Here is a 57,671-nt window from a genome sequence, read left to right as displayed (position 1 = left end):
TGCCACAAACACACCGCTACTCAAGCAAAAAGCTACGGCAAAAGCCTGTAATAAAAACTTCCTCATATATTCTTCATTATTGATTGATACTAAAAACTTACTCTTATTATTTACCGAAAAATACTCTGAACTTTCCATAGAATGCGCGCCCCGCTTTTTGCAGGCTAAAATTGTCAAACAGTTGGGCATCGGTGAAATTCCGACATTCAAATGATACATTATAACGTCCATTCTTCATGGTGTAGGACAAAGACAGATTATGAGAAAACTGTTCCGGCACCATATTCTTTGAATCTTTATCTCCGAGATTCTCCCAGTAAAGAGGAAAATCGTGCTGCCAGTAGCTATCATAGCCGATGCTCAATACATTTCCTTTGACAAACAGGTCATTCCAATAAAAATTTGCATTGATATTAGCATAACGATAGGGCAGATTCGGCATACGCACTTTATAGTGCATGCTTTCTTGCAAAGAGGAACCCGCCAGAAACTTTTCGTAATCACGAGTATCGATGCTATTAAATGTTCCTCCTATATCAAACCAATGCGAGAAGCTATAAAGCAATGACAAATTATACCCTTTGGTCCTTACGTGACCGTGGTTCTCATAATATCCGTAGCTTGTTCCTCCCAATACGTCCAGTCCTCTTTTTATGTAATCTTTCGTATCCCGATATATCAAACCGGCCTCGGCATACAATCCATGCTTGCCAAACTGATGATTATAGCTGAAACTCAAATTGACATTATCACTTTTCTCCGGTTTCAGATTCATTTTACCAGCTTCAAGGTCTTCATCTCCAAAGAGTTCGTCCGTGGTCGGCAGGCGGAAAGCCTTTTCGTACGAAAGTTTCACCTGAAGATCTTTCCATATAAAATAGGTATCTGCCGCTCCATATCCAAGAGCGCTTGCCGTATTGGACAGATTGATATAATTGCCTATTCCATCTGTATTCTGCGATACCGGTCCCTTGTTGTATTGCCGGTAATATTTGGCAAATGCCGACACATTCCATCTGTCCGACGGCATCAGACGGTAAGAAAGCCCGCTGACGTTTTTACGGGTGATTTTAGGAATAGAAAAGTCCGTGAATTTGGAAGAAGCACCAATGGTAGAGCGGCTCGTACGTTCAAAATCACTGATTACATGACTGAAAGTAAACGTATGTGCCTGTCCGATATGATAATTCATCTTCAGCGTCCCATTCCAGTTTCTATTTTTAGATTCACTGTTCTGGTAAGACTGTTCTCCCCGGCTGCCTTTTTCATAAAAATCTCCACGCCAGTTGTAAGCCCGCGAAGCGGTATCGACATTATTGGTGATATTATGATTATAATTGGCAGTCAACAGCAGATCCAGGTTTTTCACCAGTAAGTTCTTTTTGTAATATTCTAAAGAAGGGACCAACGAATGTCCTTTGCGGAATTTTTCACCGAACACGACATCTTGATAAACGCCTGTTTGTATCTCTTTATAGAAATGGGAATAATTGAAACTCAACGCCAAACGGTCTGCCCATTTCTTTCCTACCAAGCCGATTTTTCCAATCACGGCTTCATTATGATACTGGTCATTAAAACGTTTCAGATGATAAATCTTATTTTTGTCAAGTGGCGGAAAACGTACGCTTCCATCTTCTTTAATCTCAAATTCGCGTACATAAGTGTCCACATAATAATCATTATCCGAGAAATTTTGAAAAGCATTGACCTCATACATGAAACCATTTTTGAACGTTTGTCCGAAGCGCACGTATGATTTATGAGTATTAAACGATCCGTAAGAATAGGAAGCATCCATAAACCACTTTCCGGGTTGTTTGTTGGTGACAATATTAACCACTCCCCCAATAGCATCGGTTCCGAATCCTACGGGAACTACTCCTTTATAGACTTCTATACGGTCAGCAAAATTAATAGGAACATTGTTCAAATCGAATGCAGCACCGGCTCCTTCCTGTGGTATGCCGTCAATGAAGATTTTCACATGTTTTCCGCTAAAGCCATCGATATACAATTGCATATCCGACCCCACTCCACCTGATTCGCGGAGTTTTACACCGGGCACTTTAGTCAGTGCACCTGCCAAAGTCTGCGTACTGTTATGCAATTTCTTCGCATCAATGGCTACCGCATTAAAAGCAGACTGATTCACACGGCCGACTCCAGATGTCGTGACCAGCACCTCTCCCAGTTCTTTTACCGCCGGCGCGATAGTGACGTTTACTTTTATTCTTTCTCCCTTGGCTAATTTAACTTTCTTTTCTACCGTTTGATAACCGATAGCCGAAACGACGAGTGTATATTATTCACCTGCTGTCGTTTTCAAATGATATATACCTTTTTCATCTGTATAGCATCCTTGGTTGGTTCCTTTCAGATAAACTGTCGCAAAATCCACCACTTCTTTCTCTGTGGACATCACTCTGCCCGAAATTAAACTACTACGGTGACGCCCCTGTTGTGAATATACGGATACGGAAAACAAGAATGCCAGAAAAACCAAAAAACATTTATTGCTCATCTCCTTTTTACCTTTTTACTTTATAACCTTTTCATTGTTCTAAAAGCGATGCAAAGGTAAGCAGAAAGAGGGATGCCAAACAATCCCTATCTATTGGTAAAAATAAGACAACAAAAATGAGGTATATAGATATGTACAATACCTATATATAAGTAAATACTAGATAATTTAAATAAAAAAAGAAAAGAAAACCTACTTCAGCCAACTCGCCAACGCACGTTCCGTTATCTCCCACAACTGCTCTTTCTGCACATGATTCGTGTATTTATCAGACAAGTTTTTCCGGTGGTTATTGACATACAGTTGTCCTGTCACACCAGCTTCCTTTTCGTCCAACAGTAAACCGATTGCCGTAGAAGCCCCTTTCTTGGGTTTACGGATAAAAGGACGGAAAAAAATATCCGTCAACGGATCGAACCACTTGTGCATAGTGATGATATCAGTAGAAACAATTCCCGGATCCGCAGCATTGACGCTAATCCCTTTCTCTCGAAGTTGCTCGGAAAGTTCGAAAGTAAACAATAATAAAGCCAGCTTCGTGTTACTGTAAACAGGAATCCTCCAAAACGTTCCCGTTTTCCCTCTATGAAAGAAATCCGGGAAGTCGAGCTTGCCGATTGCGTATGTACAGGAAACCATATTTACGATACGCGCTCCACGCACCATCAGCGGAATTAATTTCCGGGTAAGCAGATAAGGTCCCATGTAGTTCACACTTACCGTTCGTTCGAATCCTTCGGAAGTAGTATGAAAACCTGTCTCCATCGTTCCGGCATTATTCATTAACAAAGAGATGGGAAGATTCCTTTCTAAGATCTGACTGGCAAAAGCAACTACGGATTGCATGGAAGATAAGTCAATAGCCATAACCTCCAAATCCGGGTTTCCGGTTTCCTTGCTCAAACATTCACGAACAACCTCCGCTTTCTTCGGATGATAACAAGCCATAATGATTCGATAACCGGCTTTGGCTACGGCACGTGTTATTTCTGTTCCCATTCCTCCGTCCGCACCGGTGATGATTGCCCATTTCATTTCACTCATTTTTTCTCCAGTTTATCAATTTCCTTTTGTAAAGAGGAAGGTAATTGTTCTTTCAAATGTTGATGACAAGCCATTTCTATCGTATACATACGTCCTATGCAATAATTACTGTGTCCACAGTTGCAGCGTGCTTGTTCTTCCTGTTTCATCCGGTTCACGAACCCCGGTTCGTTGAGCAAAGCTCTCGCCATCTGCACGGCATCAAAACCGGAATCGAGCACTTCATCTATTTTCTGACGGGAAACAAGACCACCGACATAAATCAACGGCGCATCCGGAAGAGCCGCACGGAATTTCAGTGCATCTTCAAGGAAATAAGCCTCTTTGAAGGGTACAGAGGGGATCATCCATTTGCCAAACATACGGACTCCGTATTTCAGCCACCAACAATTCATATAGTAAGACATCGAACGAATCGGCATGGCCCCTCTCATTACATACATCGGCGCTTTGCTGACAAAACCACCACTCAACACCAATCCATGAGCGCCAAGTTCCAACAGACGTTTGGCCACTTGTATGGATTCGTCTATCTCCATTCCTCCTTTGAAGCCGTCGCGCATATTCATTTTTACGAAAACTGCCATATCATTGCCCGCCGCTTTCATCACTTCTTCCATCACCATATCCATAAAACGCATCCGGTTTTCGAGCGAACCGCCATATTCATCTTTCCGATGATTGGTGTAGGGAGACAGGAATTGACTAATCAAATAGCCGTGCCCCGCATGTACTTCAACGGCGTCAAACCCGGCTTTCCTCGCCAGATTGACTGCATTTCCATACGCTTTCGCCATTTCCGGAAGCTCCTCTTTTTCCATTCCACGCACAAACGTAGGAGAATAGAGGTTGAAGCCTGAAGATGCGGATATAGGAGTGACACCACATATATTTTTATGGGACATATTTCCACAATGCCCGATTTGTATACCTACTGCGGCACCTTCATCGTGCACGGCTTTTGTCAGTTCATGTAAACGGGGAATAATGGACGGACGCAACCACAATTGACGGTCGAAAGAAAGTCCGCTTTGTGTCACGGCAGCATAAGCCACTGTTGTCATACCCACTCCCCCCGCAGCTACCGACCGATGGTAATCCAGCAACATCTGCGTGGGAGTATTCTCCGGACACATGCTCTCAAAAGCTGCCGAACGGATCGTTCGATTCCGCAGCGTCAAAGGGCCAAAGGTGACCGGGCTAAAAAGTTTAGATTCCATAGTAGTTGATATTTTATTTAAGTCATACGTAAATCATGATGAAAAACGCCCCTAATAAAGGAAAGGGAACACTCGTTTCCGTTCTCCCACTGCGTCTCCGAATTCTTCGCGGTAACGGCACCAAATAGCGTTGGCACGGGGAACAAGGTTAGCAATCGTCCACCAAAGGAAGACCAGGCCGGAAAGTGAACAAGTGAGTATCGCCCAACCTGCCCATTCTACTATCTCACCGAAATAGTTGGCGGAAGTGACATAACGGTACATTCCTTTTTGAGGCAGATAATGCCGGGTGTCTCCCGGTTTGCGCAAATGTCGGATGATATAATCCGACTGCCAGTTCAACAGCATACCTGCGAAAAAGAGCAGTGTACCGATAATAAACCACGGTGAAGTGAACCAACCGGCTTGATACATCGTTTCGGGAGCAAGATAGAAAATCCATTTTCCTTGCATATAGCCATTCAGCAAATTAAAAAGAACTCCCATCGACATGATTGCCAGCGGCATCTTACTTTTTCCTTTCAATAGCAAAGGGAAGATGAAAGCACGCTGAAAATAGTGAATTTGAAAGAAGAGGAAGAAAGTGAAAATCACCGGCTCGAACCGACGTTCGGAATAGATCCACATCACACACATCACCACAAAAACCGGAGCTTCCATCAATATCCAGGCTAGTTTATTGGAGATAGCTACGCCCCACGATGCTGTGCGGAAAATACCATATCCGGCTTTCACAAAGTAAAGGGCGATAAAAACAAACAAAGCAATCAGGCTCATCACCCCCAGAAACAGATTAAAAGTATCTATACTCATACCGATCTATTTTGTAACACGCAAAAATAACAAAAATGAGATAAACGACGATACAAAAAATAGAAAGAATCTGAAGTACATTCTTTTACGAACATAAAAAAGGAGAAAATGTAAAATTTCCCGGATGCGCTTCTGAAATGATCGGGCACACATCCGGGATTACTTATCTATTCAATAAAAGGATTTGTTCTTATCAGCGTTTCTTAATTGGGATATAAGCCAAATCATCAAGTACATTTTTATAAGCCGGGCGGATAATCCGTTTACCGTCGAAAGTCAATTCTTCATTGCGGTGTGCACACCAGCCTACGATACGTGCCATGGCAAACAGTGGAGTGAAGATTTCCTGCGGCAAACCGATCATTTCATACACGAAGCCCGAATAGAAGTCGATATTGCTGGACACTGTCTTTCCGTTGTTTTTAACCCGTCCGAAAGTAGCGATGGCACGTTCTTCTAGCAGTTCGAGGAAAGCAAATTCGCTTTCTCTGCCTTTTTCACGGGCAAGGTCGCGAGCCAGTTCTTTCAATAGAAGAGCACGAGGGTCGGAGATGGTATAAACGGCATGTCCGATACCATAGATCAGTCCGGTCTTGTTATACACTTCTTTGTTCAACATTCGGGTGTAGTAAGTGTCTATCTCATCTACACTTGTCCAGTCTTTGATATTTTCCTTCAGGTGCTGGAACATGTCGGCAACCTGAATATTGGCACCTCCGTGAAGCGGGCCTTTCAGCGAACCGATACCAGCGGCGATGGCCGAATAAGTATCTGTTCCGGTAGAAGAAGTTACGCGAACGGTGAAAGTGGAGTTATTACCACCACCGTGCTCTGCCTGAAGAATCAATAACAAATCGAGGGTGCGTGCATCCAGTTCGGTATAGTCTTTTTTCAGCATATACAGGAAATTCTCGGCAATAGAGAGCTTTTCCTGCGGATGGCGGATATGCAGAGAACGTCCGAAAGTAGCATGACGAAGCATATTATAAGCATAAGCAATGATAGTGGGGAACTTTGAAATCAGTTCAATACTCTGACGCATCAAGTTATCCCGAGAGGTATCATCCGCATTTGCGTCAAAACGATACATTTCGAGTACGCTGCGTGAAAGAATATTCATGATGTTGTTTCCTTCCAACTCGATGATGTTCATTTTCGTTTTCTGTTCCAACGGCATATTGTCGTTAATCAACTCACGGAAAGAAAGCAATTCTTCTTTATCCGGCAGACGCCCGGAAAGCAATAGGTAAGCCACTTCTTCGAAGCCAAAGCGTTTCTCTTTGATTATAGCGTGAGAAATATCTTCTACATCATAACCGCGATAGAACAGTTTTCCCGGTATGGGTTTCAACCCACCACCCGGAACACGTTCATATCCTACTACATTACCGATTCTGGTTAAACCTACCAATACACCTGTGCCGTCTTCATTACGCAATCCGCGCTTCACATCAAACTTGGAGAACAATTCTGTATCAATCCGGGTAGCTTCCTTCATTTCCTCGGAAAGCTTGTAAATCAAGTACTCTTTTTTCATCTTTCTTCGTTTTTTATTCGTTACTTTTGTTTTTCAATTCTTTCCACGATCTCACGAGTGAAAGCGGAAGTAGAGAGGGAGGTTCCATTCGGCATAAAACGGGCTAAATCGTGTGTAGCACGAGCGTCCAGGAAGCTTTGTTCCAAGGCTTTCTCTATCAGAGCAGCCGCTTCTTTCCAGTCAAAATATTCGAGCATCATTACTGCCGAAAGGATTATAGAACAAGGGTTCACTACATCTTTTCCCGCAATATTGGGAGCTGTTCCGTGAGTCGCTTCAAAGATGGCATGACCTGTCTGGTAGTTGATATTTGCTCCCGGAGCAATGCCGATACCGCCTACCATGGCCGCCAGTTGGTCGGAAACGTAGTCTCCGTTGAGGTTTAAGGTGGCTATCACGGAATATTCTTCGGGAATCAGGAGTGTATTTTGTAAGAAAGCATCCGCAATGCAATCTTTTATCACCAGTCTGCCATCTGCCAAAGCATCGCCAAATTCACGTTGCGCCAGTTCGTAGCCCCATTTTTTGAAACCACCTTCGGTAAACTTCATGATATTCCCTTTATGCACCAGCGTTACGGAAGGCAAATGATGGTCGAGCGCATACTGGCAGGCAGCACGCACAAGACGCTCCGTGCCCTCACGTGATACAGGTTTCACACCGAAAGAAGAGGTTTCCGGGAAACGGACTTTTGTCACGCCCATTTCGTCTTTCAGGAATTGATAGAACTTTTCAGCTTCCGGAGTTCCGGCTTCCCATTCGATACCTGCATAAATATCTTCCGTATTTTCACGGAACACACACATGTTCACTTTCTCCGGTGATTTGACAGGCGACTGTACTCCCTGATACCAACGAACCGGACGAAGACAGACGTATAAATCAAGTGTCTGACGCAGTGCTACGTTCAACGAACGGATTCCACCTCCGACAGGAGTTGTCAACGGACCTTTGATTCCTACCAGGTATTCCTGAAAAGTTTCCATTGTTTCATCCGGCAACCAGGAACCAGTCGCGTTGAAGGAACGTTCTCCCGCCAACACTTCTTTCCATTCGATCCGACGTTTGCCACTATATGCTTTCCGGATAGCTGCATCCACTACGGCTTGCATGGCAGGAGTCACTTCGGCTCCTACTCCATCGCCGGTAATATAAGGTACGGTAGGCACATCGGGTACCAACAACGTACCATCTGTTTGCATGGTTATTTTGCTCATTTTTTATCTTGCATTTAAGGCAGAACCGGCACGAAACCAGGCTATCTGCTGTTCATTATAGGTATGTTGCACTTCAAAACTTTCTTTCGTTCCGTCTTCGTGATGAAGAATAATCGTCAGATTGCGCCCCGGTGCGAAATGGACTAAGCCTGATACGGACAGAAGATCGTGTTCCCGAATTTTATCATAGTCTGCTTTATCTACAAAAGTAAGAGCAAGCATTCCTTGTTTTTTCAGGTTTGTTTCGTGGATACGGGCAAAACTCTTAGCCAAAATGACACGTACATTGAGGAAGCGTGGTTCCATGGCTGCATGTTCACGGCTGGAACCTTCTCCATAATTCTCTTCGGCAACAACAATAGACGGAATACCTTCGGACTTATACATCTTTGCCGTACCGGAAACTGTTCCATAAGTATTTGTCGAACGATTCCAAACACGGTTCGTTTCACCATTGAAAACATTGACAGCTCCCATCAGCATATTGTCGGAAATATTCTCCAAATGTCCACGGAAGCGGAGCCACGGACCTGCCATAGAGATATGGTCGGTAGTACATTTTCCCTGTGCTTTAATCAATAAAGGCATGTTCAGCAAGTCCTGTCCGTCCCATGCCGGGAAAGGAGTCAGAAGCTGGAGACGTTGGGAATCCGGTTTTACCCTGATTTCCGTTTTTGCTCCGTGGGGGGCAATATATCCCTCATTTCCCTGTTCAAAACCTTTCAAAGGAAGTTCATCTCCTACAGGCTCGGAGAGTTTCACTTTTTCTCCGTTATGATTCACCAATCTGTCTTTCAACGGGTTGAAACAGAGATCACCGGCTATCGTTAACGCCATCGTTAGTTCCGGAGAAGCTACAAACGCATAGGTGTTGGGATTACCGTCAGCACGTTTGGCAAAATTACGGTTAAAAGAGGTGACGATTGAGTTTTTCCGTGTCGGATCGTCCGTCTCACGTTTCCACTGACCGATACAAGGTCCACAAGCATTTGCCATAATCGTGGCTCCCAGCCGTTCAAAAGCCTCAATCATACCGTCTCTTTCGGCAGTAGCCCGGATTTGCTCCGAACCCGGATTGACGATCAGCGGAGAAGCAACGCTCAAATTCTTTTCTGTCACCTGCTTTGCCAAAGAAGCTGCACGGCTCAAATCCTGATAAGAAGAATTGGTACATGAACCTATCAAGCCCACCTCCATTTTACGGGGATAGCCGTTCAATAACACTTTTTCTGCAAATTCAGAGATAGGAGTAGCGGCATCCGGTGTAAATGGCCCGTTTATATAAGGTTCGAGTTCTGACAAGTCTATTTCAATTACACGGTCGTAATAGTTGGATGGTTCGTTGGTCACAATGTCGTCTGCACGAAGGTCTGCACCAACAGATTCAGCCCAATCGACTACACAATCTCTTCCGGTAGCTCTCAAATAAGTAGCCATGCGTCCGTCAAAGGGGAACAAAGAGGTAGTAGCTCCAACTTCGGCACCCATATTGCAAATGGTAGCTTTCCCGGTAGCAGAAAGGGATTCAGTTCCGGGACCAAAATATTCGATAATAGCATTCGTTCCTCCTTTTACGGTAAGGATGCCGGCCAATTTCAGGATTACATCTTTCGGAGAGGTCCAACCGCTTAGTTTTCCGGTCAGACGGACACCGATAATCTTCGGCATTTTCAGCTCCCATTCCATTCCTGTCATCACATCCACGGCATCCGCACCACCAACACCGATAGCCACCATGCCCAGTCCGCCTGCATTAGGCGTATGAGAGTCTGTTCCCACCATCATACCGCCGGGGAAAGCATAGTTTTCGAGCACCACCTGATGGATAATTCCTGCTCCCGGTTTCCAGAAGCCGATGCCATAACGGGAAGATACATCACGGAGGAAGTCGTATACTTCTTCATTAGTCAGTCTTGCCGTAGCAATATCCGCCTTTGCACCTTTATACGCCTGTATCAAATGATCGCAATGTACTGTCGAAGGCACAGCCACCTGATCCTTACCTGCATTCATAAATTGAAGCAAAGCCATCTGCGCAGTTGCATCCTGCATAGCCACACGGTCGGGACGGAAATTCACATAATCCTCCCCCCGTTTGTAATCTTTCAAATCGGCTACATCATACAGATGAGCATACAAAATTTTCTCGGCCAACGTCAAAGGGCGTTTCAGTATAGCCCGTACGTGTTCTACCTTTCCTTTATAAGCAGCGTAGAAAGCTTCTAACATAGTCACATCATATACCATATTGCTTTTTGTTTTTTTAGTCTATCTATTAAAATAACGAACGACGTTCGAGTAATGTTTAACAAAATGAAATATTTTTTCTACCCGGAACGAAGATTTGTTACCTTTGCGCCTATTATGAGTAATAATCCGAAAAGTCCCATTATAGACCTTCAGCAACAGCAACTCCTCCTGCGGATGGAGTATGAATATGAGAAGGAAGAATTTAAGCGGCAGACCGAAACAATGGGCGTTGCCCGTAAAGTGAAGCGCGGTCTCTGCTGGTATCCTGTCTCTCTTGGTCGAAGTTACTACAATTCGCTGAATCAGCTTGTAATAGATATTACACGGACCGAAAATAAAGAAATAGAGCATTCCTTTGAGTTCGGCCGTCCTGTTTGCTTTTTCCACCAGTCATTCGAAGGAAAAGTGAAGTACATGAATTTCATCGCTACTGTCAGCTTTGCCGACGAAGAACGAATGGTCGTTGTACTCCCCGGAGCGGGAGCTTTAGCGGAACTGCAAACTGACGGTATACTGGGAGTACAACTTTATTTTGACGAAACATCGTACCGGGCCATGTTCGAGGCACTGGAAGACACGATACGCGCCAAAGACAACCGCCTGGCGGAACTGCGCGACATTTTGTTGGGTACCCAAAAGCCGGGATTCCGCGAATTATATCCTGTCCGCTTCCCATGGCTGAACAGTACACAGGAAACAGCAGTCAACAAGGTGCTATGTACGCGTGATGTATCTATTGTTCACGGTCCTCCGGGAACCGGAAAGACAACGACTCTTGTCGAAGCGATTTACGAAACATTGCACCGGGAACCACAAGTGCTTGTTTGTGCGCAAAGCAACACGGCTGTCGACTGGATTTGTGAGAAACTGGTAGACCGGGGAGTACCCGTGCTCCGCATTGGAAATCCAACCCGAGTCAACGACAAAATGCTTTCATCCACCTACGAACGCCGGTTCGAAAGTCATCCTGCCTATCCGGAGCTTTGGGGAATCCGTAAATCTATCCGCGAAATGGGTAGCCGGATGCGCCGGGGTAGTTATTCTGAACGGGAAGGAATGCGTAATCGCATGAGTCGTCTCCGCGACCGCGCCACGGAGTTGGAAATACAAATCAATGCCGATCTTTTCGACAGTGCCCGCGTGATTGCTTCTACCCTAGTCAGCAGCAACCACCGCCTGCTCAACGGACGTCGTTTTTCGACTTTATTCATTGACGAAGCTGCACAAGCCCTCGAAGCTGCCTGCTGGATCGCTATCCGCAAAGCAGACCGGGTCATCCTTGCAGGAGATCATTGTCAACTTCCGCCGACTATCAAATGTATAGAAGCCTCCCGTGGAGGATTGGATCATACATTAATGGAAAAAGTCGTTCAGCAAAAACCTTCTGCGGTTTCTTTACTAAAAGTACAGTACAGAATGCATGAAGCCATCATGCAGTTTCCCTCCGACTGGTTTTATCATGGAGAACTGGAAGCTGCTCCGGAAGTACGCTATCGGGGGATTCTTGATTTCGACACTCCCATGAACTGGATCGATACTTCAGAGATGGACTTTCACGAAGACTTTGTAGGCGAAAGTTTCGGACGCATCAATAAGCAGGAAGCTAACCTATTACTGCAAGAACTGGAAACTTACATCGAACGTATCGGCAAAAAGCGAATACTGGATGAAAGAATTGATTTCGGTCTGATTTCGCCATACAAGGCACAAGTGCAATATTTGAGAGGAAAAATAAAAGGAAGCAGCTTTTTACGCCCTTTCCGCAGCCTCATCACCGTAAATACGGTAGACGGCTTTCAGGGACAGGAGCGAGACGTTATTTTCATCAGTCTTGTACGTGCCAACGAGGATGGACAGATTGGATTCCTGAATGATTTGCGAAGAATGAATGTAGCGATTACAAGGGCACGAATGAAGCTTGTTATATTAGGAGATGCCTCCACCCTTACCAAACATCCTTTCTATAAAAGATTGATGTTATTCATTAAAAAGGAGGATTAAATACTTAATCCTCCTTTTAACAAAGCACACTTTCTCCCGAAACCACACTTTTTTTAACACAAACAAAACAAACAATATTTTACATCAGTACTATTCTTAATTTTTCATCCTCAAAGATAGTCGATTATTCTAATGCACTCCAACTATTTCCACCATTTTATTTGCGGATCGCGCGTTTTTGCCCATTCTGCAAATTTAGGATATGTTTTATCAATGCGCTGATTCTCCTTTTTAAGATCTAAATTCAAAATAGAAGCATCCAAACGAGCATCTACATGAATTGCAAACGGAAAACCATCTTTGCAAATGAAATAGGTACCATCTACATCACCACGAGAAATATCAGCTCCGGAAGGGAAACGATTATTCGCACCAGTCGTCGGCTTATGATCTGTCAGATGGACTTCTGTGGCAGAGTTGAATACTTTTATAAAAGGATTATAAGGAGCTACCACCACTGATTTATCAAGAGTAGGATTATTAAATTGTATGGATACCGTATATGTCTTCTCTTGAATATTCTGATTAATCATATCCTCCGCATTCACATTGGATACTCCCAATTCAGCTTTAGCATCCTTGAATAATGTTATCACATTACCTGAATAGGAAGAAGCTTCACTACCATTAACCGTTACTTTAGAAGCTTTACTCAAATCGAAAGGAACTTCATAAGCAAACGAGTTCTTATAATTAGCTCCCGTCCAAGCCAAGGTGAACTTATCAATAATATTAAGAACCTTATTATCTATATTATAATCAACGCTTGACTGATATTTCATGACTACATCATTCAAGTCATAATCTCCTTGTTCCGGCCAGTTATCTTCAAAGCCAAGCACTCCAGAATACATTTCTGTTCCTTGTCGATCACCCGGATTAGGAACATCCGGAACTTCAATAGCAGCAATAGGATTAGAAGAGATAACGAAAGCAACATCATTATAGTCATTTTCACCGTTTTTCCAGTCTTCCATAGTGATAACATTCACTCTATCACCTGCTTTATTTTTTGCTGCAAAAATTGCAGTGTGAGAAATTTTGTCACTATTCAAAGATTTGGTTGAGTAGAACATATTCCCATTAGCCTTGGCATTTACCCAGCCATTATTCCATATCAAGAAACCAATCTTTGTATTTGCCGGAATACGTTCCGGGTCCTTTTGAGGGAAATTACCAGTCTCATTTATATATTTTAAATTAACTGCAACCCCACTATAATAACCTAAACTATTTCCATGTGCGTTAGGAAATATGACACATGCATGCTTTGTTGCCTTCCTTATTTCATCAGTAGAAGCATCTTTCGGATAGCAATAATAAGCAAATACACTTTTCGCTCCTGTGTCTCCCCCAAAATAGTTAATAACGACATTTGCATCTTCTTTTATCAGAATATCAGCATTATCAGTAACTAAAGGTCCTACGTTATTCTTTCCTTCCGGAAAATATGTCGTTATATAACTCTTGAGAGTTGCATCCACGTTGATCTTCTTAGAAGCATCCAAATAGTCAGGCTTACCTGAATTTGCATTCCAAGTTCCTAATACGTTCGGGATTACATCTGTAATAAATTTCACCGCAGCCCTTGTTTGTGCACTTCTCGTTGATGAATCCACAGGAGTAACATCAAGAACATTCTCGAAGGTTATTTTTGCGCTGACATCCGAACCGACAACTTTAGTTTTATACAAAGTCGGCACACCAAAATCCGGAGAATAAATATAAACTTCTGAAACTGCTGTCGGGAAAGAAGCCGGTTTGATATAACGTCCTTGTATATCTGTAAATCCGGTTGCAATGTGTGACACCCCTGCTTTCTTTATAATCTGACCGCCTTCTGCCACATAAGAAAGCGGATTTTCAGCATAAACTTCAAAATAAGCCCTAGGACATTCCTTTCCATAATCAATATTCAATTGAATATTTTTAGTAGTGGCAAAGTCGAAATAGTTATCTAAAGTAACTTCTTCTTTATCTCCTGAATTAGCAGGATCATATACATCTTTCTGTAAACAGCTTGAGAAAGCAACAGAAACAACACTGATAACACATGCTAATTTAGCAATGTTAATCATTCTTTGGGGTAAGTTAAAACACATCATACTTCTCGTTCATTTTATTTGATAGTGCAAATATAAACATAAACTTGCATATTTTAATCACATTATTGATATATTTTTCAAAAAAAAGTTTCTGCAAGCTTCACCTACCCATTTTTAAATATCTTATTAATAAAAGAAGGAGAAAGCAAAAAGCTCTCTCCTTCTTTTAAAACTTGTATAATCTGGTCTAATTAATTATTCTCCGGACGAAGTTTACGAACAGTTACAGCAGTCTGCCACATTTCGCTTTCGCGTAATTGACGGAGCTCCTCGTTTAACTTTTCACGATAATCAGGTTGTGAATTACTATCAATAGAAATCTGTGCTTCGTTACCAGTCTTCACGCTATTATACAACTTTTCAACTACCGGTTTGATAGCATCGTGGAATGGGCCCATCCAATCGAGAGCACCACGTTGAGCAGTAGTAGAGCAGTTAGCGTACATCCAGTCCATACCGTTCTTTGCGAATAACGGCATCAATGACTGTGTCAGTTCTTCCACTGTTTCATTGAATGCTTCAGAAGGACTATGACCGTTTTCACGCAATACTTCGTACTGTGCCAGCAACAAACCTTGGATAGCCCCCATCAATGAACCACGTTCACCTGTCAGGTCAGAAGTAGCCTCACGTTGGAAAGTTGTTTCGAACAGATAACCGGAACCGATACCAATACCCAGTGCGATGGTTCTTTCGTAAGCCTTGCCTGTAGCATCCTGATAGATAGCATAAGAAGAGTTCAAGCCGCGTCCTTCGAGGAACATAGTACGCAAAGATGTACCCGAACCTTTAGGAGCAACCATGATAACGTCGATATCAGCAGGAGGAACTACACCTGTACGGTCGTTCCAAGTGATAGCAAAACCGTGTGAGAAATAAAGAGCTTTTCCGGCAGTCAGGTAAGGCTTGATAGTAGGCCATACTGACATTACTGCTGCGTCAGACAACAGACACATTACAATAGTACCTTTCTCACAAGCTTCTTCGATACCGAACAAAGTTTCACCCGGAACCCATCCGTCTGCTACTGCCTTATCGTATGTTTTTCCTTCACGTTGACCAACGATTACATTGAAACCGTTATCACGCAAGTTCAGTGCCTGTCCAGGACCCTGTACGCCATAACCGATTACAGCGATTGTTTCATTTTTCAATACTTCACGAGCTTTTTCCAATGGAAATTCGTCACGGATTACTACAGTTTCAGTAGTACCTCCAAAATTCAACTGTGCCATTTTCTTTTTGTTTTTAGTTTTTGATGACTTACGCCATCTGTGTTATTAATTGATTTTATATTCTCACATTTATTCAAATATCACTTTCGAGCGGCAAACAACTTCATTGCCATTCTTCTTCACTTCTACGTGAAACTCGTTTGCGTTCACTTCATCGCAGAAGAAAGAGAGTTCATCACCAAAATAGCTTTCCGCCACATACGCCATTTCAAAACGACGGATACGTTTGGTCTTATACAATTCAATCGGGAACAAATCAAGGATATGCTCGATGTAACGGATGCTGTTTACATGACCGTTGATATCTATATCACTGTATTTTGCCGTCAGGGTAGCTATCGGCTGATCGCTTGTCACTTTGATGCGTGAAGGCTTTTCAATCGGGCAAGGCTCATCACAGACATAGTCTACGATACTTCCCCCATGCAAAGTCAACAAGTCGGCAGGCTTGCGGGTATTAAGATTAATCATTGCCCATACGGAACGTGCGTAGCCAATCTTCTTTCCATCCTTATCGAGGATAGCAAAATTACGGTCCGTAAACAAACGGTAGACATTTTCCACCCACGTCTGAACCGAGAAATTCTCATACTGATAAGGCATTTCATCCAACTCAATAGCCAGACGTGAAAGCACCCATGTATAATTGTCCTCATTCAGCGTTGCAATACCAAAACCACGGTCATTGGCGTGAAAACCTGCACAATTCAGCAGATGATTTCCCAGTACCCCCATGGTCAAACGTCCGTTGAAGTCAACATGGAACGGTTCTGCCACAAACTGATAAGTCCCTATTCTATTTTCTTCACTCATTATTCTTATTGGTTTTTACTTTGGTTATACATAGCTTCCCGTCCATCGAGAAACTCATTCACCCGTTCAAAGCAGCTGGTAGTAATCGCTACACGTCCCGAACGAACAAACTGCAAAACACAATTCAAAGCCTTCAGTTCACCATAGAGCGAAGTTATATCTTCGCTCATTCCATTTTTCTCGACAATAGAAAATACCGGATTGACTTCCACTATACGTGCATTGTATCTACGAATCAGCTTGGATGCTTCCGGATTCTCCTGAAAAGCAGGAGTAGACACCTTATATAATGCAATCTCGTGGAAATAAATCTCATCCTCTGTGAAATAATGTGCCTGAATCACGTCGATCTTCTTTTCGATCTGTTTCACTACCTTCTCAATGATGTCCTTATCAGTCCAGGCTGTTATTGTATACTTATGTACACCTTTAATAGAAGAAGCAGATACATTCAGACTCTCAATATTTATTTGCCGACGGGTAAATACAGCAGTTACCTGATTCAGCAACCCGGCTATATTCTCCGAATGAACAATGATTGTATATAACGTTTTATCACTCATAACTCTAATTTTTTAAATGCGAACTCTCAACTCTCCATTCTCAACTCTCAACTTCTCCTAGCACTCCAGCAACATCTGGTTTACCGAACCACCCGGAGGAGTCATCGGCAAAACATTGCCTTCTTCCACCACGCAAGCTTCGAGCAGGAACGGTCCGTCCGTTGCCAGCATTTCAGTAATAGCTTCCTTCAGTTCTTCACGAGTGAAAACACGCTTGGAAGGAATATCATAAGCCGAGGCCACTTTCATATAATCCGGATTCAACATCGGGGTAAACGAATAGCGACGGTTGAAAAACATAGCTTGCCACTGACGTACGTTTCCGAGGTAATTATTGTTCAGGCAGATAATCTTCACCGGAGCCTTCTGCTCCATAATCGTACCCAGTTCCTGAATATTCATTTGCAGTCCGCCATCTCCCATAAATACGCATACGGTACGTTCCGGTGCTCCGAAAGTTGCCCCGATAGCTGCGGGAAGCCCGAAGCCCATTGTTCCAAGTCCTCCGGAAGTAATGATACTGCGTTCTTTCGTATATTTAAAGTAACGTGCAGATATCATCTGATTTTGACCTACATCTGTTACCAAAACAGCTTCATGGTGAGTAGCGTCACTTACCGCACGTACCACTTCCCCCATGCTCAAAGAGTTTGTGGCAGGATGAAGTTCAGGACGGATTACTTTTTCCTCCTCTACTTTCTCATATTCTTTGAAGCTATCAATCCATTCGGTATGAGTGTTCTTTTTCAGGAGTTTCGTCACAGAAGCCAGTGTTTCCTTGCAATCTCCCAATACAGCTACATCTACCTTTACATTCTTATTAACTTCCGCAGGATCGATATCAAAATGAATCACTTTTGCCTGTTTGGCATAAGTAGCCAAATTACCGGTCACACGGTCGTCAAAACGCATACCGACAGCAATCAGCACATCGCATTTATTGGTATTGATATTCGGTCCCAGATTGCCGTGCATACCCAACATACCTTTATTCAACGGATGTTCTGTCGGCAAAGCCGAAAGCCCGAGCAGCGTACAACCCGCAGGCATATCCGCTTTTTCGATAAACTCGCGCAATTCGCTCTGTGCATTTCCCAGTTCAACACCTTGTCCAACCAATACAAGCGGACGTTCAGCGTTATTAATCAGTTCGGCAGCAGCCTGTACAGACTCCTCGTCCATATCGGGAACAGGAACATAGCTACGGATAAAATCGACTTTCGTCGGTTCGTATTTCGTTTTCTCTACTTGCGCATTTTTGGCAAAGTCCAGTACCACCGGCCCCGGACGACCACTACGAGCAATGTAAAACGCACGTGCTACCGCCCAGGCTACATCTTCCGCACGGCGAATCTGATAACTCCATTTAGTGATTGGCTGGGTGATACCTACCAAGTCAACTTCCTGAAAAGCATCCGTCCCAAGAAAGCCTGTTCCTACCTGTCCGGCAATCACCACGATAGGCGTACTATCGATCATCGCATCTGCAATGCCTGTTACCGTATTGGTTGCTCCGGGACCGCTCGTCACCAGGCAAACACCTACATCACCCGATACACGGGCATAACCTTGTGCGGCATGGGCAGCTCCCTGTTCGTGACGAACCAAGATATGGTTCAATATATTTTGATGATCGTACAAGGCATCGAATACCGGCATAATAGAGCCACCGGGGTAACCAAAGATGGTAGTCACTCCCTGATGTTCCAAGGAGCGCATCAAAGCCTCTGCACCTGTTATTAAATCTTTCATATTAGTTGATAGTTGATAAATGATAAATGATAGTTGAGAAATGACAGTTGAAAATGAATGGTTTACAATCATTGCGCTAAGTGCTGCGCAGCTAACTATTACCTATCAACTATCACCAACTATATTATATAATTCTCACTGCTCCCTTATCGGCAGAGCTTACCATGCTGGCATACGCCTTCAGGCTCTTTGGTACATAACGGTCACGAGTGACAGGAGTCATCGGACGGGCTGCCAGTTCTTCATCCGTCAGTCGCACGTTAATCTTCCGGGCCGGAATATCGATTTCGATAATGTCTCCGTCTACAATTTTTCCGATATTGCCTCCAGCTGCCGCTTCAGGAGAAATATGTCCGATACTCAATCCGGAAGTTCCACCGCTGAAACGTCCGTCGGTAATCAAAGCACATTCTTTTCCGAGATGACGGGATTTTATATAAGAGGTAGGATAAAGCATTTCCTGCATACCGGGACCACCCTTCGGACCTTCGTGCGTGATGACGACGACGTCTCCACTGACGACTCGACCTCCGAGGATGCCTTCACAAGCTGCTTCTTGCGAATCAAATACTTTGGCAGGTCCGGTAAACTTCCAGATACTTTCGTCTACACCTGCTGTTTTTACTACACAACCGTCTTGAGCAATATTGCCTTTCAATACGGCCAGTCCGCCGTCTTTACTGTAAGCATGTTCCAAGTCACGGATACATCCGTTTGCACGGTCCTTATCCAGTTCCTTATAGTACATACCTTGTGAACCAAGTACGAGATTGAATTTATTTCCGGCTGCGCTCGAATATTTCTTAATTGCTTTTTCGCTCACATTCGGGCTGGTGATTGAATATTCATTAATAGCTTCTGCCAGTGACATTCCGTCTACCCGGCGAACGGATGTATCTATCAAACCGCCCTTTGCCAGTTCGTCCATAATGGCAATGATACCACCGGCACGGTTTACATCCTGAATATGATATTTCTGTGTATTGGGAGCCACCTTGCAGAGGCAAGGAGCCTTGCGGGAAAGCATGTCGATATCATCCATCTTGAAGTCTACCTCTGCTTCGTGAGCAACAGCCAACAAGTGAAGAACCGTATTGGTAGATCCCCCCATTGCTATATCCAGCGTCATGGCGTTCAGGAAAGCCTGACGGGTAGCGATGCTACGGGGAAGTACACTTTCGTCTCCTTCTTCATAATATAATTTTGCATTTTTCACGATCAGTTCCGCAGCGTCTTTGAAAAGTTGCGTACGGTTTTCGTGTGTCGCTACAATGGTTCCGTTGCCGGGAAGAGCCAGTCCGATTGCTTCATTCAGGCAGTTCATCGAGTTGGCGGTAAACATACCGGAGCAGCATCCGCAAGTAGGACAAGCATTTTGCTCGATATTCGCTACTTCCTGATCGCTAACACTTTCGTCGGCCGATTTAATCATCGCATCGATCAAATCCAGGTGCTGGCCATTCCATTCTCCCGCTTCCATCGGACCACCCGATACAAATACGGCAGGGATATTCAGACGCATAGCCGCCATCAACATTCCGGGAGTGATCTTATCGCAATTGCTGATGCATACCATTGCATCTGCCTTGTGCGCATTGACCATATATTCTACGCTGTCTGCAATGATGTCACGTGAAGGAAGCGAATAAAGCATACCGTCATGTCCCATTGCTATACCGTCGTCGATAGCTATTGTATTGAATTCCGCAGCGAAGCATCCTAGCTTCTCAATCTCTGCCTTCACCAGCTGACCGATTTCATGTAGGTGTACATGCCCCGGGACAAACTGTGTGAACGAATTGACGATAGCGATAATGGGTTTACCCATCTGATTCTTCTTCATGCCGTTGGCTGCCCACAATGCACGGGCTCCCGCCATCCGACGGCCTTGTGTACTAAACGAACTGCGTAATTGCTTTTTCATTTCAATCTATCTTTTAATTAAAGAGCCTTCCTCACACAAGTGAGAAAGGCTCTAAATTCTATCTTTTATGGTACGAACACATACAACACAAAAACCTTTCTCACGCTCTTGATGGGACCACCACGACGCGAATAATATGCAGGACTGCTAGGTTAATAGATGTATGTAACATATTCATATCTTCTTTTCTTTATTTTCGTGCTGCAAAGGTAAGGGCTTTTTTATTATATCCAAACAAATCGAAGAAAAAAATCACTTAAAAGCGAATAATTGTAAGAAAAGAGAGGTATTATTTCTCTATTTTATCACTTAAAGGTTGAATTTACAACTATTATCTAACTGCGCGCCTCACTTTCTTTTTCTGACAAAAGCACTTAATAATCTGAAATTTACCCTCCCTATACCGGAGTACAAGCAAATAATTCGTATCTTTGTAGACCCGTATTTACGGGAATTATTAATCAGAAACAAAAAAGATCAGATGGAAACAGTAGAAAACAAGTACATTACCGTTGCATACAAACTATATACAATGGAAGATGGTGAAAAAGAGTTGTTCGAAGAAGCAAAAGCAGAACATCCCTTTCAATTCATTTCAGGATTAGGAACAACACTCGAAGATTTCGAAAATCAGATAACTGCTCTTTCTAAAGGTGATAAATTTGATTTTACCATTCCGGCAGATAAGGCTTACGGACAATATGACGAACAACACGTTATTGACCTCCCCAAAAATATTTTTGAAATAGATGGCAAGTTTGATAGCGAACGTATTAAAGAAGGTAACATCGTACCTTTGATGACTGGCGACGGTCAGCGCGTAAATGCCAGCGTAGTAGAAATCAAACCGGATGTTGTAGTAGTTGACCTCAATCACCCGTTGGCTGGTGCCGACCTGATTTTCGAAGGTGAAATACTGGAAAGCCGTCCTGCTACTAACGAAGAAATCCAGGAATTGGTGAAAATGATGAGTGGCGAAGGTGGTTGCGGTTGCGGATGCGACAGCTGCGGTGATGGCTGTGGCGACGACTGCGGTTGCGAAGGCGGACACTGTCATTAATTGAAGTATTAAGTATAAAGTATTAAGTATTAATTCCGTGCGGATATAACCGGAGTTTTAATACTTAATACTTTTTTTATGCCGTCATTCCGGCTAATACTTAATGCCTAATACCTAATACTTGATACTTAATACTTAAAATCAGCATCCTTTGTGCGTCATGATGTCAAGTACCATTTTATCCGTTTCGTTCATGGCTTGCGAGCCGATTCTTGTCAGGTTACGGATACTTTGGTCTACATCTTCATCTATAATTCCTTCTACGGAAGTCACACAACGGTCTTCCATTGCCATCATGGCAGACAGTACGGCTGTCGAAACTCCGGTGGTTACCTTCAAGGCACAACTCGGTTTTGCACCGTCACAAATCATTCCTGTCAAATTGGCAATCATGTTTTGAACAGCGAAAGCAACCTGATTGTAGTTTCCTCCCATTAACCAGGTGATTCCACAACTGGAACCTGTGGCAGCTACCACACAACCACACAAAGCAGACAAACGTCCCAAACTTTGTTTGATATATATAACAGTGAGATGGCTAAGCATTAAAGCACGGATCAGTTCTTCTTCACTTTTTCCGTTTTCTTCTGCAAAGACAACGACGGGGAGTGTAGCGGATATCCCCTGATTACCACTGCCGGAATTACTCATTACGGGAATCATAGCACCGGCCATACGGGCGTCACAGGCAGCCGACGTATAAGAGAGGATATGAGAAAACACGCTATCCCCCATCACTTTATGCTCATAAGTTCCCCGAAGCATTTTCCCTAAAGAATGTCCGTAGTTACCTTTAAAGGCTTGCTCGGCAGCAGCTTTGTTCAAACGGGCTGTGTCAAGGATGAAACGGATTTCATCCAGCGGAGCAGTCAGTGCAAAGTCATATACTTTACGCAAGTTTAGTTCGGGCGAAGCCTCTTCCTCTTCCTCGCTGACTGTTTGTTGCTTGTCGAGCAACGTTTGTTCATCTTTGGCTATATATATAAAGGTAGTATGTCCACCGGCAATGATGGCTTTAGCCGTTTTATCTTCCGTTTTACAGATCACTTCGATATAAAGCTTTTCCGTAATATCTTCTTTTAGAGAAATACAAATCCGTTTTTCTGCGATGAATTGTTTTCCCTGTTCCACCGCTTCCGGCGTACAATCCCTCAACACCTCCAACTGATAATCTGATTTGCCAATCAACGCCCCCAAAGCAACCGCTATGGGAAGCCCGACCATACCCGTTCCCGGTATTCCGACTCCCATGGCATTCTTTAATATATTAGCACTTAACAGGACTTCTATCTTTTCCGGTTTCGCTCCCAGTGTTTCGGCAGCTTTAGCTACACAAAGCGCTACTGCGATAGGTTCCGTACATCCGATAGCCGGAATGACCTCCTTCTTAATCAATTCTATAATTTGCCTTCTTTCTGATTCAGTCATGGACTTATAAGTTTTGGTTCCACAAAAATAAGAAATTCTTTCTTTTCCAACATTCTATAATGAACAAATAAAATCTCATATTGTTATAAAATCTCCCATACACCAAACTTTAACAGAAAGAATTGATAGAAAAATGAAAGCAAAACACATAGTTGTTTATTTGCTACTAGCTATTGTTTCCTCTTCATGTATCCGCGAAGAAGCTCTCAATGCAGAAGCAGACATATTAAGTTGTATACTACCGGGAGTAGCCATGACAACCAGTCCTATTATTAACAATAATTCCATAACTATCTTTGTTGGTCCGGGAACTGATATTTCAGAACTCAAGCCTGAATTTACACTGACTCCGGGAGCTGCGATCAGTCCGCTTAGCGGCACGGAGCGAAACTTCAATACCCCACAGGAATATACTGTTACAGCTGCCGATGGTGTTTGGAAGAAAACGTATACCGTATCAGTGATCGACACGGAACTTGCCACAAACTATAATTTCGAAGATACACTGGGCGGAAAGAAGTACTACATATTTGTGGAACGCGAAGGAGATAAGGTCGTCATGGAATGGGCCAGCGGAAATGCGGGTTATGCCATGACCGGAGTAGCTAAAACAGCCGATGATTATCCCACTTTCCAAATAACAGACGGAAAAGCCGGCAAATGCCTCTCCTTAGTGACACGCAGTACCGGATTCTTCGGCCAGATAGCAGGAATGCCTATTGCGGCAGGAAATCTGTTTATCGGCTCTTTCGATGTGAATAACGCTATGAGCAATCCTCTGAAAGCAACTAAATTCGGCCTCCCTTTCCGGCATGTACCCACTTATCTGGCTGGTTATTATAAATACAAAGCAGGAGATCAGTTTACAGAAGGAGGAAAACCTGTGAACGGGAAACGGGACATCTGTGACATATATGCCATCATGTACGAAACCAGCGAATCCGTTCCTACTCTCGACGGAACGAATGCATTCACCAGTCCGAACCTGATTTCAACAGCACGGATTAATAATGCCAAAGAAACGAACGAATGGACTTACTTTAAACTTCCTTTCATCACTCTCCCCGGAAAATTCATAGATAAGGAGAAGCTAAGGGATGGGAAATATAATATAGCCATCGTGTTCACCTCAAGCCTGGAAGGAGATCAGTTTAACGGAGCAATCGGAAGTACATTACTGATCGACGAGGCAGAGTTAATCTATCGCTCGGAAAATTAGCGGAATTTCGAAGAAGAATTTTCCATAGCAATACGCTGATAATGCGCTCAAACAATGTACTCATACAAAACGTACACATTATCAAACAAACGGAATTAAATAACTTTATAACAATCATAATGATAAAAATCTATCCGTATATATTCAGTTTACTAGCCTGTATAGGAATAGCTCTCCCCGGCTATTCACAGGTAGACCGAAATGAAACACTGATCCGTTCCGCCCTTCACGGACTGGAATATGAGATTAAAGCAGGTTTCAGCATTGGCGGCACAGCCCCGCTTCCCCTTCCGGTAGAAATCCGTTCGATTGACGGATATAACCCGACACTGGCCATCAGCATAGGGGGCGAAGTAACCAAATGGATTGCCGTTCAGAACAAACTCGGAATCATAGTCGGACTCCGGCTCGAAAACAAAGCAATGACCACCGAAGCCACCGTAAAAAATTACAATATGGAAATTCTCGGACAAGGAGGTGAAAGAATCAGCGGAGTATGGACGGGCGGAGTGAAAACCAAAGTACATACCGCCGGACTGACTATACCTCTAATGACTACCTACAAACTAAGTAACCGATGGAACATCAAAGCCGGACCTTATTTCTCGTATCTGCTTTCAAAAGAATTTTCAGGTCATGTGTACGAAGGATATTTGCGGGAAGATGATCCCACCGGTCCGAAAGTAGAATTTACCGACGGCAAAATTGCAACCTACGATTTCTCGGACGACTTGAGACATTTCCAGTGGGGATTACAGGTGGGAGCCGGATGGCGAGCTTTCAAGCACCTCAATGTGTATGCTGATCTCACCTGGGGATTGAACGATATATTTAAAAGCGATTTTAATACAATCACTTTTGCAATGTATCCTATCTATTTGAATATAGGTTTTGGGTACGCATTTTAAGTCTCACCACAGATTACACAGATTACACAGATTAACACAGATTGATTTATAAGTCATAGACTATCAATATAAATAATCTGTGTAATCTGTGGTGAACAAGAAATTAATTTCCACCAGACTCTGCCACCTGTTTCACTCCGGAGTAGGTCACCTTTACAGTCTGTTGCAATGTAGGCACTTTCACGTTAATGGTCATGTCTGCATTTCCATCTTCTACCGTTCCTGTAACAGTTACAGGACAAGTACCCAAAGCAGCGGCATTTCCCTCAAACGTAAGGTCTTGCTGTCCGGTAAATGTAGACACACCTTCCCCTTTCTTCACTTCACACTTATCAACAACAATATCTCCAAACTTCAGAATCTGTTGATTGATGAACAATTCAAACTCCTTCAGTTCAATCTTCACTTCCGTATTGCTGACCTGCGATAGGGTAATAAACTTCTCTATTCCATCTCCTATGACAATTTCCTGGTCAGAACCATCCGGTATCATGGATATATCCAGATTTCCCCAATACGTTCCGACTACATCCGGAGCCGTTATCACAGCTTCCTCTTCAGGAGGATTCCCATTATCCTTGTTATCACTGTCGTCATCGTCACTGCTACAAGCAGCAAAGAAAGTAAGAGAGCAGACCAATGCCAATAAATACAATAGATTCTTTTTCATACGTCTTTGGTTTAGTTATTATAATAAATTCGTCCCTTATAAACTAAAAAGAAGAAAAAAGGTTCAATATGCTTCCTTTTTCGAAGATATTTCGAGTTCACAACTTTCTTATCGAAAACTTTGTTATATTTGCATATAGTAATTTTAAAAAAGCCACAACTATGTTTAATTCATTTGGCAATATCTTTCGGCTCACAAGTTTCGGTGAGTCTCATGGAAAAGGAGTTGGAGGAGTGATTGACGGATTTCCGGCAGGAATTGTCATCGACGAAGAATTCGTACAACAAGAACTTAATCGTCGCCGTCCGGGACAATCCATTCTTACCACTGCACGTAAAGAAGCTGATAAAGTTGAGTTTCTTTCAGGTATTTTTGAAGGGAAATCCACCGGATGCCCTATTGGTTTTATCGTTTGGAATGAAAACCAACACTCCAATGACTACAACAATCTGAAAAATGTATATCGTCCTTCACACGCTGATTACACGTACACAGTGAAGTACGGAATCCGTGACCACCGTGGCGGCGGACGTTCTTCCGCACGCGAAACGATTTCGCGCGTGGTAGCCGGCGCATTGGCTAAGCTGGCACTCCGCCAATTGGGAGTCAACATCACTGCCTATACCTCGCAGGTAGGTCCTATCAAACTGGAGGGTACTTACTCGGACTATAATTTCGACCTGATAGAAACCAACGATGTACGTTGTCCGGACCCTGAAAAAGCAAAAGAAATGGCAGACCTTATATATAAGGTAAAAGGTGAAGGCGATACCATCGGAGGTACACTGACCTGTGTCATTAAGGGATGCCCCATCGGATTGGGACAACCTGTTTTCGGTAAACTTCATGCTGCCCTGGGTAACGCCATGTTAAGCATCAACGCTGCCAAAGCATTCGAATACGGTGAAGGATTCAAGGGATTGAAAATGAAAGGTTCCGAACAGAACGATGTTTTCTATAACAATAACGGACGGATCGAGACGCACACCAATCACTCCGGAGGTATTCAGGGAGGATTGAGTAATGGTCAGGATATCTATTTCCGTGTAGTGTTCAAACCGATTGCCACGCTGCTGATGGAACAGGAAACTGTCAACATTGATGGCGTCGACACCACTCTGAAAGCACGCGGACGTCATGACGCTTGTGTATTACCTCGTGCCGTACCTATCGTAGAAGCAATGGCTGCCATGACCATACTCGATTATTACTTACTGGATAAAACGACGCAACTCTAATGAACGAGATTCAGAAATACATAGCGGCACACGAACCAAAGATGATGGATGACTTGTTCAGCCTTATTCGCATTCCCAGTATCAGTGCTCTGCCAGAGCACCACGACGATATGCTGGCTTGTGCGGAACGCTGGGCACAACTGTTATTGGAAGCAGGTGTGGACGAAGCATTGGTAATGCCCTCACAGGGCAATCCGGTTGTTTTCGCTCAAAAGATCGTGAACCCGGATGCAAAGACTGTATTAATCTACGCTCATTACGATGTGATGCCGGCCGAACCATTGGAACTCTGGAAAAGCGAACCGTTTGAACCGGAAATACGTGACGGACATATCTGGGCACGTGGAGCGGATGATGACAAAGGACAATCGTTCATTCAGGTGAAAGCATTTGAATATCTCGTCAAAAACGGATTACTGAAGAATAATGTGAAGTTCATCTTCGAGGGTGAAGAAGAAATAGGTTCACCCAGTCTGGAAGCTTTCTGCGAAGAACATAAAGAATTGCTGAAAGCAGACGTTATTCTGGTGTCGGATACGAGTATGCTAGGAGCTGAACTGCCCTCATTGACTACTGGTCTGCGCGGGCTGGCTTATTGGGAAATAGAAGTGACGGGACCGAATCGTGACTTGCATTCCGGACATTTCGGGGGTGCGGTAGCCAATCCGATCAACGCGCTTTGCCAGATTATTAGCAAAGTAACGGATGCCGACGGACGTATCACTGTTCCCGGATTCTACGATGATGTGGAAGAAGTGCCGCAAACCGAACGGGAAATGATAGCCCATATTCCTTTTGACGAAAAGAAATACAAAGAAGCAATCGGTGTAAAAGAGCTTTTCGGAGAAAAAGGATATAGCACATTGGAACGTAACAGTTGCCGTCCGTCTTTTGACGTATGTGGCATTTGGGGCGGATATACAGGAGAAGGTTCTAAAACCGTACTGCCTTCAAAGGCTTATGCTAAAGTATCTTGCCGGTTAGTACCGCATCAGGATCACCATAAGATTTCGCAAATGTTCGCAGATTATATTCTTAGTATCGCGCCTGATACAGTACAGGTAAAAGTGACTCCCATGCACGGGGGACAAGGATATGTGTGCCCGATTTCACTTCCTGCCTATCAGGCAGCAGAGAAAGGTTTCGAGATCGCTTTCGGGAAAAAGCCGTTGGCGGTACGCCGTGGCGGAAGTATTCCCATCATCTCTACTTTCGAACAGGTATTGGGAATCAAAACCGTATTGATGGGATTTGGACTCGAATCGAATGCGATCCATTCTCCGAACGAGAACTGCTCATTGGATATCTTCCGGAAAGGGATAGAGGCAGTCATAGAGTTTCATCAGGAATATGCCAGACGATAAAGCGGATAAATAACAATCAAGTTATAAACGATACATATAAAAGAGTGGTGAACAAGCTTGATTACAAGCATTTGTCCACCACTCTTTTATATATCTATCACACTGACAAATTACATGACCGGAGTCTCGAAAAGGAAGGTAAATGATTGGCTGTCTTTCAAATCCTTCACTGCATCACCTGCATAAATTTCGCCCTTTGTCAGAGACAGTTTCTTAATGCCGGCTTTCGGACTAAAATCAATTTTCTTCAAATCCAGCCAAAACAAATTCGGAGTCAGGGTAGATTCGAAATAATATACCTTATTCTTCTGATCGGATACGGAACGCCAACGGGTAGAAGATATATAAGGCTTCTCCGGTGTATTAATACCAAATGGCACGGAAACATTACGCATCACACTCAATACGCTGGAAACTGCAATCTTTGCATCCGCAATTTGGGGAATGGCATGAATGTAGAATGAAGCCCGTACAAAACGGTCGCTTGCCCGATTGGTTCCGGGTAACATCTGTAAGCCACCGATTTCTTTCCAGTAATCATTAATGGCCAACTGCTGTTCATATCGAGGAGAATTTGTCATCACCCGGTATTCTTTTCCTTCGTGAATACTTAATTTCCCATCCAGATATTCCAATACAGCCGTATTGCCTGTTTCATCGGTTATGGCCAGATGTAAGGTAGACTCCGGTCCTCCATTCGGCATACGGGGAGCATCAATGCGGAAAGTCTCCTTTTTCAATTCATCCACCGCTTCGCGTACCGTGGCAAAGTTATCAAGCACATACTGTGTCCAAATGCTGATGCCCATTGCCGGACGGGTATCGCCGGGAAGAGAGTAAATGGATTCCGGCAAGAAAAGCAGGCTAGCCACTAATCCTTTCTCGTTCATTCCGTCACAAGTACCTATATCATATCCTGTAGCAATCACACTTCCATATTTGGAAGTCCAGTTCACAGTTTTCTCTTTGTTATGTCCCATACGTTGGATACCACGCGGAAATACATAGATATTCGTCATGATATCTTCCTTCCAGTCCATTGTACGTCCTGTTATCACCATCTGGTCAGGGCCTATATACACTGCACGCGTACATGCTTCTACAGGCTGTATACTCATCAAAGAGACGGCAGCCAACACCAATGCAACTCCTGCTAATTTTTTCTTCATGTTCATTCTATTTAAATAATTGATCTTCTTATTTATAAATAACAAACGCGCCACGATTATTGCCTAAAAGAAAGAGGATTTTAATGAAAAAAAGGCATTTATTCAATGCAGGAAGAAATTTTGGGTTTTCAACGTATGAGGGTTATCATCACAAAGATCATTTCTTAGCGAAAAATATTAAATAAATTTAAGTGTTACTATTGCAGTCATTGCTACTTTAGTTCGTCCAATAAATAAACATACAATTATCATGATAAAAGGGTACACCAAACAAACTATAATCATTTGCTTTCTATTACAAGGAATCGCATTATCAAGCAGAGCGCAAGAACAACAAATGTGGCAACGATACCACGATAAATGTCGAAGAGAAGCAAGTATTATTGACACTCTCCCCTCCAAATTGGAAAAAGCCTTGCATTGGTCGCCGACAATAAATAAAGAACAAAAAGAGGTTATACGCTATATACTATGGAATATGGTTTATGTGGAAGGTGGTACAGCCAATCTCGGAGACAACAACAACTATCCCGTGGATGTAGCCTCTTTTTTCATCAACCGATATGAAGTTAGTCAGGATGAATGGTATGTCATTATGGGAGAAAATCCTTCTAACCAACACAGACGTAACTATCCGGTAGACCAAGTCAATTGGTTCAACGCTCAACGATTTACCCAAAAACTTTCTCAATTAAGCGGTCTACCCTTCCGTCTCCCCTTCGAAGCAGAATGGGAATATGCAGCACGTGGGGGACTAAAAACCAAGAATTTCATCTATGCCGGCAGCAATAATGCAGAACAGGTTGCCTGGTTTAGAGAAAAATATTACAATACTTACGTATCCAAAGAAACAGGAACGAAGAAGCCCAACGAACTGGGACTTTATGACATGAGTGGAAACGTATATGAATGGTGTATGGACTGGTATGACAGAAAGGTTCCTTTTACCGGAAACATCGCTCCGGTTATAAGCGAAAAAGATACGCATAAAGTGTTGCGTGGAGGTAGTTATTATACCTTCGAGAAATATTGTAAAGTCACCAGCCGCTACGGAGTTAACCCGCAACGATGGGATATTGATTATGGATTACGGCTGGTAGTGTCACTGCCAGATTAAAAGTACACAATCTTTGTATAGTGCTTACTTCATTTTCTATTCATTAGTTTGTACTTTTCCTCTAGTTGTTGTAACGCCTGCTTAAGCTGAATCGCTTTTTCTTGAGATACACTGCCTCCCTCTTTTTCATACCACTCCAACTGCTGTTTAATGAGCCTACGGGTAGTTTGCAATGACTGTTGCAATGAATCACGTTGCGCCATTTTGTTACTAAATTGTTCCACAATACCCGATGCTTCATAGATGTGTATAGCACCATCAATGTCTCCCTTCTCTACCAATGCCATAGCTTGTCGCTCCATGGCCGACAGCTCGTCCTTGTTGATACGTGCAAACTTATCGGCATAGTAATCCAGCAACTTCATACGCTTATCATACTCCTGACTGAGTTGTGACATCTCTTGTTCAAAAGTAGCAATATCTGCCTGCTGCAACTCACGTGTCACACGGAGTTCCTGCAATTTGCGTTCATACTCCCGCTGATAGTAACTCTTGCCTATGTTGTAGAATTTGCGCCTGCTCTGCTCAATATACCCTTTCGGACAGAGTACTACTTTATAGAGTATATCTCCACTTGCCACCCATTGCTCTACCTCTTTGAGATTAACGATCTCCATACCCTGTTTGCTGATACGGATATCAAAAAGAAGGTCGTCCGATTCCATGTGAGGTAGTTTCAGTATAAAAGTACCCGCGCCATCAGTGAGAGTAGGCACACCACCTTGTACAACAACCTCTACTCCTGCTACAGGAGTAAAATCAGAGTTCATTTTCACAGCCACTCCTTTGAGTGTAACTTGAGCCTGAATACCAAGAACACATAGCCCACAAAAAACTGATGACAACAAATATTTTCTCATGACAACAACTGAATGAGTAGATTTAGTGTAGGTTGATAGTCTTGACCTATGCGATCCTTCATCTGTTTACTGTAAAGCAATAAAACCGGAGCATAAAACTCTTCACTTTTATACAACTTACGAGTTTTGAGATGAGCCACCAGTTCTTTACCCGCTTGGACATCGGTATGTAAAACATGAAGTGCTAGTATGAAGGCCTGCTGAATGATCCCCTGACGGGCTGTTCCCATCTGTCGCATGGTTTGCTCTGCTTTATAAAAATCATTATCTAGCAGTAATGTCGACACCCAGTCATACATATAGGTATAACATTGCACTTTTGAGTTTGCATGATATTCATAAAATAAAGAGATAGTACTTTCATATATATCGAGAGCCTTCTGATAGTGGTGAGTGAAGTAAGCCAAATCTCCGCATTTGTTCAGGAACTGTATTTGCATATAAACGCCTCGAATAGGAGATTCCTCGGTCAAATTATTCATAACATCAGCTAATTTGGCAGTAATCTCTGAAGCCTGTTTGTATTGTTTATTCTGCATAGCATAGTAGAGGCATACAAAATAGTAGTCTGCCATCAGTTCGTGGTACATGAAGAGACTGGAGCGGCGCGCATCCTCTGCCTCGGTCATGAAACGATCAAAATAGGGCTTTGCCTCCTGTTTAGTGTGTATACATAGCACAGCCTGGGCCAATAGCGCACGGGCACGTCCGACAGCAGCATCTTGAGGTGGCATCTGATTCATGAGTTGAGAGATACGATTAGCTTCGTTCCACTGCCCCAGCATCATATAGGCCATCATTTGAATATACTTTAGCTGTGCAAAACTGTCGTTATCTCCCTCCCTTTTCTTCAATTCAGTTTCTATGGCAGGAGCATCTGCTACGACTTCCTGTGCCCGATGACCTGTGAGATTAAGCGACAGACGATTGAGTTTATTATAAGCCAACATACGGACATGTCCGTGCTGGGTAGCACACTTATCACTAAGATCATAAAAATAAAGAGCTGTATCTACATGCCCAGTATTGAAAAAAAGTGCTCCTAAAAAGGCATAACAAGCATTGACCTGCGAATAAACAGCCTTGTTGTCCTGACATGCTTTCAGGGTCTCAATAATCTCTTCACTATATTTCAAGATTTCATAACGCCCCAAATTGTAGGCGGCGTTGAGCGCTGTGAACCATATATTTATAGCATATTCTGACGCCTCGGTCTTCAGGAAAGGATGAATCTTTTCGATAGCATCGTATGCCTCATTATGCTGTTGGGTGTAATAGTAGCATTGATAGAGATTGTAATAGAGGTTATAATAAAGTTCGCGTTGTGTACTCTGCTCCTCGTCGGGGAGAGTGTTGAAAATAGCCAAGCCTTCTTCATCAGCATCCACCGCTTCGACATAGCGATCCAGCTCATAATAGGCAGCAGCTAACAACTGATAGATAGTAATACGCTCTATTTTATATTGAGAAGGATTGTTACGATACAATTTCTCTATGATCTCATCAGCTTTCAGATAGGCAGCTAACATCTCGTCATATTTCTTTTTATAATTGGCATTGTTTCCTTTCGCCACCCAATACTCTACCTGCGTATCAGCTTTAGCATCAGTCATATTAAGTTTAGCAATGTCCGCCTGGGCTTGTTCCAGCCCTTTCTTGTCGCCCATCACCCCATAGATAGTAGTCATGTTTTGATAACAGACCATAAGCTTAGATTCGTAGTCTGGTGCCTGTGTGGGACCTAAAGCTAATAGTATCTTCACAGCCTCTTTGAGCGAATTGAGCGCTATTCGGCAACCTTTCAATTTTGTTTCGGGAGTACCCTTACGTACCATTTTAAAGAGTACAGTCGATAAGTTGATATCAAGGTTTACAGTAAGTTCGGCTGTAGCCAGTATGTTCCGCGGTAACTTTTCGAGCAATTGTTGTGCTTTGTCAAAGTAGCCGATACTCTCATCCAAACGGTTCATATCATCATAGATAAGGCCTAGTTTCGTATACCAATCAGCCAAATCATAAGGTGTTTTGCTGTGCTCTATGGCTTTCTTGTAGTAAGTCTCTGCATCTGTAAAATTCCGTTGATGATAAGCAAAGTTTGCGTAATCGGCATTACGGTCCATGTGTGTGGGACTACTGTCAGCTATCTTCTTGAATAAATCTCCTGCCTTCCGGTAACTCTCCTCACCACCTTGTAACACCAATGTTTGTGCATAGCGTTCAACAGTGGGTATCATACTTTCGATATCTTCATCCCACTGTTTCTTTAAGCCAAGGTCATGAGCCAATCTTTTTTCCAATTGTAATCCTTCGTATAGTCCGATAGCCTCATCCAGCTTTCCCTGCGTCACTAGTTGTTGTGCCTGTTTTTCTATAGGTTCCAAATAGTCTGTATTGATAGCTACCAGCAAAGGTACATAACAGTCTAACATCTCTTGTGCAGTGTTCAGAGCCGCTTGTATCTCTTTCCGGCGTTGCATATAGCGGTCGCTATTCATTTTACCTTCCTCTTTGAGTTGTTTGAGTTGAGCCATGGCACTGGTATACTTAGCCTTCGCATTGGTTTTACCTATCTGGTAGAATTGCTCAACTCTAGCCGTATACTCCTCTTTAGCACACATATCTACCCGATAGTTTTTGGTAGGTGCATATACCCATTGGTTCACCATATGTTGATTAACCACCACCCAGTCACGATAGGCTATCTGTTGTATAAGTAGCCGCTGTCCCTCTATATGATTGGGTAGTTGTACCTCAAAACAGCCCCGCGCATCACTGGTAGTGGGTGTAGCCCCCTCTATCACTATATTTACTTGCGGCAAGGCTTTTTTACCAGAATTTTGTATCATTACAGTGCCGCGTTGGCTCTGTGCACGTATAACCCAAAAAGTAGCTGCACATAGCGCAACTGTAAGTAGGAGTTTTTTCATGAGTACACTGTTGTTTGAAGGTTATACTATTTTTTGCGCAAGGCTATGCGCATCTGCTCGGTAGGCGACGGAGCTACCCCATTATAATCCCAGATTTCGAAACCTGCTTTCATCACTGTGAGACGATAGCTAGTGGCTTGCTGCGATAATGGTACCTCTATCAAGAAGGAACCATCGGCCCCAGTTTGTGCAGAATAGCCCAGCACTTGTACACGAGCATCAGCCACGGGTTGTCGTTCTTCGTCGGTCACAACACCTTGTAGCACACCAGCATCATTATTACGACAGATGCTTAGAAAACAAGTATTGGTGTAACTTAGTGTAGTATCTACAGGCATATACCCCTTAGCTTTGAAACTTAGCGTGAAGTCGTCGAGCCAAGCATACTTGCGGTTGATGCCTTCAAATTCCACCACCTCTTGCAACGTAGCCAGTTCACGGGTTTCCACTACATCGGCATACTTCAGTGTGAGCGTAGCTCCCCGAAAGGGCAGTGTGGTAGATATATTCTCCTTCAGTTCGACCCTAAACGTCACAGGTTGCCATAACTGATAGGCCAGCAAGAAGAAAGCCACTATCACCACAGGCAGCAAACAAAGCAGTACAAAACGTCTAGTACGCGGTAAGTCTACAGGATTGGGACGTATGAAACCTTCATTTTCCAGTTGCGTTAACTGATAGTCAAAGTGATGAAACAGCTCATTGTAGTCGGCATAAGTATCACAGAAGTGTCCATATTCTTGCTCACTGTATTGTTTTAGTTTCTCCAGTAGTGCCGCGCCATGCTCGTCGCGTTTAGCATAAATGTAAATTTTTGGACGTTTACCACCACTCGCTTTCACTTGTTCAAAAGCGACTTGCAGTTCGCGTAGCGTATATTGCCCCAAACGAGTATGGAAAAGAAAAATCACAATATCACATTGGCGAATGTAATCATCGTATCTATTCTGCAGATGCTCCTCAGAAAGGTAGCTGGGAAAATCACGCCAGGTACGCTGTTCGAAGCAGATGGCACGTTTCCTATATCCCTTATTCTTCTGCGAAAAGTAGAGGTCCATCTGCAATTTATCTTCATCAAGTTCTGCCGACGAAGCAATAAAGACTTTCACGTTTTTCATGTATCTAAATGTTGTGCCGTTATATACGAATGTTATATGGATCTATTGATCGGCCAATCTATAAAGTTCATATCCTCCCAATGCCAATATGTAGGGCAAATTATAAATAACATCAGCATCCTTCTCTACCTCCTCGGGATGCCTTTGTAGTAGTTCGCTGAAAGGCATAATAAGAGGATGTAGCAAAAACACCTTATCCTTCACCTTAGCACGTTTCCAGCCGGCCACCGTACGCTCGGCATTCCATCGGTACTTCTCCATGCGCACTAACAGATACAAAACTTGGGCTGGCAGTTCTTCATTGAACATAGATTCGGATATGTGTGTCGGTGAGCAGTTACTCCGTCTGATGCCATAGCCCAGTGTGCGACAAAACACACTATAGGCATCTAGTTGATAGCGGTTAGCCCAGCGCAGCGGCTCGCTTAATTTATTCCATAGATATTGCGCCTGGTGGTTCATCAAAATAAAGTCGGCAGAGTGGTTGCCATAGGATTCATACATTTTCTTCAATACCTCTTTTTGTTTGAGGCTTTCATCAGCATAACAACAATCGTATAAGTAGTTCACATACAAAGCCAGTTTGTCTTGTAAGATGTTTTTCTTTATTCCCCTGTCTACCATGCCAAACACTTTGACATAGCGATAACGTCCCTTCTCATCGTCCACCATTGACGACAAATCATTATTAAATTCCTGACGGATAAGCACACGACACTGATATTGATAAACTTCATGCGGCAAGTTTAGTCCTAATGAAAGGCTCAAATCGGGATCATGCACACAAATAGCCACTGTAAGCATACAATGCTTATTTTGTGCCCACTGCTGCAGGCGGGTACGCATAGCAGTACTACAAATGTCGTCATGGCAATATTCCACCTCAATATCATCTATTTGATTCTCTATATAGGGAAATTGAGCTTTGAAGTAGTCTTCCTGTGCCTCCATCTCGCGATCTACTAAAGTGATGCGGGTACGTATACGTTCATCTGCAGGCAGGCGGTCATCATAATTGGCATAATGGCAGATACGTAGTGCTTCGAGTAGCAACGAGCGTCCCACTCGGTTGAATCCCACAATAACCAAATGCACATAGTCTTGACTGGTAGCGCTCCAACTTCCATCAGGTTGTTGCGTTATGCTTATGGGACGATAATCCAGCGGATCATAACGCCTTTCACAATCGGCTGCATAAAGGCTCCATAGCTGCCGGGCCAAGTTTTCGTGGAGATTAAAGGGGCGAAAGAAAATATTAGGCTTGCCTTCTATACAAAAGACTTCGGGCGGCAGATTCATTTTCTGTATATTGGAATATGAAGGGATGCTGTCGAACTGTACATACACAGGCATCATCTTGCCATCAGAACATTTACCACGCAGAGCACTCACCAAATGCACAATAGCGATATTTTTAGCATCGCGCCCGTAACGTTCTTCATCACCCAACACATACACTTCAATAGCACTCTCTATGTTCAACCGCTGGAGTTCCTCAATCGACTCAATGTTGCCAAAGTAAACAAGCACTTGTCTCTCTATCTCGATGGGTAGGGCCGACTGTATACGATGGCGCACTGTCGCCGCCTCTATACCGCTCATCAGCAAGATGCGTGCTGAAGGACATTCGTCATACAGTTCGCGTATCATATTGATAGACAATTCATTGAATCCTATTAGCACATAATGATTTTTTATATTACGGTAGGTCATTCGCCCTGTGTATACCACCCCCACACGCCGCTCTATAATATTAGAGATGGTAGAGATGAGCACACCGCCCAGTAAAACGGATCCCGAAATGCTGATAAGTCCCACTAATATCCTATTAGGCCAGGCAGTCTCTTCTATTTGGTTACCGGGATCGACAAAGTTATTGTACACCACCCAAAGTCTTTCTCCCCATTCCTCGTGTCCATGCAGTTGGATGGAAAAAAGCATCGCGATAATAAAAAAGATAGTCAGCACCGTAGCAATGGTAACGAGTAGCAAGGTGAGCTGTGACTTGATACCTCCCGAAATGGTGCGATCCATGTACTCTTGTGAGAATATCTTCTTGTAGTAGTTAATAAAGCGGTTCATCTGAATAATTTATTGATAGTCGTATTTTATAAGTAGAACATTTAGAGTTGTGTACAAATATAGTGTTTTTTAATAAACTATGTAGTTTTTCACATAACTATTTTCTACAATGCACTTTACCTTGTTATTGTGAGGCATATAATATGAAATTAGGTAAGATACACTATTTCTATGCAGGTAATGTCTCTATTATTTAAAGTTTTTCAGTGCAGGAATTTATTATCTTTTATGCACTCGGGTAGTTGTCCCATTACAATGGGACAATAGTCACCTTATAGAATGACTAATGTCACTTTATAAGGTGATATTTGTCATTCTATAAGGTGACTATCTATCTCCGAAAGAATGAAAATCACTAAAGATACAAAATTAATCAGTGAAAAGCAATAGTGAGGCAGGAAATATAACCATACTGCCAATGGATTTAATTTATTCCAATACAGATTAGAAATTCTTCCGGAAAGTACATCCATTTCTCCATTCCGAACACCCGTAAGCAGTCTTCCCCTTAATGATAGTTCCTTTACCACAAAGTGGACAGGGTTGGCCAACAAAAGCATCTACCCCACCTGTTGCAGAAGGAGTTGAAGCAATTGTAGCCACCGGAGCCGGAGAACCGGGCAAATCAGCCTTCACTTCGTTCGTCGTTTTTTCCGCTTTTGGTTTCTTTTCTTTCGGTGTACTTGGTTTTCGTTCACGCTTTTTAGGCTCTTTCTTTGCTTTCTCTTCGGCTTTTGCAGCTACTGCATCCTGAATAGTAATACGTCGATTCGTATTATCAGAAAGTACGCTCATCACGATTTCCGAAACCATCTGTTTCAGTTCTTCGAGAAACTGGCGGGCATCGTATGTCTTCTTTTCAATTTCGCGAAGCTTCTTTTCCCAAATACCTGTCAGTTCCGCCGATTTCAATAATTCTTCGTGAATGAGCTGCACCAACTCCACTCCTGTCGGGGTGGCAATCAGGTTCTTTCTCTCCTTACGGATATAATTTCGTTTGAACAGTGTTTCAATGATGGCAGCACGGGTAGACGGCCGGCCGATACCATTCTCCTTCAAGGCATCACGAAGTTCATCATTATCTACCAGTTTTCCGGCTGTTTCCATTGCACGGAGCAGTGTTGCTTCGGTATAAGGTCTGGGCGGCTGTGTCCATTTCTCGTTCAAGTCGGGAATGTGAGGACCACTTTCACCCTTCACAAAGGTAGGGAGTACATTTTCATCCTCTTCCTCTTTTTCTTCAGTAGGATCTTTTACGTCCTTTGCAAACACGACACGCCATCCCGGTTCCAGGATTTGTTTTCCGGTCACCCGGAATTCTATCTTATCCACTTCTCCCATGACGGTAGTAGTAGAAATCTTACAGTCCGGATAGAATACGGCTATAAAACGACGGGCTATCAAGTCATAGACACGACGTTCCATATCCGTCAGGTTTTGAGCATAGACTCCGGTGGGGATAATGGCGTGGTGATCCGTCACTTTCGAGTTGTCAAATACCTTTTTCGATTTAGGAAGTGTAGTGCCGGCTAACGGAGCTGTCAAGACTTCGTAATCACGGAGTCCTTTCAGGATAGCAGGACATTTCGGGTAAATATCGTCACTCAAGAAAGTAGTATCAACACGCGGATAGGTAGCTACCTTCTTCTCATAAAGAGACTGAATCAGTTTCAGCGTTTCATCAGCCGAATAAGCGAATTTCTTATTACATTCTACCTGAAGAGAAGTCAAGTCGAACAAACGTGGGGCGAACTCTCTCCCATCTTTCTTGCCAACACTAGTGACTACAAACGGAAGATCCTTTATGCGTTCTACCAATGCCTCGCCTTCTTCCCGGTTAGCGATAGGGTCGATACCCGGATTATCTATTTTCTTTTTTCCACCGTTCTTTTCTTCTTCCGCAGCAATTTCTTCATCACTTTTGCGGATAAGTGCGGAAAAAGTGGTATCCCGATAGTTGGTTTTCAGTTCCCAGTATTGCTTGGGTTCGAAATTAGCTATTTCCAACTGACGGTTGACAATCAGTGCCAGAGTCGGTGTCTGTACACGACCGATAGAGAGTACCTGTTTATTTTGACCGTATTTAATGGTGTAAAGACGGGTGGCGTTCATTCCTAATAGCCAGTCACCCATTGCACGAGAAAGTCCGGCTTCATAGAGTGACTGAAAATCTGTCTGATCTTTCAGCTTCGCAAACCCTTCCCGGATAGCTTCTTCTGTCAATGAAGAAATCCACAGACGTTTCACCGGACAGCGTGCACCTGCTTTCTGCATCACCCAACGCTGAATCAATTCTCCCTCTTGCCCGGCATCACCGCAGTTGATGATTTCATCTGCGTTCTGCATCAGTCCCTCGATAATGTGGAATTGTTTTTCGTAGGTAGGATTCTCTATCAACTTGATGCCGAAACGTGGAGGAATCATTGGCAGGCTACCTAAATTCCATGATTTCCAGTTAGGCGTGTATTCATGCGGCTCTTTCAGGGTACAAAGATGCCCGAATGTCCAGGTCACCTGGTATCCGTTTCCTTCTATATATCCTTCTTTTCTGGTATGAGCGCCGAGTACTTCGGCTATATCGCGTGCTACTGATGGCTTTTCGGCTATGCAAACTATCATTTTTTCTCTTCTTGTTTTTACACTAACAGTTTACAAAGTTACACGATTATTTCTCATTGACCGCATGAAGAGAGAAAAAAGTCCATAAAGGCATAGATCGGAGAAAGAATGATAACTTCAACTGAATAGTTTTCAAGATGTACCGCTTTCTCCTTTTTTATACCACTCCATTTGATGTTTGATAAGCTATATAATGAAGCTGCACAGTTCTACACACGATATGTGCATAGCTCTGTGCAGCCTCTCTATAACGTTTCTATTTTAAACCGGAGAAATCACAAAAAAGAGGATAATGTGTAGAAGCAACGGTCACATCTACTCCCGACAGACTTTCTATCACATCAGCCTGTGTCACATTTACGTTGTGACTCTTCAAAGACACGATAAAGTCAAGGCGACGTTTCTTACCACTGACTTCGGTAGACTTATCGGCACTAAGAAGATTCCAGTTACTCTTCACCATTTGGAAAAATTCGCTTTCCAAGTCGCCCTCATTGAAGTATCCTAACAAGAATGCAGGTTTATTATAGGCAGACAGTTTCGTTTCTAACGTTTGAAGGGCCTCTATACGCTTTGCCATATCCGTATCGAAGTTGGTACTGGCTACTACAAACTTTTCATATTCCACTACCATGGCTGCACGCATCTCGCTCTTTCCCGCCATTTGGTATCTGTCTACACTTACAGGTTCTTCTTTTGTCAGTATACCAACACCGAATTCACCGCCTTTATAATCAATGGCTTTAGCAAAGTAATCATGCATATTTGCTTTCTGTGCCAGTACGTTCAACTGGTCGATACCTTCCGAACGTTCCGTCTCCTTATCCAGTCCCTGCAAGCAGACAATATCCGCATTCATTTTGGCGATAATACGTCCTGTCCGGTCGTAATCAATCACGCCATCTGTACCTTTACAATAGGTCAGGAAATAGTTACCTATGCGCAGGTCACCTTCTGCCTTCGGATATTCTTCAAGTCCGGTCGGCTTCTTAAAATCACAATAAAGTGGATAATGGTCGGAAGTTATTGCTACGTTGACACCATCCAGGTTGTATATTACATTCGATTTTACCACAGTGGTAGGTGGAGTTTTCAAAGTAACGACAAAATCAATCCGTTTGGTAGCCTGTCCGGTAGGAAAAGTGTTTTCTGTAGAACTGACAACCTCCCATTCTTTCTTCAGTTCCGTAAAGAATGTGCCATTCATCAAGTCCTCGTTAAAGTCACCAGCCATATAAACCACTTTATTATATGTTTTGGCAAGGTCTGTGAGCTGTTTTGCAGATTCAACTCTATTATTCTCTTCCAAAGCCAAGTGGGTGGAGATAACTACATAGTTCTCAAATTCGGCTATGGCAGCAGAACGGAGTTCGGCACCGGGAAGGGGATAAGTCTTCGTGCTGATCGGCGTCCCTTTGAACAAAAGGCCATTACCGTATTCACCACCCTGGTAAGCGATTGACTTACTAAAATAGTGATTCATGCCTGTTTTATCCGCCAAGGTTTTCAGTTGGTCGACTTTATTACTGCGGGTAGTCATGTAGTCCACTTCCTGCAGGCAAACGACATCGGGTTCCATTCCGTTGATAACAGCGGCTGTCCTGTCATAATTAATCACGTCATCGTTACCGGCACAATGCCTTATATTAAAGGTCAACACTCTAAGGTTCCCCTCCCCTTTCGGATAAGTATAGGAAACTTCCTGTTTACCGTAAGGTATCATATTATCGAATTTAGAGTTGTCCATGTCGTCGGCACAGGACAAGTTGGCAAACACGGTTGCCAAAAGACATATATAAGAAATCATATTTTTCATAAGAATTTATATTTCTGAATCTAATTAATTAAAGTTCAATCCGTCATTCCAACCGGGATTCTGTGTTATCACACCATTGGACAAAGTACGTTCGCTGATAGGAACAGGGTACAAATAATCTCTGTCTTCATTCCATTTCTTGGTAATCAGACTATGACAGATGATATAACCACTTTCGCCATTCGACAAGCGAATCTGCTCGCCGATCTCTAAATATAAAGGTACATTTCCGGCAGGTTTTGTTCCTACGTAGAAACAGACATCATCCGTACCGTCTTTATCTAAATCGTAAGTTCCGGGCCCGGGAACATAGATTCCCAGCAGATCGTTCTCAAATAGTTTACCTTCTTTCCAACGCATGATGTCGTAATAACGGAAACCCTCCATTGCCAGTTCGATGGTTCGTTCGCGACGGATTTCAAGGATTACTCCCTGATTGGCTCCTTTCACATTCGGATAACCTGTGGCGGCACTCATCAAATACGGGTCGGGTTTTGAATTTGCCAGTTCCATATCCAGGTTAGTCATTCCTACCCTGTCTCTAAGTAATTTAATAGATTTATTGATGTCGGCTTGCTTCAAAGTGCCTAGTTCGGCTTTTGCTTCTGCAAAATTCAGATACACCTCTGCCGTGCGGAACAGGGGAATATCGTTGCACGATTTATTATATTCATCGTAGTTAGCCGTCATCGAATATTTTATCAGGTGATATCCGGTCATGGTATAAGCCAGGTTCGGGGCTTCTTTCTTTGTACTTCCGATTCTCGTATATCCAGGGGTACGGATGGTTTGTGCCAGTCGCGGATCCCGATTCTGACATTCCTGATCGAATGTCATCGTTTCATAACCGGCTTTATCCGTGAAACGGCTTCCGTCCGCCATCAGATAAGAATTCACAATCTTCTTGTTCATTCCCGGACGTCCCATTGTGGTGGAGTTCTCATAATTCTGCACATTATGAAGCACAGAAAGAGAAGCTTCATAGTCACGCCCGAAAATCACTTCATCCGCTTGTAGATTTATGGAAGCGAATAAATCCCTGTAAGGTGTGCTGCCCGATTTATAGAGTGTATATCCGCTTTCGTTCATAAAGGTTTCAGAAGCCGAGACACAAGCATTCAGGTATTTTTCACAATCCTCCAGTCCATGATATTTGCGGAAAGTACCCTCAAACAGGCAGACACGGGATTTCAGTGCCAATGCCGTCCACCGGGTCAGTACATACGCATTCTTCGTTTTCGGAAGATTGGCTATCGCAAAATCCAGGTCCTCCAGCATTTTCTGCATGACAAATTCACGTGAGTCCCGGGCTTTATACAATTCGGGATCATCCGAGTCGAGTGCTTTGTCATACCAGGGAATATCGCCATATCTCTTCACCTTCTCAAAGTAGAAATAAGCTCTGAAAAAACGGGCAACACCATCGTAACGGTTACGGGCATTCACTTCCGTGCAGTTATGGGAATACTGCAGATAGAAATTAATATCGCGAAGTGCCGTAAAATTCCAACCGTTTCCTTCATCGGGTATGATGCGCTGTCCGGACATTTCGAGCATCAAGTCGGACTTGACAATCAAATCGGACGACTCGGAATAAATATCGACAGCGGACGGAACCAGATTGTTATAAAACTGATTCGTAAATAATCGCAACTCATCTTCAGTCTTGAAATATACATCCGGATACAGGCGGTCTTTGGGTGTCTTATCCAACCAATCGTCGCAAGACACGAAAGATATCGCCAACGCGAACAACCAAGATACTATATAAACAGGTTTCATAATTCAAATATTAGTTAGTTTAAAAAGTTACGTTCACTCCAAAAGAATAGGTCTTTGACCAGGGATACAACTTTGCGTTACCATTTGCCGATTGGATGGAATTTTCTGCCGATGCTTGTTCCGGATCAATGTAGTCGCTCTTTAGCGGAGAGAAGGTAAACAGATTCTCACCACTGAAATAGATATGCAGGCGTTCTATCTTTACCTTCTTCGTCCATACGGCGGGAATCGTATAGCCTACTGTGATATTCTTCACTCTGCAATAAGCCAGATTCTGCAAATAACGGTCGTTCACCACTCCCAAAGAACGGTTATTGCCGAGGGCAAGATACCCTATCGGACGTGGGAAATAAGCATCGGGATTTTCCGGGCTCCATACCTGGCTCAAGAAATCGCGTGGAATGAACGATGAATACGGACGAGCGTATGGTCCCCAAAAGAATACAGAATTAGTACCCGGATACCAGTCTTGATGTCCTACTCCCTGAAGATAGATGGAGAAGTCGAATCCATACCAGTCGAATCCACCTTGAATACTGTATGTATAGCGCGGCAATGAGTTTCCGATTATTTTACGGTCGCCCGGATCATCTGCCGTGTTCGAGCCGGAAGATATTGTATGGTCGCCGTCTAAATCAACAAATTTCATATCACCGGCGTGAAGTCCCGGATTCACCTGCGCTGTATTGATAACGAAGTTGACTGCTGTTTGGTCGACGTTATAGTTTGCCGCTTCTTCGTCTGTTCTGAAAAGTCCGTCTACTACATATCCCCAGATATCTCCCAATTTCTGACCTACATAATAATCACTCAATATCTTGGAAGGATTATCGAATTTGGTTATTTCCGATGTATTATCTGCCAAGCCTACAGACAGGTTATAACGGAAAGGTTTGTTTGCCAGTTTGAAAGCATCATTCCAGGTCAGCATCAATTCCCAGCCTTTGGTACGCAAGTTGGCTGCATTTTGCTTGGGCTCGTTGGCTCCATAAGCACCGGGAAGCTTTTTGCCGGAAGTTTGCATACCTTTAGTATCACGAACATAGGCATCGGCAGTCAGGTTCAGACGGTTGTTCAGGAATCCGAGATCGAGTCCTACGTTCCAAGTCGAAACGGTTTCCCAGGTCAGGTCGGCGGAATTCGGGTCGGAGACACTTGCATAAGAGCCTTTCTTCTGATCGCCAAAGATATAATTCATTGTACCGTTGGTATTAATGGTTTGGATATAATCGTAGTATCCTACCTGCTGATTTCCCAACGAACCGTATGACAGACGCAATTTCACATTATCAATATTCTTCTTTAAATTCCCGAAAAACGGTTCTTCACTGATTCTCCATCCTACGGAAGCCGAGGGGAAGAAACCGAAACGGTGTCCGCTTCTGAAACGTGAACTTCCGTCATAGCGTCCACTCGTCTCAAATAGGTAACGACCTCCTTTATAGGAGTAATTAAGACGATAAAATGCTCCCAAAAGCGCATATTCATTTTGTCCGCCGGACATAGTCATCGCATCTCCGACTGCCAGATTTAAGTCATTCAAGTCATCGGAGAGCAAGCCCTGGCGGGAGACTTTGATATCTTTCAGGCGCTTGGTTTCATAATTGTAACCTGCCATGATTTTTATCTGATGGTCGGCAATATCCAGCATATAATCACCATAAACATTGAAAGCCTGATACCAATGATTGGTCTGCGTTTCTTTCAACTGATTCACACCGCTTCCGGTAGTCAGATAGGATATCTCACCCGGATACTTAGAATATGGTACATTTACTGTTCTGTTCATGGTCTGATAGTTATAGTGCAGGTAGCTGTAATTTGCACGGACATTCAGGTTCTTCATTACATTGAAACTTGCTTCGAAAGTCGTGGAAAACTCATACCGCTGGTCTTCATTCTTATGTTTTCCATAAGCAAGGATAGCTCCCATGCCATCCAAAACAGCAGAATTGCTCAACGAAGTCAGATACACCGCACTGCCATCCGGATTAATGGGTACAAAGCTCGCCAGTGCATGATTCACCGCAGTATTGAAGTTGTTATTAATACCCGATAATCCCGGATAAGAGTAACTATTATAATGGTACTTCGTGTTATTGCTGATTGTCAGTCGTGGAGTGATCTTTGCCGAGATTTTACTTCTGAAATTATACACCTTGTATTTATCAGGATTCTGTCTGAAGATACCCGTTTGGTCAACTGTATTTCCTGATAAATAATAGTTCAACTTTTCATTTCCTCCACTGACACTGATATTGTGCTCCCACATCGGTCTGTTTTTACGATAAAGATAATTATACCAGTCGAAGTTACCGTAATAGACGTATGTATCTCTTCCGTCACGTTGGTCGGTAACTACCCAGGGACGTTCGGGATTCTCCGTTTTATCATTCCGGCGCAACCAAAGCTGGCGGTAGTCTTCTTCCGTATAGTTGGTATAAGGCTTTCCGTTATAATTGGTATAAAACAAGTCGTTGATGCCTGCCGAATAATATCCCCTGGTTTCAAAATCAGTAGAAGTCGTCTGATTACTCCATGAATATCTTCCATCATACGAAACGGTAGTCTTGCGGGCGGAGCCTTCCTTGGTAGTCACGAGGATAACACCATAAGAAGCACGAGCCCCGTAAATAGCGGCCGAAGATGCATCTTTTAATACGGAAATGGAAGCGATGTCATTCGGATTCAAGCGGTCGATATCCCCTTCTATTCCGTCAATCAGCACTAATGGCGATGCATTGCCACTGATAGAATTCACACCACGGATATTGATAGTTGCCGAAGCTCCCGGATACCCAGACCCAAAAGTTACATTCATATTGGGCACAGTCCCTTGCAACATCTGTGAGGCTCTCGGCACGGGTCTGTCTTCCATCGCTTTACTGTCTACTACTGCAACAGCTCCCGTCAGGTTTATTTTCTTTTGAGTACCATAGCCTACCACCACCACTTCTTCCAGCGTAGCCGTATCCTCCCGGAGTATTACTCTCGAAGATTTCTGCAAGTCGGAGACTTTAATTTCTTTCTTCTCAAATCCAATATAGGACACAACGACTAGGGCATTGGCCGGAACCGAGGATAATGTAAATTCACCATCCAAATTCGTGATCGTTCCCATAGACTGTCCCATCACCTGTACACTGGCACCGATTACCGGGTCACCGTTCACATCGACCACTTTCCCCGTAACCCGATGTAAAGGCTGCGATGGGACGGCAGTAGTATTACGTTCTGTTTTCTTTGTGATGATAATCATCCGGTTTTGTAGTTTATACTCTACATCCTTATCCAAAACAGTAGCAAGCACATTATTAACAGTTGCCTGCTGAAAGGAAGCCGTTATCTTCTTGTTTTCATTAACCTCGTCCGTTTTATAGATAATGGAGTACTTCGTCTGCCGCTCAACTTCTTTCAATACCGCCTTCAGCGGCTCATTTTTAAAGACCTTTGTAACTGTCTGCGCCCGTAGTGACTGGACGCCCAAACACAACAGAATCAGGAGAAACAGTCTAAAAAATGAGTTTCTTCGGTCATTCATAATTTTATCAATTAAGTTGTTACAATTTAAAGTGATTTATATTTAAGGATATATATATTCGATTGTAGTATTTCTCTGAATCGCTTCTATAAGATAAAACAACTCATCATTCATCTGCCCAACCCCTATAAAAGCAAAAAAGCAGATTATTTCTGCTTTTTTGTATCGACTGGCTTTATTTATTCAGACCACTGGAATATCGGATAACCGTTCGTTCCTTTTTTCCAAAGATTCGGATTCCAGGCTACGATGATATTCCCCAGTTCTTCCGCTGACTTCGCCACTCCGTGAAAAGTTGTTCCCGTGGCTGATGATTCGTCTGATGCGGTAATCGTTTTTTCATTCACTTTGAGTACAATACTTTCGCAGGCGTAACAATTCTCATAACTGCCTAATGAAGCAGAGACCCCAACAATGCGTCCTACGGTTGACGAAGCATCCACTCCGGTCAAGTTACTCCATGCTGCGCTGTTCTTGATAGCAATGTCACAACTTTTGTCGATTTGTCCCAAAATACCGCCTACGCCTCCTTTAGTTGCACTGACTGCTCCGTATGCATAGCAGTTCTCAATAAATCCGCCGACACCTACTTTCCGTCCGGCAATACCGCCTGCTTTTCCGCCACTTGCCGCCTGATCGCTGACCGTTGCATTTGAATAACAGTTCTTTATATAACTTTCTTGCCCATCATAGCTATTTGCCAATACACCGGCTATTCCACCTGCCGCACCAGAACCGATTACTTCGCCGGTCGTATAGCAGTTCACAATTCTTCCTGTCTTATTTCCGTTACCTTTATCTTTAAGTCCGAGATAACCGGTAATAATTCCAATCCCCTGCCGAGCAGATGATACAGAAGCATTCACAAAGCCCACATTACGACAATCACCGCACAATACTCCGAAGAAACTTGGATAATCACCGGCAGAACATTTGAAGTTCTTAATGACATGGCTGTCTCCGTCAAAATCTATTTCATAAGGAAAATCACCGGAACCATTCAACGACTGCCAGTCATCAATGCCTGCCATATCAATATCAGCACCTAACTGGAAATAAACTTTCATTCCCGATTTCAACACACTACGCATATTTCTGATCTGCGTAGCATTCATTATCATATAAGGTTTGCTGTCCGTTCCGTTTCCTTTCTCGAACAAACCGCCGGCACCGTCTCCGTCACCATCACCATTTCCGTCATCCGTTTCCGTTTTTTCGAACGGAACACGAGTGTATGAGTCCAAAGGATTAGGGTCAGAACACGAGATTGCAACAGATGCCATCATCAACAGCATCCCAAATCTGCCTATTTGAGTAATATTCATACTTGATTTCTTTACAATTAAACATTGAGTTCTTATCTTATATATATATCCTTTTCCTTATATTCTACTTTGATAGGTATGATTTCTTTCAGTGCATCCATTACATCTACGATTGTCTCTTTATTACGCAACGAAACACGGAACTTCATATCGCCCAATTTCTCCGACTCTAACTGAATATGCACATCGTACTGACGTGAAAGCTTCTTCACCATCTCTCCTAACGTAATGTCATCATATTCAATCCTGTCTTCCGCCCACGCCATTGCCTGACGTGCATTTACCTTCTTTCCTTTCAACTGTCCTGTTGCCAAATCCAGAGAAATAGATTCTCCCGGAGACATCCGTATCTGATCTTCTTTATAATTCAACTCTACCGCTCCTTCCAGCAAGGTGGTTGTTATATACGAATCGTCCGAATAGGCAGATACATTAAATTTCGTACCTTTCACCACCACATCATATTCATGCGTCTTTACCGTAAATTGCTTTCCATTCTGTTTAGTCACCTCAAAATACCCCTCTCCTTCCAGCTCCACCACCCGGTCGGCTGTATTAAAATGATTCGAATATCTTAATACGGAACCTGCATTCAGCCATACAACCGTACCATCCGAAAGCTGTATCTTACTTTTATCCCCCAACGGAGCTTCGCAAACAAAGAAAGTCTTTGGCGTAAACAAGTAAATAGCCTGTTGAATACCCAACGTAGTACCGACAATCAATGCTATAACGGCAGCAATACGGGCTATCTTCCATATACCAAGTTTCGACTTTTTCAATAACGGAACAATCGCTTCCTGCGTATACATCTTATGCTTCAAAGCTTCCCATTCGGCATCTGTCTCCGAATCGGTATTCCGGTGATTCATCCATTCTCTCTCCCATTGACGGAACCTGCCATAGCCACCTTCCACCTGTTCGATATATTCGAACAGATTCTTTTCGTCAGCTCTTGATATGCGTCCTTCAAAATACTGAATAGCCAATTCACGGATATTTTCTTCTTGCTTCATGATATTCACTTTCTATAAGATGTAACAACCCATATTTCTTTTACCCAACCTCTGAAACAAAAAAAGCAGAAAAAACTTTCCTGCTTCTTATTCTTTATATAACCGAAGAGTGCATTGATTATTTCTGCTCCATCATCAGCCATGCCAATATCACTATATACAGATCCACCGGATAGCGTTCGCTAAAATGCCGGGAGAAATATTCCAAAGCCCTTGCTATATGCTTTTCGACTGCTGTGGTAGATATTTGTAGTTTTTCTGCGATTTCCCTGTTCTTCAATCCCCTGAAACGGCTTAACAAAAAAATCTCACGCGACCTGTCCGGCAACTGATTAAGCACAAGGGCAATCTGCTCCTGCAATTCTTTGTATAATAATTTATGTTCTGCATCCTGCATAAAGTCTGCATAGTAGAGTCTTTCTTCCCCATCCACCTTTGCCAAGTACTCCACCCGGTACTTTTCAACAATCGAGCGATGCTTCAGATAATTTAGACATCCATTGCGGACCATAGAAAAAAGAAGAGAAGTAAGTGAGAAGGCAGATAACATTTCGCGACGTTCCCAAAATCGTAAGAAACACTCTTGAATAATATCACGAACCGTTTCTTCATCTTCTATAAAACGAATAGCATACCCTCGCAAACGAGGATAATAACTCTTGAACAGAAACTCAAAAGCTGCATTATTGCCTCTTTTCAGCTCTCCCAATAATTGTTTATCATCCATGAAATCTACCATAGTTTAGAAATTTATGCGCAAAGGTACGGGTCAACAGTTAACAAAGTGATGACAATATTATGAATATTTTTTCAATAAATCAAATTTGAGGTACTTTTTTATAAAACGCCAAAAAGGAAGTTTTCAATAATAGGATACAAAAAAAGGGTCAGTTACTGACCCTTTTTTCTATTAATTCATGGTTTCCCACTTATTGCATATACAATCTGTCAATAAGAAAGTTTTCCTTATTCTTCATCCATTAGGATTTCCAGAATCTGACAAGCAGCTTTCGCTACCGGAGTACCCGGACCGAAGATAGCAGCTACACCTGCCTTATACAAGAAATCGTAATCTTGTGCAGGAATAACACCACCGGCAATCACTACAATGTCTTCGCGACCCAGTTTCTTCAGTTCTTCAATAATTTGCGGAACCAATGTCTTATGTCCGGCAGCCAGTGAAGAAACACCTACTACATGAACGTCGTTTTCAACAGCCTCGCGAGCAGCTTCCGCCGGAGTCTGGAACAACGGTCCCATATCCACATCGAAGCCACAGTCAGCATAACCGGTTGCTACGACTTTAGCACCACGGTCGTGACCGTCCTGTCCCATCTTTGCAACCATGATACGAGGTTGACGTCCCTCTTTCTTCGCGAACTTCTCGGCCAGTTCACAAGCACGTTTGAAGTCGCTATCGTTTTTACTTTCTGATGAATACACGCCTGATATCGTTCTAATTATTGCTTTATAACGTCCTACTATCTGTTCACAAGCATAAGAAATCTCACCCAATGTTGCGCGAACACGAGCTGCTTCCACAGCCAATTCCAACAAATTACCCTTGCCAGTCTTCACACATTCGGTAATTGCTACCAATGCTTTGTCCACTTCAGCCTGGTTACGTCCATCTTTCAAACGTTTCAGGTTTTCGATCTGTTCAAGACGGACTGCAGTATTATCAATTTCAAGAATATCAATCGGAGCTTCTTTTTCCAAACGATACTTGTTCACACCGACAATTGTCTGCTGACCACTGTCGATACGAGCCTGTGTACGTGCAGCAGCTTCTTCGATACGCATCTTTGGAATACCTGTTTCGATAGCTTTCGCCATACCACCCAGTTTTTCAATTTCCTGAATATGCTCCCAAGCCTTGTGTGCCAGTTCGTTCGTCAGAGATTCTACATAGTAAGAACCACCCCATGGGTCAACGTTCTTGCAGATGTAAGTTTCTTCCTGAATGTAAATCTGTGTATTACGGGCAATACGTGCGGAAAAATCTGTTGGAAGAGCAATAGCCTCATCCAATGCATTGGTATGCAAAGATTGAGTATGCCCCAAAGCTGCAGCCATAGCCTCAATACAGGTACGTCCTACGTTATTGAACGGATCCTGTTCGGTCAGTGACCAGCCTGAAGTCTGCGAGTGAGTACGCAACGCCAGTGATTTCGGGTTCTTCGGATTGAATTGTTTCACAATCTTTGCCCACAACATACGTGCAGCACGCATCTTGGCTATTTCCATAAAGTGATTGGTTCCAATCGCCCAGAAGAAAGACAGACGCGGTGCAAATGCATCAATATCAATGCCTGCTGCCGTTCCTGCACGAAGATATTCCAAACCATCGGCCAATGTATAAGCTAACTCGATATCCGCGGTTGCGCCTGCTTCCTGCATGTGATAACCGGAGATAGAGATAGAGTTGAACTTAGGCATCTTCTGCGAAGTGTATTCGAAAATATCTGAAATAATCTTCATAGAGAATGCAGGCGGATAAATATAAGTATTACGCACCATGAATTCTTTCAGAATATCATTCTGGATAGTACCGGCCATTTCTTCGAGTTTAGCACCTTGTTCCAGACCGGCATTGATATAGAATGCCATAATCGGAAGTACAGCTCCATTCATTGTCATAGACACAGACATCTTGTTCAATGGGATACCATCGAACAGCACTTTCATATTTTCCAATGAACAGATAGATACACCGGCTTTACCTACGTCACCTACTACACGTTCGTGATCGGGGTCATAACCGCGGTGAGTAGCTAAGTCGAATGCCACTGACAAACCTTTCTGACCGGCAGCCAAATTACGGCGATAAAATGCATTTGATTCTTCGGCGGTAGAAAATCCGGCATACTGGCGGATGGTCCAGGGACGAAGAGTGTACATTACTGAATACGGACCGCGCAGATAAGGAGGAAGTCCGGCAGCATAGCCAAGGTGTTCCATTCCTTCGAGGTCTTCTTTTGTATAAACAGGCTTCACTTCAATGTGTTCCGGTGTTTTCCAGTCAGCGGAGATACCGTTAGCCTTTTGCCATTCAGCACCATTAGTCGGCTGAAATGCGGCATATATATCGATGTTTTTAAAATCTTTTCTCATCTTACTTCAATAGTTTAGCGTTAAACTCTTTCAAGGTATCCAATACATTGACACGAACATGGATGAAGTTTTCGATACCTGCAGCTTTCAGGTCGTCCATACAAGCCGGAGCACCGGCAATGATAAACATAGCACGACCATTCAGTGCTTTGAAAGCAGGAATTGCATATTCAGCATATTCATCATCGCTGGAACAGATAACAACAATATCAGCTTTTGCAGCCATAGCTGCCTCTACTCCTGCTTCTACTGTCTCAAATCCCAGATTATCAATTACTTCATAACCGGCACAAGCCAGGAAGTTACAAGAATATTGAGCACGTGCCTGACGCATGGCCAGATTACCAATGGTTAACATGAACGCTTTCGGACGTTTGCCTGATGCTTCTGTTTCGAGACGCAATGCTTCAAACTGACTGGCAGCACGATCGAACACCAGAGTATCCACCTCTTTTTCGCAAGTGTGAGAGTCACCTCCGCAACAACACTTACCTTCAACAGGTTGCTTATTGCCAGCCTTTTCATTGAAGTTCGGGAATTGGTTGGTACCCAACAGCACTTCACGACGCTGTGCAACTGCTTTATGACGAGCTTTGTTGCTCTCATTCACAGCAGCCTGAACAGTTCCTGCTTTCAATGCCGCATAGAAGCCACCTGCTTCTTCTACAGCAAGGAAGAGTTCCCAAGCCTGTTTTGCAATAGCCACAGTCAGATTCTCGATATAATAAGAACCGGCAGCAGGGTCGATCACTTTATCAAAATGAGATTCTTCTTTCAGCAGCAGTTGTTGGTTACGAGCCAGGCGTTCTGAGAACTCGTCCGGAGTCTCATAAGTCTTATCAAACGGAGTTACCGTCATAGAGTCTACGCCTCCTAATGCAGCACTCATGGCTTCAGTCTGTGTACGAAGCAGATTTACATGTGCATCAAACAAAGTAAGATTGAAAGTAGAAGTTTCGGCATGAACCGCCATTTTTGCTGCGCAACGACATTCTCCGTTAGGACCTTTATTCTCGCAATCACGCACACATTCGGGATTGTAAGAAGCTACAATATTTGCCCAAAGCAAACGTGCCGCACGGAATTTCGCTATTTCAAGGAAATAATTGGAACTGATACCAAAATTAAATTTGATTTTCTTGGCTACTATGGCAGCAGGAATACCGGCATCAGTCAATTGACCCATATATTCATTTCCCCAAGCCAGAGCATAGCCCAGTTCCTGAGAAATATAAGCGCCTGCATTATTCAATGATAAAGCGTTTACATTCAGCACACGATAGAAAGGAAGCGGCTGAATGGCTTCAATCAAAGATTTGGCTGTCTGTACCATATCACCTTTCTCCTTGCCACGAGTCAGCATCTTGTTGAAGAAATCATAGTTGATAGAACCTTTCAGTTTCTTCACATCATAATCTTTCTTCTGGAAATAAGCTACCAGCAGATTAGCCAACTCAACCACATGCCCCTGACAGGTTGAGAAATTCAGTTCAACACACTCTGCCTGAATATCACTTAACAGTGTTTCAATATATTCCGCATTAAGTTCTTTTGCTTTCACATGGAAAGAAAGTGAGTCAACACCCTTATTTAGGATATCCAGTGCTTTCGCATTGGCTTCTTTCGGACATTCTACTCTAATTTCCTGACGAACCAACCATGCATTGTTGTCTTTTTTAGTTCCTCTTAAATAAGGGAACTCTCCAGGAAGTGCATCAGTAGTTTTTAAATCCTCCAGATCTTCCATCCGGTAAAAAGGTTTCACTTTAAACCCTTCGTTTGTTTTCCAAACGAGCTTCTTCTCAAAATCAGCACCTTTTAAATCGGCTGTAACCTTCTCCATCCATTGTTCGGTGGAGGCAGGAGAAAAGTCTGAGAAGAGTTTTTCTTTTTTGTCTGCCATAGTTTATTTAAAATTAAAACAAGATTAATATTGTCTTTATTTTTATCTATCTCTTTCTAAATGTCAGTCGTTCGACCTGCAAATATAACCAATAAGTTAAAACGAATCTCTTTTTTAGGGAAAATTCGCACAGGACGCCCCGATTCGTCAAGTGCATACAATCTGCATAGAAATTCTTCATTTTTAGTTCTTCTTTTATTTGATTAGCTCCAATGTTATGAGTAATTTTGCACTCGTTTTTAGAAAAACATTATAAAAACTGCTATATTATGGATTGGTTACAAAGTTTATTATGGGACCCCAGCTCCGTAGCTCACATCGTGCTCCTCTACGCATTTGTAGTGGCTGCCGGCGTGTATCTTGGTAAGATAAAGATATTCGGAGTTTCTTTGGGCGTCACATTTGTTTTGTTTGCCGGCATCCTAATGGGACATTTCGGCTTCACAGCCGATACACACATCCTACATTTCATCCGTGAATTCGGATTGATCTTGTTCGTATTCTGTATCGGTCTTCAGGTGGGGCCATCTTTCTTCTCCTCTTTCAAAAAAGGAGGAATGACATTAAACCTGTTGGCTGTAGGCATCGTAGTGTTAAATATTGCTGTCGCACTGGGGCTTTATTACCTCTGGAACGGCCGGGTAGAACTGCCGATGATGGTAGGTATCCTTTACGGAGCAGTGACAAATACTCCGGGACTTGGTGCTGCCAATGAGGCTCTGAATCAGTTGCATTATACCGGTCCGCAGATTGCTCTCGGTTATGCATGTGCTTATCCCCTCGGTGTGGTAGGTATCATTGGTTCTATCATTGCCATCCGTTACATCTTCCGTGTCAATATGGCGAAAGAAGAAGAAAGCCTGAAAATCCAAAGTGGAGATTCACACCACAAACCTCACATGATGAGCCTGGAAGTTCGCAATGAATCAATTAGTGGAAAAACGCTGATTGAAATCAAGAATTTCCTGGGCCGTAAGTTCGTTTGCTCCCGAATTCGCCATGATGGTCATGTAAGTATTCCCGACCATGAAACAGTGTTTAATATAGGCGACCAGTTATTTATCGTCTGCTCGGAAGAAGACGCTCCTGCAATTGTAGTATTTATCGGAAAAGAAGTGGAGCTCGACTGGGAAAAACAAGACCTCCCAATGGTTTCCCGTCGTATTCTGGTTACCAAACCGGAAATCAATGGTAAAACATTAGGTTCTATGCACTTCCGTAGTATGTATGGGGTCAATGTCACTCGTATCAACCGTTCCGGTATGGACCTGTTTGCCGATCCGAATCTGATACTTCAGGTAGGTGACCGCGTTATGGTGGTAGGACAGCAAGATGCAGTGGAACGTGTTGCCGGTGTACTGGGTAATCAGTTGAAACGCTTGGATACTCCGAACATTGTTACGATCTTCGTTGGTATCTTCTTAGGTATCCTTCTGGGTAGTCTTCCGATTGCATTCCCGGGTATGCCGACTCCTTTAAAATTAGGTTTGGCAGGCGGACCGCTGGTAGTGGCTATTCTTATCGGCCGTTTCGGTCATAAGCTGCATTTAGTGACTTATACAACCATGAGTGCCAACCTGATGCTTCGTGAAATCGGTATCGTTCTCTTCCTTGCCAGTGTCGGTATAGATGCCGGTGCCAATTTCGTGCAAACGGTAGTCGAGGGAGACGGATTACTATACGTAGGTTCCGGTTTCCTTATCACCGTTATCCCGCTACTTATCATCGGCACCATCGCAAGATTATATTATAAGGTAAACTACTTCACCCTGATGGGATTGATAGCCGGTAGTAATACCGACCCACCGGCATTGGCTTATGCCAATCAAACAACCTCCGGAGATGCTCCGGCAGTGGGATACTCTACAGTTTATCCGTTATCAATGTTCCTCCGTATTCTAACGGGACAGATGATATTATTAGCAATGATGTAAATCAAGTTTAGCATATAAACAATAAAGCCGGCTATATCCAAATGGAATATGCCGGCTTTATTTATTTTTTCAATCTGCTTTTCTATCCTGTCATACAAGCTGCAGTTTCTTTACTACAAATTCTTCAATGAACCGCACTGTCTCTTCAATTCCCAAAGAAGAAGAATCAATGCACAAATGATAAGTAGCTGCTGCTCCCCATGTTTTATAGCTATAATAATTATAGTATTCCGAACGTCTCTTATCCGCTTTTTCGATCATTTCTTCTGCAGCTTCCGCATCAATATGATGCATGCCACACAACCGCGCTATGCGATCTTCTTTAGAGGCTGAAATAAAAACATTAGCGCAACGAGGATGCTCTCTCAGAATATAATCTGCGCAACGTCCTACAAAGACACAAGATCTTTCTGCTGCCAGATGACGGATCACATCACTCTGTACTTTGAACAAAGCATCATTG

At 43.2% G+C, this 57,671-nt stretch carries 38 protein-coding genes and 1 pseudogene (1 of these 39 running past the window's edge); 8 read left to right on the top strand and 31 right to left on the bottom strand.

Going from position 1 to position 57,671, the window contains the following annotated elements:
* The 8 genes and pseudogenes from AB5217_RS20695 to AB5217_RS20660 all read right to left on the bottom strand — a co-directional run.
* Nucleotides 1–66: the beginning of a DUF4374 domain-containing protein gene (locus AB5217_RS20695; RefSeq protein ID WP_022200164.1), read on the bottom strand. 1,323 nt of this gene lie to the left of the window's left edge; the window shows 66 of its 1,389 coding nt (coding positions 1–66); it begins with the start codon at nt 64–66; its stop codon lies beyond the left edge, outside the window.
* A gap of 40 nt (nt 67–106) precedes the next feature.
* A pseudogene (locus AB5217_RS20690) lies at nt 107–2,524 on the bottom strand (TonB-dependent receptor).
* A gap of 192 nt (nt 2,525–2,716) precedes the next feature.
* Complete coding sequence (locus AB5217_RS20685; RefSeq protein WP_022200166.1) at nt 2,717–3,568, bottom strand: SDR family oxidoreductase; 852 nt, start codon at nt 3,566–3,568, stop codon at nt 2,717–2,719.
* On the bottom strand, nt 3,565–4,788 hold the full coding sequence (locus tag AB5217_RS20680; protein ID WP_004312420.1) for an NADH:flavin oxidoreductase: 1,224 nt from the start codon (nt 4,786–4,788) through the stop codon (nt 3,565–3,567). Before AB5217_RS20680 ends, AB5217_RS20685 begins: the two co-directional genes overlap by 4 nt.
* Nucleotides 4,789–4,839: 51 nt before the next feature.
* Nucleotides 4,840–5,601, bottom strand: coding sequence for a DUF1295 domain-containing protein (locus AB5217_RS20675; RefSeq protein WP_004299486.1), 762 nt, complete (start codon nt 5,599–5,601; stop codon nt 4,840–4,842).
* A gap of 193 nt (nt 5,602–5,794) precedes the next feature.
* Complete coding sequence (locus AB5217_RS20670; RefSeq protein ID WP_004299485.1) at nt 5,795–7,138, bottom strand: citrate/2-methylcitrate synthase; 1,344 nt, start codon at nt 7,136–7,138, stop codon at nt 5,795–5,797.
* A gap of 20 nt (nt 7,139–7,158) precedes the next feature.
* Complete coding sequence (gene icd / locus AB5217_RS20665) at nt 7,159–8,355, bottom strand: NADP-dependent isocitrate dehydrogenase (protein WP_032843982.1); 1,197 nt, start codon at nt 8,353–8,355, stop codon at nt 7,159–7,161.
* Between the two features lie 3 nt (nt 8,356–8,358).
* Complete coding sequence (locus AB5217_RS20660; protein WP_004299483.1) at nt 8,359–10,602, bottom strand: aconitate hydratase; 2,244 nt, start codon at nt 10,600–10,602, stop codon at nt 8,359–8,361.
* 66 nt (nt 10,603–10,668) lie between these two features.
* On the opposite strand from AB5217_RS20660, the gene AB5217_RS20655 reads away from it, so the two are divergent.
* A complete protein-coding gene (locus AB5217_RS20655; RefSeq protein ID WP_050486497.1) occupies nt 10,669–12,606 on the top strand; it encodes an AAA domain-containing protein in 1,938 nt (645 codons plus the stop codon).
* A gap of 143 nt (nt 12,607–12,749) precedes the next feature.
* Here the strand turns inward: AB5217_RS20655 and AB5217_RS20650 are convergent, their stop codons facing one another.
* The 6 genes from AB5217_RS20650 to ilvD form a co-directional block, all read right to left on the bottom strand.
* The gene (locus tag AB5217_RS20650) at nt 12,750–14,711 is read right to left on the bottom strand and encodes an LruC domain-containing protein (RefSeq protein WP_004327318.1); all 1,962 of its coding nucleotides are present in this window, start codon (nt 14,709–14,711) and stop codon (nt 12,750–12,752) included.
* A 191-nt stretch (nt 14,712–14,902) separates the two neighbouring features.
* Nucleotides 14,903–15,946 carry a ketol-acid reductoisomerase gene (gene ilvC / locus AB5217_RS20645; protein ID WP_004306754.1) on the bottom strand — a complete coding sequence of 348 codons (1,044 nt, stop codon included), beginning with the start codon at nt 15,944–15,946 and terminating at the stop codon, nt 14,903–14,905.
* A gap of 69 nt (nt 15,947–16,015) precedes the next feature.
* Nucleotides 16,016–16,759 (bottom strand): acyl-[acyl-carrier-protein] thioesterase, encoded by a 744-nt coding sequence (locus tag AB5217_RS20640; protein ID WP_004326143.1) that lies wholly within the window; start codon nt 16,757–16,759, stop codon nt 16,016–16,018.
* 5 nt (nt 16,760–16,764) lie between these two features.
* A complete protein-coding gene (gene ilvN / locus AB5217_RS20635) occupies nt 16,765–17,322 on the bottom strand; it encodes an acetolactate synthase small subunit (RefSeq protein ID WP_004299476.1) in 558 nt (185 codons plus the stop codon).
* A 57-nt stretch (nt 17,323–17,379) separates the two neighbouring features.
* Nucleotides 17,380–19,074, bottom strand: coding sequence for a biosynthetic-type acetolactate synthase large subunit (ilvB, locus tag AB5217_RS20630; protein WP_004326144.1), 1,695 nt, complete (start codon nt 19,072–19,074; stop codon nt 17,380–17,382).
* A 124-nt stretch (nt 19,075–19,198) separates the two neighbouring features.
* The gene (gene ilvD, locus AB5217_RS20625) at nt 19,199–20,998 is read right to left on the bottom strand and encodes a dihydroxy-acid dehydratase (RefSeq protein WP_004312414.1); all 1,800 of its coding nucleotides are present in this window, start codon (nt 20,996–20,998) and stop codon (nt 19,199–19,201) included.
* Between the two features lie 481 nt (nt 20,999–21,479).
* On the opposite strand from ilvD, the gene AB5217_RS20620 reads away from it, so the two are divergent.
* Nucleotides 21,480–22,058 (top strand): peptidylprolyl isomerase, encoded by a 579-nt coding sequence (locus tag AB5217_RS20620; protein WP_004313581.1) that lies wholly within the window; start codon nt 21,480–21,482, stop codon nt 22,056–22,058.
* Between the two features lie 141 nt (nt 22,059–22,199).
* Here the strand turns inward: AB5217_RS20620 and AB5217_RS20615 are convergent, their stop codons facing one another.
* On the bottom strand, nt 22,200–23,486 hold the full coding sequence (locus tag AB5217_RS20615) for a serine dehydratase subunit alpha family protein (protein WP_008776287.1): 1,287 nt from the start codon (nt 23,484–23,486) through the stop codon (nt 22,200–22,202).
* A 133-nt stretch (nt 23,487–23,619) separates the two neighbouring features.
* Here AB5217_RS20615 and AB5217_RS20610 point away from each other — a divergent pair, with 133 nt between their 5' ends.
* On the top strand, nt 23,620–24,705 hold the full coding sequence (locus AB5217_RS20610; RefSeq protein ID WP_032843984.1) for a PCMD domain-containing protein: 1,086 nt from the start codon (nt 23,620–23,622) through the stop codon (nt 24,703–24,705).
* A gap of 119 nt (nt 24,706–24,824) precedes the next feature.
* The gene (locus tag AB5217_RS20605) at nt 24,825–25,613 is read left to right on the top strand and encodes a porin family protein (RefSeq protein ID WP_050486498.1); all 789 of its coding nucleotides are present in this window, start codon (nt 24,825–24,827) and stop codon (nt 25,611–25,613) included.
* A gap of 103 nt (nt 25,614–25,716) precedes the next feature.
* On the opposite strand, the gene AB5217_RS20600 is transcribed toward AB5217_RS20605, so the two are convergent.
* Entirely contained in the window at nt 25,717–26,283 is a 567-nt protein-coding gene (locus tag AB5217_RS20600) for a calycin-like domain-containing protein (protein WP_004299469.1), read from the bottom strand.
* 161 nt (nt 26,284–26,444) lie between these two features.
* Here AB5217_RS20600 and aroC point away from each other — a divergent pair, with 161 nt between their 5' ends.
* Both aroC and AB5217_RS20590 read left to right on the top strand, forming a co-directional pair.
* Nucleotides 26,445–27,521, top strand: coding sequence for a chorismate synthase (aroC, locus tag AB5217_RS20595; protein ID WP_004321863.1), 1,077 nt, complete (start codon nt 26,445–26,447; stop codon nt 27,519–27,521).
* The gene (locus tag AB5217_RS20590; RefSeq protein WP_004299465.1) at nt 27,521–28,885 is read left to right on the top strand and encodes a dipeptidase; all 1,365 of its coding nucleotides are present in this window, start codon (nt 27,521–27,523) and stop codon (nt 28,883–28,885) included. The genes aroC and AB5217_RS20590 overlap by 1 nt, the downstream gene beginning before the upstream one ends.
* Nucleotides 28,886–28,995: 110 nt before the next feature.
* Here the strand turns inward: AB5217_RS20590 and AB5217_RS20585 are convergent, their stop codons facing one another.
* Nucleotides 28,996–30,054, bottom strand: coding sequence for a linear amide C-N hydrolase (locus tag AB5217_RS20585; RefSeq protein WP_022199491.1), 1,059 nt, complete (start codon nt 30,052–30,054; stop codon nt 28,996–28,998).
* A gap of 250 nt (nt 30,055–30,304) precedes the next feature.
* Between AB5217_RS20585 and AB5217_RS20580 the strand changes: the two genes are divergently transcribed.
* Entirely contained in the window at nt 30,305–31,171 is an 867-nt protein-coding gene (locus AB5217_RS20580) for a formylglycine-generating enzyme family protein (protein WP_032843985.1), read from the top strand.
* A gap of 29 nt (nt 31,172–31,200) precedes the next feature.
* On the opposite strand, the gene AB5217_RS20575 is transcribed toward AB5217_RS20580, so the two are convergent.
* The 13 genes from AB5217_RS20575 to mutA all read right to left on the bottom strand — a co-directional run bounded on the left by AB5217_RS20575 (nt 31,201) and on the right by mutA (nt 55,274).
* On the bottom strand, nt 31,201–32,031 hold the full coding sequence (locus AB5217_RS20575) for a hypothetical protein (protein ID WP_032843986.1): 831 nt from the start codon (nt 32,029–32,031) through the stop codon (nt 31,201–31,203).
* On the bottom strand, nt 32,028–34,958 hold the full coding sequence (locus AB5217_RS20570; RefSeq protein ID WP_055167742.1) for a tetratricopeptide repeat protein: 2,931 nt from the start codon (nt 34,956–34,958) through the stop codon (nt 32,028–32,030). The genes AB5217_RS20575 and AB5217_RS20570 overlap by 4 nt, the downstream gene beginning before the upstream one ends.
* A 26-nt stretch (nt 34,959–34,984) precedes the next feature.
* Nucleotides 34,985–36,076, bottom strand: coding sequence for a carboxypeptidase regulatory-like domain-containing protein (locus tag AB5217_RS20565; RefSeq protein ID WP_008650264.1), 1,092 nt, complete (start codon nt 36,074–36,076; stop codon nt 34,985–34,987).
* 42 nt (nt 36,077–36,118) lie between these two features.
* Nucleotides 36,119–38,158, bottom strand: a complete 2,040-nt coding sequence (locus AB5217_RS20560; RefSeq protein ID WP_004321869.1) for a hypothetical protein — start codon at nt 38,156–38,158, stop codon at nt 36,119–36,121.
* 444 nt (nt 38,159–38,602) lie between these two features.
* Entirely contained in the window at nt 38,603–40,777 is a 2,175-nt protein-coding gene (locus tag AB5217_RS20555) for a DNA topoisomerase 3 (protein ID WP_004321870.1), read from the bottom strand.
* A gap of 256 nt (nt 40,778–41,033) precedes the next feature.
* A complete protein-coding gene (locus AB5217_RS20550) occupies nt 41,034–42,593 on the bottom strand; it encodes an endonuclease/exonuclease/phosphatase family protein (protein WP_032843990.1) in 1,560 nt (519 codons plus the stop codon).
* 24 nt (nt 42,594–42,617) lie between these two features.
* The gene (locus AB5217_RS20545; protein WP_022199127.1) at nt 42,618–44,375 is read right to left on the bottom strand and encodes a RagB/SusD family nutrient uptake outer membrane protein; all 1,758 of its coding nucleotides are present in this window, start codon (nt 44,373–44,375) and stop codon (nt 42,618–42,620) included.
* Between the two features lie 19 nt (nt 44,376–44,394).
* On the bottom strand, nt 44,395–47,916 hold the full coding sequence (locus tag AB5217_RS20540) for a SusC/RagA family TonB-linked outer membrane protein (protein ID WP_004312402.1): 3,522 nt from the start codon (nt 47,914–47,916) through the stop codon (nt 44,395–44,397).
* Between the two features lie 179 nt (nt 47,917–48,095).
* The gene (locus AB5217_RS20535) at nt 48,096–49,241 is read right to left on the bottom strand and encodes a hypothetical protein (protein ID WP_008776280.1); all 1,146 of its coding nucleotides are present in this window, start codon (nt 49,239–49,241) and stop codon (nt 48,096–48,098) included.
* 32 nt (nt 49,242–49,273) lie between these two features.
* Entirely contained in the window at nt 49,274–50,257 is a 984-nt protein-coding gene (locus tag AB5217_RS20530; protein WP_032843991.1) for a FecR family protein, read from the bottom strand.
* A gap of 118 nt (nt 50,258–50,375) precedes the next feature.
* Nucleotides 50,376–50,996, bottom strand: coding sequence for an RNA polymerase sigma-70 factor (locus tag AB5217_RS20525; protein ID WP_032843992.1), 621 nt, complete (start codon nt 50,994–50,996; stop codon nt 50,376–50,378).
* A gap of 227 nt (nt 50,997–51,223) precedes the next feature.
* Nucleotides 51,224–53,371 (bottom strand): methylmalonyl-CoA mutase, encoded by a 2,148-nt coding sequence (scpA, locus tag AB5217_RS20520; protein WP_032843993.1) that lies wholly within the window; start codon nt 53,369–53,371, stop codon nt 51,224–51,226.
* Nucleotide 53,372: 1 nt separating this feature from the next.
* A complete protein-coding gene (mutA, locus tag AB5217_RS20515) occupies nt 53,373–55,274 on the bottom strand; it encodes a methylmalonyl-CoA mutase small subunit (RefSeq protein WP_368112600.1) in 1,902 nt (633 codons plus the stop codon).
* A gap of 269 nt (nt 55,275–55,543) precedes the next feature.
* Between mutA and AB5217_RS20510 the strand changes: the two genes are divergently transcribed.
* Entirely contained in the window at nt 55,544–57,208 is a 1,665-nt protein-coding gene (locus tag AB5217_RS20510; RefSeq protein ID WP_004321876.1) for a putative transporter, read from the top strand.
* A 90-nt stretch (nt 57,209–57,298) separates the two neighbouring features.
* Here the strand turns inward: AB5217_RS20510 and AB5217_RS20505 are convergent.
* A partial coding sequence (locus AB5217_RS20505) for an AAA family ATPase (protein WP_368117380.1) occupies nt 57,299–57,671 on the bottom strand: 373 nt, incomplete at its 5' end.

Origin of the sequence: Bacteroides sp. MSSM.1001136sp1_RTP21357st2_D2_RTP21359_211015, from assembly GCF_040913205.1 — a bacterium.
Lineage (GTDB): Bacteria > Bacteroidota > Bacteroidia > Bacteroidales > Bacteroidaceae > Bacteroides > Bacteroides ovatus.
Note: the sequence above shows the minus strand (reverse complement) of the source record. Positions and strands in the feature narration are given on the sequence as shown.

Excerpts from the sequence above, each read along its gene's own strand:
- AB5217_RS20685 (WP_022200166.1), bottom strand. The coding sequence starts at position 3,568 with ATGAGTGAAATGAAATGGGCAATCATCACCGGTGCGGACGGAGGAATG.
- AB5217_RS20680 (WP_004312420.1), bottom strand. The coding sequence starts at position 4,788 with ATGGAATCTAAACTTTTTAGCCCGGTCACCTTTGGCCCTTTGACGCTG.
- AB5217_RS20675 (WP_004299486.1), bottom strand. The coding sequence starts at position 5,601 with ATGAGTATAGATACTTTTAATCTGTTTCTGGGGGTGATGAGCCTGATT.
- AB5217_RS20670 (WP_004299485.1), bottom strand. The coding sequence starts at position 7,138 with ATGAAAAAAGAGTACTTGATTTACAAGCTTTCCGAGGAAATGAAGGAA.
- icd (WP_032843982.1), bottom strand. The coding sequence starts at position 8,355 with ATGAGCAAAATAACCATGCAAACAGATGGTACGTTGTTGGTACCCGAT.
- AB5217_RS20660 (WP_004299483.1), bottom strand. The coding sequence starts at position 10,602 with ATGGTATATGATGTGACTATGTTAGAAGCTTTCTACGCTGCTTATAAA.
- AB5217_RS20655 (WP_050486497.1), top strand. The coding sequence starts at position 10,669 with ATGAAATATTTTTTCTACCCGGAACGAAGATTTGTTACCTTTGCGCCT.
- AB5217_RS20650 (WP_004327318.1), bottom strand. The coding sequence starts at position 14,711 with ATGATGTGTTTTAACTTACCCCAAAGAATGATTAACATTGCTAAATTA.
- ilvC (WP_004306754.1), bottom strand. The coding sequence starts at position 15,946 with ATGGCACAGTTGAATTTTGGAGGTACTACTGAAACTGTAGTAATCCGT.
- AB5217_RS20640 (WP_004326143.1), bottom strand. The coding sequence starts at position 16,759 with ATGAGTGAAGAAAATAGAATAGGGACTTATCAGTTTGTGGCAGAACCG.
- ilvN (WP_004299476.1), bottom strand. The coding sequence starts at position 17,322 with ATGAGTGATAAAACGTTATATACAATCATTGTTCATTCGGAGAATATA.
- ilvB (WP_004326144.1), bottom strand. The coding sequence starts at position 19,074 with ATGAAAGATTTAATAACAGGTGCAGAGGCTTTGATGCGCTCCTTGGAA.
- ilvD (WP_004312414.1), bottom strand. The coding sequence starts at position 20,998 with ATGAAAAAGCAATTACGCAGTTCGTTTAGTACACAAGGCCGTCGGATG.
- AB5217_RS20620 (WP_004313581.1), top strand. The coding sequence starts at position 21,480 with ATGGAAACAGTAGAAAACAAGTACATTACCGTTGCATACAAACTATAT.
- AB5217_RS20615 (WP_008776287.1), bottom strand. The coding sequence starts at position 23,486 with ATGACTGAATCAGAAAGAAGGCAAATTATAGAATTGATTAAGAAGGAG.
- AB5217_RS20610 (WP_032843984.1), top strand. The coding sequence starts at position 23,620 with ATGAAAGCAAAACACATAGTTGTTTATTTGCTACTAGCTATTGTTTCC.
- AB5217_RS20605 (WP_050486498.1), top strand. The coding sequence starts at position 24,825 with ATGATAAAAATCTATCCGTATATATTCAGTTTACTAGCCTGTATAGGA.
- AB5217_RS20600 (WP_004299469.1), bottom strand. The coding sequence starts at position 26,283 with ATGAAAAAGAATCTATTGTATTTATTGGCATTGGTCTGCTCTCTTACT.
- aroC (WP_004321863.1), top strand. The coding sequence starts at position 26,445 with ATGTTTAATTCATTTGGCAATATCTTTCGGCTCACAAGTTTCGGTGAG.
- AB5217_RS20590 (WP_004299465.1), top strand. The coding sequence starts at position 27,521 with ATGAACGAGATTCAGAAATACATAGCGGCACACGAACCAAAGATGATG.
- AB5217_RS20585 (WP_022199491.1), bottom strand. The coding sequence starts at position 30,054 with ATGAAGAAAAAATTAGCAGGAGTTGCATTGGTGTTGGCTGCCGTCTCT.
- AB5217_RS20580 (WP_032843985.1), top strand. The coding sequence starts at position 30,305 with ATGATAAAAGGGTACACCAAACAAACTATAATCATTTGCTTTCTATTA.
- AB5217_RS20575 (WP_032843986.1), bottom strand. The coding sequence starts at position 32,031 with ATGAGAAAATATTTGTTGTCATCAGTTTTTTGTGGGCTATGTGTTCTT.
- AB5217_RS20570 (WP_055167742.1), bottom strand. The coding sequence starts at position 34,958 with ATGAAAAAACTCCTACTTACAGTTGCGCTATGTGCAGCTACTTTTTGG.
- AB5217_RS20565 (WP_008650264.1), bottom strand. The coding sequence starts at position 36,076 with ATGAAAAACGTGAAAGTCTTTATTGCTTCGTCGGCAGAACTTGATGAA.
- AB5217_RS20560 (WP_004321869.1), bottom strand. The coding sequence starts at position 38,158 with ATGAACCGCTTTATTAACTACTACAAGAAGATATTCTCACAAGAGTAC.
- AB5217_RS20555 (WP_004321870.1), bottom strand. The coding sequence starts at position 40,777 with ATGATAGTTTGCATAGCCGAAAAGCCATCAGTAGCACGCGATATAGCC.
- AB5217_RS20550 (WP_032843990.1), bottom strand. The coding sequence starts at position 42,593 with ATGAAAAATATGATTTCTTATATATGTCTTTTGGCAACCGTGTTTGCC.
- AB5217_RS20545 (WP_022199127.1), bottom strand. The coding sequence starts at position 44,375 with ATGAAACCTGTTTATATAGTATCTTGGTTGTTCGCGTTGGCGATATCT.
- AB5217_RS20540 (WP_004312402.1), bottom strand. The coding sequence starts at position 47,916 with ATGAATGACCGAAGAAACTCATTTTTTAGACTGTTTCTCCTGATTCTG.
- AB5217_RS20535 (WP_008776280.1), bottom strand. The coding sequence starts at position 49,241 with ATGAATATTACTCAAATAGGCAGATTTGGGATGCTGTTGATGATGGCA.
- AB5217_RS20530 (WP_032843991.1), bottom strand. The coding sequence starts at position 50,257 with ATGAAGCAAGAAGAAAATATCCGTGAATTGGCTATTCAGTATTTTGAA.
- AB5217_RS20525 (WP_032843992.1), bottom strand. The coding sequence starts at position 50,996 with ATGGTAGATTTCATGGATGATAAACAATTATTGGGAGAGCTGAAAAGA.
- scpA (WP_032843993.1), bottom strand. The coding sequence starts at position 53,371 with ATGAGAAAAGATTTTAAAAACATCGATATATATGCCGCATTTCAGCCG.
- mutA (WP_368112600.1), bottom strand. The coding sequence starts at position 55,274 with ATGGCAGACAAAAAAGAAAAACTCTTCTCAGACTTTTCTCCTGCCTCC.
- AB5217_RS20510 (WP_004321876.1), top strand. The coding sequence starts at position 55,544 with ATGGATTGGTTACAAAGTTTATTATGGGACCCCAGCTCCGTAGCTCAC.